Origin of the sequence: Paenibacillus sp. FSL R7-0163 (assembly GCF_037969975.1) — a bacterium.
Classification (GTDB): domain Bacteria; phylum Bacillota; class Bacilli; order Paenibacillales; family Paenibacillaceae; genus Paenibacillus_AQ; species Paenibacillus_AQ odorifer.
Genome location: NZ_CP150224.1, coordinates 1,441,784 through 1,499,454 on the forward strand (window position 1 = coordinate 1,441,784; position 57,671 = coordinate 1,499,454).

The following is a 57,671-nucleotide window of genomic DNA, read 5'->3' on the forward strand; positions in this document are numbered from 1 at the left end:
CAGGCTGTAGGAAGATTTGTAAATGCAGAAAGCTTAAAGCTTCAAGTGTTAGAACATAGGGTTCGGAATCGAACGTTATATTCTGTCTGCTTGAGGTTTTTTTGTGTTTGCTCCCTTATCAAGGAGTGCACCTCCCTTAACAGGTAGAGAAAAAGACCACTCTAAATGATAATAATTACATAGATTGCAGATAAAAAGGTGGTTATACAATGGAACAACAACAAGTAGATTCGCGCCGGTGGTATGCGCTGGGGGTTATTTTACTGCCAACATTACTTATTTCATTAAATACTTATATGATTCAAGTTGCGCTTCCATCTATGCAATATAGCTTGAACGCAAGCTTTTCGGAAGCACAGCTTATCGTTACCGGATTTTCGCTAGGATTAGCTGTGGCGTTGATTATTAGTGGAAAGCTTGGAGATATATACGGCAGGAAACGGATGTTGCTGATCGGGGTAAGCGGGTTTACGGTCATGGCAGTATTGGGCGGAGTGACCTCAGATCCGGCTCTTCTGATTGTTATTCGGATTGTGCAGGGATTGGCTGCGGCGCTTATTCAACCTCAGGTTCTATCTACGCTGCAGGTCAGCTTTCTGCCAAAGGAAAAAGGGCTTGTTTTCGGCATTTACGGCGCCATGATTGGTTTTGGATTTGCATTCGGATTCATCCTCGGAGGCACTATTGTGAATTGGAATCCGTTCGATCTCGGTTGGCGGACGGTGTTTTTTTTCAATGTGCCATTTGGACTTCTCGTCCTGCTGTTAATGCCGATTGTACCTGAAACACGGGCTGAGCAGGCGCACAGTATTGATTGGACTGGAAGCTTCCTTCTGCTGATCGGTTTGTTCCTGCTGATCTATCCGTTGTCAGAGGGACAAAAACAAGGGTGGCCGTTGTGGATTTTTGGCTGTCTAATGTTAGCTCTTTTCGTGTTGTTTACTTTTATCTGGGTTGAAAATCGAAAGGGAAAGCAGGGGGCGTTACCGTTAGTCGATCTGTCTATTTTCAGAGATCGAACATTTAGCGCAGGTCTGGCAACCGTTCTTGTCCTTTATCTAAGTATGTTCTCTTTCTTTTTTATTTTGAGCTATTATATGCAATTTGGTTTGCACTATAGTGTTCAAGATACGAGTATGGTTTTCTTGCCTATAGGGATAGGCTTTTTTCTGACTTCCTTAATCTCGTCTCGAATGGTCAAAAGATGGGGGATGAGTGTACTTAAGATAGGAGCGCTGATGATGGGTAGCTGTAGCCTGCTGCTTATGTTAGAGCTAAATGTGGACGTTACGAATCTGCTGGACCCCCGTAATATCCTAATATTATTGATATATGGTTTCGGTCTCGGAATGGCTACTACGCCCCTAGTTAACGTCACGCTTAGTTCAGTACCCCCAAAGATCACGGGCACGGGTTCAGGCTTGATCACTACCTTTATGTATTTTGCGAATTCGTTAGGAGTGGCGTTAATCGGTATTTTATTCTCCGCTTCGCTAAAGCATTCTCTTTTGGAAGCAGATCTAGCGGATTATGTAAGGGCGTTTTCCTTCTCATTAGCAGCAATCGGAGGACTTGCTTTTACTGGTTTTCTTTGCCTTTGTTTTTTGCGGGAGCGGAAATTATAGAGGAGGTATCCTGCTTTTTTTGCGCTGTGAGCAATCTAACAAAAGAACGCCCTTCTTAGCTTTATAGTAATACCGAGTGATTGAATTCCATTTAATGTAACTCAATCCAAACCTATCAATGAGAAGGTGCCAGGATGTCCATACTGCAAGTAGAGAATCTCTCAAAAGAATACAAAGGAAAAGGCAAAACGAATCGGTATCGAGCGCTGAACGGGATTAGTCTTACTGTGGACAGTGGCGAGTTTGTGGCGATTATGGGACCCTCGGGGAGCGGAAAAACGACATTTTTAAATATACTAAGCGGAATCGATACGGAGTATAGTGGGGTTGTAAGAATTGCAGAGACTAGTATAAGTGAGATGTCCAAGAACGAGCTTGCGCTTTTTCGCCGGCAGCGTATGGGATTCGTTTTTCAGGATTACAATCTGCTGGATAGTCTGACCCTACGGGAAAATATCATGGTGCCCATGGTGCTGGATGATCAAGAGGTAGAAGATATCAATGCCAAGACAGATGAGACGTTATCGCTATTTGATCTGGATGAGGTGAAGGACAAATATCCTTATATGGTTTCAGGGGGGCAACAGCAGCGTGCGGCGATCAGCAGGGCGATTATTAATCATCCAGATGTGATTTTTGCGGACGAGCCGACGGGGAATTTGGATTCCAAATCCTCGAGTACGGTGATGGCGACCTTCGCCAAGCTCAACACTCTAAAAGGAGCAACGATAGTGATGGTCACGCATGATCCTTTTGCGGCCAGCTATTGTAATCGCGTGCTTTTTATCAAAGATGGGAAGGCTCTACTAGAGATTGCTAGAGAGAATAAAGAGCGCAGAGCATTTTTTGATCTGATTCTGGAGAACCTGGCCTTTATTGGAGGGGGAGAAGATGACCTTTAGGAGAATGGCATTTCAGATATTTAAGGCGAATCTTAGAAGATATTTGTTGTTTTTCTTATGCAGCAGCTTTACAGTCATGATCTTTTTTACATTTTATTCGCTGTACAGTAATCCTGATTTTAATGACCCTTATCAAGTGAATGGGATGGTGTCGGGTAATTTATATGCTCCTTTTTTGGTGATAAGAGTGTTTGCTGTTCTGTTTATTGTATATGCGCAAATGGCCTTTTTGAAATTTAGAAAAAGCGACTTCGGGCTATTAATGGTACTTGGAATGACAAGCCACAATATCCGCAAAATCATTTTGTTCGAGAATAGTATGATCGCTTTAGCCTCGATTCTCACTGGTTTAGGTGCAGGGACGGTTTTCTCCGGTATTTTTTTCTTCATTGTTTCGTTGTTTGTAAATATTGGGGACAGTGCTTTTATACTGACGCCGGATAGTTATCTGTATACCATTAAATTCTTCGCGGTGATTTACATAGTTGTGATTGCAATCAATTTCCTATTCACTTTGAGATACAGCATTTTACGTCTTTTAAAAGAATCCAGAACCGCAGAACGCAACCTGATTCATGGGAAAATCACCGGAGTCATCGGAGTTTTACTGTTGGGAATCTCCGTTTATAATATGCTCACTCATTACAACCCTTCCGATGCTCGCATGATGTTAATAAATCTGGGAATTAGTATGTTAGGCGTTTATTTGCTGTTGTCAGGACTTGGGGACTGGTTGAAACTTTTTATATCGCGATCAAGCAGAGCATATCACAAGCACCTGCTGTTTAGTTCCAATTTGATCTATACCCTTGGTCGCTCCAAAATAGTGCTTTCTCTTATCACCTTCCTCGTCTTCATCACGATTTCTCTAAGCGGGATTATTTTTTATTTGACCTGGAATGCTGAGGATATTCCGGTTGCAAACAATCCATATGATATTGCCTATTCAGAAGTATTCGGAAAAAATAGCATCTCACCAAAAATACTAAGCGAGATCACGGATCATGGCGCCACGCCGCTGCTTTCACACCAAAAGCTGGAGTATATCGACTTGTTTAATTTTAAAATATTTCTGGACCAGAATATAAACGCATTAATCGGCTCTGATTATCATGTGGAGAAAGATCACTTTCTAAATCTGGCCACAGTTGCACAAGGAGAAGAGTGGAAGAATCAAAGACCGGAAATGCCGACCTTTGACCTGACGCTTGCTTCCGGGAAGTATACGCTGTATTCACAAGGTATCCTATTTCACATGGTATTTAACCCTGTGCCGAATTTAATGAATGGTCTTCATATCATTGTAAACGAAGAGGATTATATGGCGCTGAAAGCGGAAAATAGAAAAGGGATCGGTATCCTTCAGCTCCTGAATTTTAAGGATTGGAAAAAAACTGCGGATATAGATGCTAAGTTAAATGCCGCTTTAGCCAAATATAACAAAGACAATACAGAGTCCTGGTATGGCAATGAGCGGCAAGAGGCCCTCGTATTTTCTACGAAGTCTAGAATAAGTGACTATCTACAGTTACAGGAGTCTGGCCGATTTGGAATCTTCGTAATTTCATTTGTTGGTTTAATATTTTTCGGCGCCTCCGGGATAGTGCTGCATTTCAGTATTCAGACCGATTTAGAGCGTGAGCGGATCAAATTCAGGAAGCTGAACAAGATTGGAATTACTACTAAGGACGTGGCTCGTATTATAGGCGGCCCTTTAAAAGTGCTGTTTTTTCTCCCTTATGCATTAGGTATTGCATTGTCTTCTTTTTATGTTGTCAGTTCTTCCAGGGTTGAAATGTCTACAGCTCTGGAGCCGATGTGGTTTTGTTTGTTGGTGGGCGGAGCATATCTTTTATTTCAAGTCCTTTTTTATCGTATATACACCAAAATATACACTCACAATATGCTGGCACATATTAAGCTACTCGATATTCCCTTAATAGAACAAAATGAGATTTCAATTTAATCCCAAATATGATAATATTGGTGCACAAAACGTGGGGGGATTCCATTTGAAAAAGATTTTTTCCAGAATTGCAGTCGCATTAATGATCTTGACCCTTGTTGCGATAGTCACTTGCTTTTATATTGGTGAATTCACCTATGCGTATGGATTAATTTTGGTGCTGTTTTTCGTATTTGCGGGGATGGGGCAGCTCTATAAGCTTAAAAATGATGAGTATATGTACAAAAAATTAAATAACACCGATGAGTATAATGAATATACTAGATGATATAAATTTAACAGAAGCTTATTATGTATAGCCAAACACCCCACTTTAGACAGTGCCTAAAGTAGGGTGTTTTTGTATGTGCCTATGTTTATTTCTTACCGTTGCGTTCAAGAATCATATCTACGAACAGATCAATCTGTGCGGTAATCGCAATCGGATCATAGCGGTAGTAGGTATCAAAATCATTGTAGAATAGATGATCGTTCTTCGCAGCATCAAGTCCGTTCCAAACTGGAGATTCCTTCAGTTCTTTCAGCTTATCTCCTTTTTTGTCAGGATCATAAGTGGTGAGGAACATGTAGTCAGCTGCATATTCTGGCAATAGCTCCATGGACAGCTGCAACGTTTGGTTGTCATTGCTGTTCTTAGTAGGCATTTTTAGCTTAAGTGCGTTATAAAGGGCTTGTCCACCCCGGCCAGCATTATTTCCGAAGGTCCATAGCTCACCTTTATCAGTCAGCTCATAGATTCCAAAAGTATCATTTTCATTTACGACACCTTTAAGCTTCTCGCGGCCTTCAGCAGCCTTTTTCTCAAAGTCAGCAATAAATTGTTCAGCTTTGTCAGGCACACCTACAATGTCACCGAACAGTTTAACAGTTTCATAGATATTTGTAGCAGTTCCGTATGGAATATGAATGGTTGGAGCAATTTTGGATAAAGCATCGTAGTTATCATCATACATAACGACGATTAGATCAGGTGTAAGTTCCAGAGCTTTCTCGGCGTTAACTGGAGCACCGACATCTTGTGTGTTTGTGAGCAGGTCTTTCAAGAAGGGATTATCAAAGGTACTAGGTTCGACACCTACAACATTTGCTCCTACGGAGAGCAACTCTCCACCATAATAATCTGTAATAATCCGCTGTGGTTTTACAGGTATTTGCACAGTACCTTTAGTGGTTTCATAGCTACGCATTTCAGCAGCTGAAGCCTCAGGAGCAGTCGTTGGCTCTGTGCTCGGTGCTGTAGTTGCTTCTGTTGTTTCTGTTGGTTTATTAGATGAAGCATTGTTTGTTCCCCCGCAAGCTGTCACAAATACAGACAATAACATTATGAGTGCCAGGATGGGGAAGAGGGTCTTTCTTTTTAGCATGATAAACCTCCCTATATATGTGTACCAACAAATAATAATGAGAATCATTATCATTATTATTATCAATTTGAACTTTATCAAATCCTAGAATTCCTGTCAATGCAATAAAATAAATGCCTCCTATTAAATCTATCTATTGCCAAACCTAGGAAGGCTCATTTACAATAGCATAGTGATAATGAGAATCAATTTCATAGAAATAGGGTGGCATTCATGAATCAACAGATATCTTCCAAGATTAGACCTAATAAAGGGTCAGCCATACAAGAGTTCCGTTCACGTCCTTGGGCTGCCACGTTAATCTTGGTTGGCGGTCTGGTACTATTAGCACTAGGTATCGCTGTTTCAGTCTCCTTTGGAGCGGCTGATATTAAACTTTCTGTGGTGTGGGCAGCTGTGTTTCACTTTGATCCGGAGATCATGGATCATCAGATTATTAGAGAATTACGATTACCCCGTGTACTTGGCGGGGCCATGATAGGGGCCAGCTTTGCAGTTGCGGGTGCCATTATGCAGGGAATGACCCGAAATCCACTCGCAGATTCAGGTTTGATGGGCATCAACTCAGGCGCAGGATTTGCGCTGGCGCTTTGTTTTGCATTTTTCCCGAATCTATCGTTTATGTATTTAATCCTATATTCCTTCATTGGTGCCGGAGTAGGGGCTGGGGTTGTGTATGGGGTCGGATCATTGGCCAAGGGAGGGCTGACTCCTGCTCGTCTGGTGCTGGCAGGTGCTGCTTTTAGTGCACTGCTGTCAGCGCTGAGTGAAGGGGTAGCTTTATATTTTCACATTGGGCAAGATTTGGCTTTCTGGTATGCGGGAGGCGTGGCTGGGACGAAATGGATTCAGCTTAAAGTCATGTTCCCTTGGATAGGAGCAGCGTTAATTGGGGCTATGGTAATATCCCGATCGATTACAATGCTCAGCCTAGGTGACGATGTTGCTAAAGGGCTAGGCCAGCGCACAGGGCTTGTTAAGCTGGCAGGGACTTTAATCGTATTGATTCTGGCTGGATCATCAGTTGCAGTAGTAGGAGCCGTTGGGTTCATTGGACTAATTATTCCCCATTTGACCCGTTTTTTTGTAGGTGTGGATTACAGATGGATCATTCCATGTTCAGCTATTCTTGGCAGTCTGCTTGCAGTATTTGCAGATTTAACAGCACGGATGATTAATCCCCCTAATGAAACGCCGCTTGGAGCAATTATTGCACTGATCGGTGTACCTTTCTTCCTTTATCTTGCACGTAAAGAAAGGAGGGAACTGTAATGATAGAGAAAACTTCATTCGATTCCTTCCAAGCCGCCAAAAATAAACGTGGCTTAGTTATAATGATTATTTTAGCTGTACTGATTGTTATTGCTTTTATTATTAGTATGAATACAGGATACATACGTTTGACACCTATGGAGCTGCTTAATACGTTATTCGGTAAAGGGACGGATAAGCAAGAGTTAATCTTGTTTCAATTTCGGCTACCGCGTATTGTGATCTCCGTTCTGATAGGCGCAGGTTTGGCTGTATCCGGAGCTGTGATGCAGGGCGTCTTTCGTAATGCTTTGGCCGACCCCGGCATCTTAGGGATTAACGCTGGTGCAGGAATTATGGTTATGCTGTTAATATCTTTTTATCCGACGGCAACCGCGGCTCCGGTGTATCTGTTGCCTATGGTGGCGTTTGTTGGTGCGGGAATTACTGCTGCCTTGATCTATGTCTTAGCTTATAAACGGCATGAAGGAATAAAACCCATGCGACTGTTGCTGACCGGTGTAGCGGTTGCAGCTGGAATGAGTGCAGCGATGATCGTGCTGACTCTTCGGCTGGATCCGGAGAAGTATCAGTTTGTGGCTACTTGGCTTGCAGGAAGTATTTGGGGCACAAGCTGGAAGTTTGTACTTTCTTTACTACCGTGGATCGTAATTCTCGTGCCGTATGTCATCTATAAAGCAAGGGTAATGAACGTCCTTAATTTGGGTGAACAGACAGCTGTAGGACTTGGGGCTGCTGTAACGAAAGAACAATTCCGGCTTCTTGCGGCTGCGGTTGGTCTAGCTGCGGCAAGTGTTGCTGTGAGTGGTGGGATTGGCTTTGTCGGCCTTGTCGGCCCCCATTTGGCGAGACGACTAGTTGGACCCAAACATCAGCTCATGCTGCCAACCTCAGCGCTGCTCGGCTCACTGCTAGTTATTATAGCGGATACCATTGGGCGCTGGATCTTACAGCCATCTGAGATCCCCACTGGAATTGTTGTTGCTGTAATTGGAGCGCCATACTTTTTGTATTTGCTAGCCCGTACTAAATCTTGATGAAAGAGGATGGTCAATCACCGGAAGGAGCGAATTTTTACAATGTTGCGTCGTTTTTTTTCTTACTATAGACCCTATAAGGGATTGTTTATTCTTGATTTCTCCTGTGCTATTGCTGCTGCACTGCTGGAACTAGTCTTCCCGCTGGCGGTTAACCGGGTAGTGGATGATATGCTGCCAAGTGGGAATTGGAAATGGATTCTCTATTCTTGCCTCGGTTTGCTGGGGATATATATCGTCAGCGCCTTTATGCATTTTGTCGTTACTTATTGGGGGCATAAGCTGGGGATCAATATCGAGTCGGATATGAGAAAAAAGCTATTTGATCGTGTGCAGAAGCTCTCTTTCAACTTCTTCGATAATAACAAAACAGGCCATTTGGTCTCGCGGATGACAAATGATCTGATGGACATCGGTGAGATTGCCCACCATGGTCCTGAAGATTTATTCATAGCAGTGATGACGCTGCTTGGTGTATTCGGTATCATGCTTAGCATCAATTGGCAATTAGCTATTCTAACCTTTGTAATTGTCCCGCTGATGATTTATTTATCCATGTACTTCAGTCGCAAAATGTCCAAAGCGTTCCACATCATGTTCGCGGACATTGCTGACTATAACGCACGCGTAGAAAACAATGTAAGTGGGATCCGTGTTGTGCAAGCTTTTGCTAATGAGAATCATGAAATTTCCCGTTTTGCAGTTAATAACGAACGCTTCCGTATTACGAAGCTTATGACCTATCGAATTATGGCTTGGAATTCATCCTTTAGCTTCGTGCTTATGAAACTGGTCTCATTATTCGTACTCGTGTGCGGAACCTATTTTGTAATCCAGAAGCAAATGACTTACGGTGAATTTATTGCTTTTGTGATGTTGTCTAATGTCTTCTTAGGACCTTTGCAACAGATTAACTCGGTCATTGAGACCTATCCTAAAGGGATCGCTGGTTTCAAACGTTATCTTGAACTGCTGGAGACGGAGCCAGATGTTGATGACGCAAAAGACGCTAAGCCAGTGTCTCATCTGTCAGGGAATATAACCTTCCAGGATGTAGCTTTTGCTTATAGTGATAAAGAAAAGGTGCTAACCAATGTGAACTTATCGATTTCGGCAGGAGAGACGGTTGCACTTGTGGGTCCATCCGGTGCTGGTAAGACAACACTTTGCAGCTTGCTGCCACGCTTTTACGATGTAAGCGAAGGCAACATCTCTATTGATGGAATAGATATTCGCTCCATGACGTTAGAATCACTTCGTTCCCATATCGGGATTGTACAACAAGATGTATTTCTGTTTGACGGAACCATCCGTGAGAACATTGCTTACGGCAGATTGGGAGCTTCCGATGAAGAAATCTGGGAGGCTGCGGGACGCGCTCAGCTGGAAGAACTGATCAAATCTCAGCCTGCTGGGCTGGATACAATGATCGGTGAGAGAGGCGTCAAGCTTTCTGGCGGCCAGAAGCAGAGGTTGTCCATCGCCCGGATGTTCTTGAAGAATCCGACGATTCTCATTTTGGACGAAGCAACCTCTGCATTGGATACTGAAACGGAGTCCGCTATACAAGAGGCTCTCGCCGAGTTGTCTGAAGGACGCACAACACTTGTTATTGCTCATCGCCTTGCAACGATCAGAAATGCGGACCGTATTGTTGTCGTTGCGGAAGGCGGCATCGCAGAACAAGGTAAGCATGAGGAACTGCTGCAGACTGCCGGAATTTACAGCCGATTGCATGAAGCGCAGTTTGGAGCTTAAGTAGCTGAAGGGATCACTAGAATATAATTTTGGAGGGACACGATGAATAAGCAACTGGAATTATACGATGTAACCATTATTGGTGGCGGACCTGCTGGGATGTATACAGCTTTTTATAGTGGAATGAGAGACTTGAAGACAAAGTTAATTGAAGCGAAGGATGAGCTCGGAGGAAGAATGCTTATTTATCCCGAAAAAATGATCTGGGATGTAGGAGGCGTAACCCCAACTCTTTGCCATCAACTGATCGGTCAGCTCAAGGAGCAAGCTCAAACCTTCGATCCGACTATTGTGCTGGGTCAGCAAATTATGAATCAAGAGAGACAAGAAGATGGGACGTACATCTTGACCTCTTCTACTGGGGAACAACATTGGACCCGCACAGTCATTTTGGCAATTGGTTACGGAATTCTACAGATGGCAAAGCTTGAAATTGAAGGTGCAGATCGTTATGAGGTGACGAATCTTCATTATACCGTTCAAGAGCTGGAGCCGTTCCGCGGTAAAAGAGTGCTAATCTCCGGTGGAGGCAACTCCGCAGTAGATTGGGCGAATGAATTGGAGCCCATCGCTGCAAGTGTGACGATTGCGCATCGCCGCGAACAGTTTGGCGGACATGAGAAAAACATTGTGCGGATGAAGGAATCCTCAGTCAATGTCCGTGCGCCATATGCAGTAAGCCAATTACACAGCAGTAATGGTGAAACGATAGATCAGGTTACGATCAGCCATATAGAGACAGGTGAAACAGAGCAGTTTGAAGTGGATGCTGTCATTGTGAATCATGGTCTGAAGAGCGATTTTGGTCCGTTAAAAGAATGGGGCCTTGATATGGGCGAGTGGTGTGCGAATGTAACTGATAAGCTGGAGACCAATCTTCCGGGTATATTCGCAGCAGGTGACTTTGTGGATTATGCGAGCAAGGTTCGTTTGATCGCAGGCGCTTTCACTGATGCGGCTCTGGCGCTTAATAGCGCAAAGCTGTACATTGACCCGACCGCGGCCAAAGTCGCTTACGTATCTTCTCACAATGAACGGTTCAAAGAGAAGAATAAAGCGCTTGGAGTCGTTGACGACCACTAAGGATAGAGGCTTCTCAAACCATAAAATCTGAAGTTTTATATAAAGCGTATAGGGGATCTTATCCATTTCGAGCGGAGAGAACCCTTATACGCTTGCTTTCTATTTTATGGGTTATTAAGTCTAGCAGTCTGGAAGGGAGCAGGAATGAAGCTATCAAATAATAACCCGGTTCATAGAATTTATCTGTTAAAAGAGGCAGGGAAACGCCAATGCGGCGGCGGTCACATCAATAAACCCCAGATTGCCCAGTCCCCACTCTTCCTGACACCAATAGAAGCTATCGTTCAAATAACCATAGAAGGAGAGACAGTAGCTCTGAAAAATGGTGAAATTCTTTTTCTAAGCACAGGTGCGACTTATCAAATTAATGCTCCATTAGAGACTGTTATCTCTGTTCTAGCAATTTCCTATGAGGTATATGGGCTAAGCAATAGCACGGAGCAAGAATTGGTCTATGGACTTTGCCGTGAAATTTTTCCGGTCAATGGGATTTTACCTATACGTACGACGAATAAAATAACCCGTTTATTCAGCGAATTGGAAGATGTTGCTGCCAATAATTTAGAAGCACAGGCAGATAGAATTCAATCCTTGCTGTATCAGCTACATCAACTGGTCGTAGAGGCTGACGCTGAAGCAGACATTACGGATAGTTCATATTTCAGAATGCTCTCTTATATCCACCAGAATTTCCAAAGGGAGATTACGCGGGAGATGATGTCTCGAATGATGGGCTTCAATCCTCGTTATTTCTCAGTATGGTTCGCAAGCAGACGGGTTGGAGCTTCACCGAATATGTAACTCATTTAAGAGTAAATAAAGCGAAAAAACACTTGATGTCCAGCAAAGCAACAATACAGGAAATTTCGCAAAAAGTAGGCTATACAGATGGACTATATCTGAGCCGCAAATTCAAGCAAGTCACCGGGATGACCCCAACAGAATTCCGTTTACGTCCCAAACCGAAGCGGATAGTAGCGTTACAATTTTTAGGGGATTTACTTGCGCTGGGAGTGAAGCCTGTCGCGGTTGAAGAAGATGTGATGAACTACTCCTTGCTTTTGCTGCCGGAACTGGCGGGTGTGCGATCATTTGAGTTGCAGGGATGTCCGGCGGAAGCGGACTGGTCTGGGCTAGATGCCGATCTAGTTATTGCACCGACCTATCTGAGCCCTCGTCAGCTTAAATGCATGGAAAAGTTGGGTCCACTAGTTACTGTGGAGTGTGATAAAATGGACCGCCTGGAACAGATTCGTTTATTCGGCAGACTGCTGGGAGAAGAGGAGCGGGCAGAGGCATGGATAAGGCACTATCATTTGAAAATAGATTTGGCCAAGCAGCGCTTGTCCTCATTAATTGAATCTGGTGAAACGGTAGCGGTGTATGAGATTAGGCAAGATAACAGTATTTATATCTGGAATTATACAGCCCGAGGGGTGTACAATCTGTATCCAATGCTGGGGGTAACTCCACCGGACAAGGTAAGGTCAGATGTTCTGGAGCGGAATGATCATTTATGCATCTCACTGTCGGAATTGCCAATATACGCGGCTGACCATATGTTTGTGGTTGTATCAGGACAAGAGGACTGGATGTCGAGAACACGTAAACGCATTAGTAAAAGCGCGGTTTGGCGCAATCTTCCAGCATTCAGGAATGAATGCATATATTACCTGAAGCTTGAGGAATTTTGGGGCAGCGAAGGGCTTGCGCTCGAACGCCAGCTGGAAATACAGACAGATTTGTTAACCGGCCATAAATTAAGCTGACAATCGTCCATAGCTTAATTGATGTATTAGCGTGTATATATGTTTTCCCGCGGAGACGGTATATTAAACAAAGATCTTAATGATATTGATTATCAATATCATAATAATATAAAGTCTCAAGGGGGATTTACATTGTACAGAATTATATCGTTAGGAAAAACAAGCATGATAGCTGTTATGCTTACGCTGGTGCTGCTGTTGAGCGCATGCGGACAAGCTGCTAATCAGGGGAATGCTCCAGCTAGCACGTCGGCTGAAGTGGCTAAAAGCACTAATGATTCTGTAGTTGCCAGCACGGAGCCGGCTGCTGATGCAGAGTATTGGACGTACGAAAGCGACAAAGGCCCGGTGCAGATCCCACGCAATCCACAAAGAGTTGTGATTCCGGTACAAGACTTTATTGGTGATCTTCTGACGCTTGGCGTGACGCCCATTGCCGTTGCCGGGAATGACATCTTGAACCATCCATATTTCAAAGAGGCGCTGACAGGTGTAGAAGTAGTAGGCGATGACATGACGGTGTCCCTGGAGAAAATAACGAGCCTCGAACCGGACTTGATTATCACTTATCAGGAAGATACCTATGAGCAAATCTCTAAGATTGCTCCGACTGTCTTTATTCCTTGGGGCAAATACGACTATAAGGAACGATTGATCGAGATCGGGAAAATCTTGAACAAGGAGCAGCAGGCTGTAAAGTGGGTGGCGGATTTCAATCAGAAGCTGGAAGCGAAAAAAGCGGAATTGGCTGATCTGATCGCAGCTGACAAAAAGGTGGCGATCTTTGAAATTGCCGGTAAAGAGCTGTATTTATACGGTTCGTCATATGGGCGCGGTGGAGAGATTATATATAACGGATTGGGGCTGCATGCACCTGATCTTGTCCAAGAGGCAGCCTTTAAAGAAGGCTGGGCTTCCCTCTCACTTGAAGCGTTGCCCGAGTACTTAGGTGAAGCTGATTATATCTTCCAAGGCTTCAGCCGTGGTGTGGAGCAGGATAAGCTGGACATTCTGGACAGTGTCTTCTGGCAGAACCTACCTGCTGTCAAGTCGGGTCATGTATTCACCTACGATCTAAAAACTTATTATCTATCCGATGCTTATGCGCTGGACAAGCAGCTGGATGAGATAGTTACGTTGCTGAAGTCTCTTCAATAAGTTAATTTCAAAAGAGTAAAAGGGGATGTTCGCTGAGCTATAGTAGCTCAAGGACATCCCTTTTGCGTATTTATATTCCAAGTTAAGGGAGGTTATAGATTCCATTTGTTGCATAAAAAAGCGGTGTAGAACAAATAGTATGAGCAGGAGGTGTTAATGATGGACCCCTTTAACTCTACTATTTTGGACGATAATCTTAAAGAGCTTCAAGAAAGGCTTGGCCATAGCCCTGATATTGTTATTCGTAGAATTAAATCCACTACCACACAGGTTGAGGTAGCTGCTGTATATATTGAGGGATTAATAGAAAAATTAATGGTCAACGAGTTTGTGGAGCATGCGATGTCGTTCGATAAGCTAAGTGAAGAAAACCCGGTGGTAACATCCGCTGAAGATATCTTTTTGTATATGAAAGAAGTGGCGAGAGGGATCGGAGAAGAACAGACACTTGAAGATTGGGATGTGCTTTTTGAGGCTTTATTCTCTGGTGATACCATTCTTTGGGTCAACGGGATAAGGGCAGCTATCAGAGGGAATACAAGCGGCGGTGAGGTTAGAGCGGTATCGGACGCTACAACTCAAGTAGCCATTCGTGGCTCCAAGGAAGGCTTCACAGAATCTATTGGGACGAATATCTCTCTGGTGCGCAGGAAAATAAAAAGCCCTAATCTCTGGGTGGAGTCGATGAAGATAGGTGACGTCACGCAAACGAATGTATCTATTATGTATATTCATGGAATCGTCAATGATAATACCTTAAAGGAGCTCAGAACTAAGCTGCAAAGCATTGATATAGACGGGATTCTGGAATCTGGATACATTGAGCAATTTTTAGAAGATACTCCCTTTTCTCCATTCCCAACATTATATAATACGGAACGTCCTGACAGTGTTGCAGGAAATCTTTTAGAAGGTCGAGTTGCTATTTTTGTGGACGGGACCCCGTTTGTGCTGATTGCACCTACAACCTTTTTTATGTTTTTACATGCCGTAGAAGATTATTACCAGCGTTATGATATCACGACTTTGATCCGATTATTGAGATTTATTTGCCTTGTTATTTCGTTATTTGGCCCAGCGTTATTTATTGCAATTCTAACCTTTCATCAAGAAATGATCCCAACGGCCTTACTTATTAATTTTGCTTCACAAAGGGAGGGGGTTCCATTTCCGGCTTTTATTGAGGCTATGCTGATGGAATTTACCTTTGAGATTATACGTGAAGCAGGAATTCGTATGCCATCCCCTATAGGCCAAACTGTGTCGATCATTGGGGGCTTAGTGTTAGGACAGGCAGCCGTACAAGCCGGTATTGTCTCTCCTGCAATGGTTATTGTAGTTTCACTTACAGGAATATCCAGCTTTGCTACTCCCGCTTTTAATATGGCTCTTTCCATACGTATCTTGCGTTTCATCATTATGTTTATCGCAGCCTTTATGGGGCTTTATGGAATAACGATCTTTACTTTTATTTTGGTTGCTCATATGTGTAGCTTGAAATCGTTGGGTTTTCCGTATATGTCTCCATTTGGTCCTTTTATCGCTGAGAATCAGAAGGACTCGATCTTGCGTGTGCCCTTGAAATATATGAAAACTCGGCCGCGTCTTGTTAGCCAAAAAAATAATACTCGACTTAAGGTGAATGATGGGAAGCCGGGGAGTGGCAAATGAAGGTCGGATGGATGATGCGTTCATTTATTTGTATATGCTGCTTAATGTTGCTGACAAGCTGCTGGAACAGTCGGGAATTAAACAATTTAGGCATTGTGACTGGTATAGGTGTGGATAAGGTGCCGAATAAAGAGGAATATCATGTTACTTTTCAGATTGTGAATCCATCCTCAACAGCCACAAGTGCAGGAGCTAGCACCGGACAACCCACGGTCACTATTTATTCTTCTACGGACCGTACGATCTTTGGCGCTTTTCGCAAGACTTCAAAAAAGGCGGCAAGACAGATGTTTTTTGCACACACGCAGCTATTAGTTTTAGGCGAATCTACAGTGAAGAGCGGTATTGATGGGATTTTTGACATCTTTGAAAGGTCCCATGAGCTGCGGCTCAACACGAATGTTATTGTAGCCAGAGATACGGAAGCATCCTCTATTCTGAAACTATTGCTTCCCGTAGAAAGCCTGCCTGCAATTGGGATTATTAAAAAGAGTAAAAATACCGCTAGAATATATGGAGAAAGCCGGGATATCAATGTTTTTGAGCTAATTAATGGTCTCAGTGGAGAAGGGTCAGTGGTGATATCCGGAGCCAGAATTCTTGGAGACGCTGAAGAAGGAACTAAAAAATCCGGGATGGAGCAAACTAAAGTAAAAGCACTTGTCACAATGAGCGGGCTTAGCGTATTGAAAAAAGGGGTTTTTCAGGGGTGGCTGGATGGCCCTCTTGCTCGGGGGGCACTATGGGTACAGAACGAGATTAATGAAACCAGTATTAATGTAGATTCAAATGAGGTTAAAGATTCGATAGCCGTTAACATTAATTATTCAAAAACAAAAATTAAGATTGAACTCCGCAATAAAGTACCCGTCATTCATGTAAATGTTGTGGAAGAGGGGACGCTTAGTGAGGCACAGAGTTATATTGAGCTAAGTGATAGAGAGGTAATCGTTCAGTTGGAACAACAAGTGGCTCTTAAAACTAAACAGGAAATAACCCAAGCCTTACAGGCTGCTCAAACTATGAAATGCGATATTTTCAATTTCGGGAATGAACTGAAGCGCACAAATCCAAAAGCATGGGAGACTGTTAAGGACGATTGGGAGTCAGTGTTCGCGGAAGCGGAAGTGGATGTTTCTGTAGAGGCCTATATTCGCAGTGTTGGAATGAGATTAGAGCCGAAATTGTTAAAGGAAAAATGAAAGTGTTCAGTGAGAAAGGTGGGAGAAGGCCACTTTATGAAAAAAGAAACCATCAGCGCGAGTCAATTATTTGCTTTGATTTTTTTGTTTGAATTGGGAACGGCCCTTGTGGTACCGATTGGACTTGAAAGTGGCCATGCTGTCTGGATTGCTATTCTGTTAGCTTTGCCCGGTGGACTTCTTTTGTATTTGATTTATGTTTATTTATACCGGCAATATCCGGGCATGATTATTAGCGGTTATACAAGAAAGATACTGGGCAATGTTATAGGCTGGCCGTTAAGCTTAACATATATTCCAATCCTTCTCTTCAATGGCTCCCGAAATCTGCATGAATCAGGTGAGTTGTTAATAGCTGCTTCTTACGACAGAACACCCGTGTTCATCATTTATGCAATGATGGTTGTTGCGGTAATTTACATCTTAAATAAGGGGATTGAGGTGTTTGCGCGGGCGGCTGAGATTTATATGCTGATTATAATATTGTTGGGCTTGACCAGTTGCTTTTTGGTTATTGCCGCCGGACTTGTAAAACTAGATAACTTGTTTCCGTTACAGGCCTCGGATTGGAAGAATGCATTGAAATCAGCCTATCTGAATATATGGCTATTTCCGTTCGGGGAGATGGTATGTTTCACTACGATTTTACCTCATATCAAAAAAACCAAGGTAGCAAAAAGAACCGGAATCATCGCAATTACTTTATGCGGATTATTACTCAGTTTTACCCATGCCATCGAAATATCCGTTCTAGGAACAGAAATCTACAGTAGAGCCAATTTTCCGATGTTCACTACGATAACGTTAGTAAACCTGGCCAATTTCATTCAACGTTTGGACGCGCTTGTGCTCTTAACCTTAATCATTGGAGTCTTTTTTAAAATGTCAGTATATTGCTACGCTGCAATGGTAGTCACCGCGGATCTATTCAAGGTGCAAGACAGCAGAAAGCTCGCCGTTCCCGTTGGTATTGTTGTTTTGTTCGGGGCTTTTATTAGTTCAGCGAATTATCCGATACATATGGACGAAGGAAGGATATTTCTGAAATATATTTTGCCGTATTTCTGTGCCGCTGTACCTATTCTCTTGTGCATCGTTCATTACATCCGCAGAAAATTAGGGAGCATAGGTTAGTTTATTTTATTTGATGGATTTATTGCTTCTATTTCGGATAGAGGATGTAATTGTAATAACAAAAGGTAAGGAGATAAAAACGAGCATAGTTATTGATTCCTGTATGCTTGTAGCTGCAAAGGAGTCATAGATCGTCCGCATTGAAGCGGTGAGGTTTTCTCCTGATAAAAGGTCGATGATTACTGCCATCAGCAACCCCATAAAAGCAAGCATGAAATATAGTAATAGTAATTTCATATTGATCAACTCCATTTGCTAGATTAACCTTAGGCTAAATGTATTATTACCTCTTGAGTGTTTTTGTAGTCAAAAGAAATAACAAATCCCCTACTGCTCCAACGTTGTTGGAAGCAGTAGGGGATTCTAATTTAAGCGCATTTTATTGTGTAAGCCAAGCAGCCAGTTCTTCGGTCTGGGATAACACGGCAATTGGATCATAGTACCAGGACCGTTCTTCTTTCCATACATATAGATGGCCATTTTTTACAGCGGGTAGGCTACTCCAGATTGGATCAGCTTTGTAATCAGCTTCTGTACGGTTATTGGAAGTTAAGATAATATAATCTCCTGCGTATTTAGCGAGTGCCTCTGTAGAGATTTCCGCCCATTGCTTCTCCATAATTTCTGCGGCCACAGCTGTAGGGGGCTTACGACCCAGCGCCTGATAGACAGGCTGTCCGCCTCGGCCAAAGTTATCGCCATAGGCCCAAATGGATTTTCCGCCGTCTTCCATGATGGAAAATGTTGCATCTGCAGGGATTACTTTGTCTACTTTGGCTTTAGCTTCAGCTATCCGTTTGTCGTAATCTGCAAGCCAGCTTTTGGCTGCCTCTTCCTTACCAAGGAGTTCTCCGAAATAGGTTAATTCGGCATGAGCATCTTTCAGATCACCATATGGCACAACGATGGTTGGAGCAATTTTGCTTAGTGCTTCATAGCTTTCAGCTTGTCCAGAAATAATCAAATCAGGATTAAGTGCGATGATTTTTTCAGGTGACATTTTGCCGTAAGTTCCAGTGTCTGCAACTCCAGTAAGTGCCTCCTTAAAATACATATTCTCCAGTGTTAATCCGGGAGCACCAACAGGAATGGTATCTAGCGCAATCAGACTGCCCAGATATTCCTCAGCGACAATCCTTTTAGGTTGAACAGGGATTTCAATATCACCATTTATAGTAGTGACCTTTTTAAGAGCAGCTGCTTCAGTAGTTTCTGTTGGTTGACTAGTTTTGGTAGGTACTGCAGTTGCCGATGATGTGTTGCTGGTGTTACTGCCTGTATTCCCCACAGAATTATTGGAATTCCCGCAAGCTGATATGACTAGAATTAATGCCAGCATGAAGGGAAAAAGAAACCAATGGGTTTGTTTGGAGCTATTTTTTCCTGGATTATGCAATTTGTTGTTCCCCCTATGTATATTGATTATCATTCTCAATAAGAACTTTACAAGCTTCACCGGGTATTTACTATGGACGGATATGATCTCAGCTTATGCAAATTTATGATGTCATTACCCGTAGCAATTCTTGAAGCTGTGCCTGTGAGGACAGTGGGTCAAATCCGTAGAACATATCAGCCTGGTTCAGAATATATACCCGTCCGTTTCGGACTGCATCTAATTGCTTCCAAGCTTTAGAATGTAGTAGGCGAGTAAAACGTTGTCTTCCCTCAGATGATGAAGGGATGCTAGTGATAATAATATGGTCAGCAGGAAACGATACGATATCCTCAATAGATGCCTCTAAGTACCCGGAATCTGTGATCCCCTTTTCAATAATTACGGAGGGGGGCTTGAAGCCAAGATCACCGTATAGAATTTGGCAACCTCTGCCGAAGCTGCTACTGAAACAGTAGGCGGATCGGGAGCTAACCTCCCATACGATAGCCGTACCTCTCTCCATTCCTATTGCATGGTTTAATAACCCGTTGGCGGTAAGACAAAGTCTGTCATAATGACTTAGCCACTGTTCAGCACGCTGTCGTCGATTCACAACCTCGGCAATCAGAGCAAATTGCTCTCGCCAACTCATTTGCATAAAGGGCAGCTCAATAACCGGAGCAACAGGAGTCAGAATCTTATTGTCGGGTAGACTGTAGCCGATAATGACGTCTGGTTTTACCGCAGCTACTGAGTCATAGAGTAATGAAAATTTACCTTCGCTCATTTGAAGCTGTTTGGAAGCGGGAACTTGTTCCAAGCTATGCTGCCATTCGGAATAAACCCCGAGTTGAGGCATGATTTCCAGTACTCGCAGGCTAGCGGTGTGATTATAGTTCAGGGCAACGACCCGTTTATTCTTATTCTGGTAGGCTGTAGGTGAAACGCCAACAAGCTGCTTGAATTTTCGGCTCAAATAAGTTCCCTCTTCGTAACCAACCTCATGTGCCAATGTTGTCAGATTGGGAGAACTGGTGAGGATTCGTTGCTGGGCTTTACGGATTCTTAGTAGTGTAATATAAGCACTGAAGGATAGACCTATTGATTTGCGAAAGGTTCTCGAAAAGTGCTCGGGGCTCACTTCAGCTAAAGCAGCCATTTGATCCCGCGTGATATCTTCATTGTAATGAGCTTCTATATACTCAGTCACCCGTTCCATCCAACTGCTTGATCTTTCTTTATGGGATGTCAGTTCACCATGAAGCTCCACGATGAACTGGGTGAATAGCTGCTGGACCCTAAACGGCTTTTGTTTATCAGCGTCTATCCAGGCACTGTAAAGCTCACCTGCCAAGGCTATCAAACGAGTGGAGGCATGGTGGACAGGGGAGTTGTCATTTATAAAAATGTCCTCATTTTTACTCTGGAGTATACAGGAATACTCAATCCATATCCCCTTTAACTGTAATTCAGGTTCCATCTTCAATAAAGAAGAACTACTAAGGGCTATTAAGCTTCCGGCCATGACCTTGTGTATCTTACCGTCTATTTCAAGAAAACCTTTCCCATCCCAGATCATCATAAGGCTGGAATTAGTAGAAGAAATGTTTGAGGCTGTGTAGTTGGTTATTCCCGATAAGCTGATGACCCGAAGGGGCATATAAAAAGGATGGGATGGATAAGGCATCCCGTCGGATTGGATCTGCATGTAGTAATCCCCTTCTTTTCATTGATAATCATTCTCATTTATAGTATAACAGTCTTTCTTACTATTGACTATAATGATGCTTATGATAGTGTTTAAAATAATCCACGAACGGAATAGGGTTAGCTGATAAGAAGGGGTTGAAGTCATCCATGACGACCTGGAATTTACAAGGAACTGTAAGTCACTTATTAATATGTAACGGTAGCAGCTGCAAGAAACACAAAGGTGAAGAGGTAGCTGAAGCGATAGAAGACGAGATTGAGAAGCAGGGCGCACAAAGTCTTATACATACGACTGTGACCCGTTGTAATGGAAGATGTTCAGATGCTTGTGTGGTGATCGCTTATCCCGAAGGTGTGTGGTACAAAGAGATTACACCTAAGCTGGCGAAATCATTAGTGCGGAAACATTTGCAGGGGGAGAAGCTTGAAGATCACTTGTTATACACCTATGATGGACAATTGATTGCTTCAAATGAAAAGGGCGCTAAAGGGAAAAAGAAAAAATAGCAAGGCTTGTAAGTACCTTTTAGCTGCGCTTCTAACCCTGTACAGATGAATATCTCGTGCAGGGTTATTTATTTATAAACAGGGGAGGATTATGATTGAATTGGATTATAACCAGACTCGTAATAGGACTGTGTGCTTAATTAAGGACATCAAATTTGACTTGCAGGGCTAACGTTGACTATGCTATTAAAAAGTGAATGAAATAACACAGTATATATGATGGTTTATAGGGGAGAGGGTACGATGGAGAGGCTGCAGGTGTGGCCAGAGAAGTTCAAAAAATTTTTTCTGAATAATAAATTTGTAGTAGTGCTGCTCATTATGCTGCTGGTTGGAATTAATATTCTGGTATTCTCCAAAATACCGTTTATTTTTAAGCCGATATCAGTATTGCTGCACACCGTGGCCGCACCATTATTACTGGCAGGTATAGCTTATTATTTGCTGAATCCGTTGGTAGATCGGATGGAGAAAAGATCCCGAATAAAACGTGTATATGCAATAATCATCCTATATTTGTTGATTGCTGGTCTCATCACGCTGGTTTTGTTTATGGTCATTCCAATTATACGGACTCAGCTATCAGGTTTGATCGACAATTTTCCAAGGTATAGTGAATTAATTCAAGAACGGTTTATGGATCTGACCGGAACGGAGTTCTTTGGGCAAGTTCAAGATAGTATCGGAACGAACCTTAGTGAGATAACATCTAAGATTACGGCGTGGGGCAGTTCTTTTCTGAATAATGCCTTGACGGGTGTTGGCAGCTTTGTAGGAGCCCTTACAGAGATTGTCTTGGCGGTTGTAACGACGCCATTTATTTTGTTCTACTTGCTTCGCGATGGAAAAAAATTGCCGGATTATATTCTGAAGTTTGTACCTACTTCTCTGCAGCCGCAGACTCGTATGGTCATGTCGGAGATGAACAGTCAGGTATCCTCTTACATACGCGGGCAAATTATTGTCAGCTGCTGTATTGGTCTGCTGCTCTATATTGGCTATTTAATCATTGGTTTGGAATACTCTCTCGTTCTGGCTATTGCTGCTGCTTGTACAGCAGTTGTTCCTTATCTGGGCCCGGCAATCGCAATTACACCTGCCTTAATTGTTGCGATGGTTACTTCTCCATTTATGCTGTTGAAGATGATTATCGTGTGGACAGCTGTTCAGCTGATTGAAGGGAAATTTATCTCACCACAGATCATGGGCAAGACGTTGAAGATTCATCCAATAACCATTATTTTTGTAATTATATTCGCAGGTAAAATGTTTGGAATTCTGGGGATTATCCTTGCAGTTCCGGGTTATGCGGTACTTAAGGTGGTATTTACACATCTTTTTGAATGGTTCCGGTTTCGATCCGGCTTATATAAACAGATTGAAGAGAATAAGGAATAATGTGGAAGGGTGAAATGTAATGGGAGCACCAATAGCAGTAACCTCTTATGGTAAGCTTCAAGGAATACAGGAGGGCGATGTGAACATTTGGCGTGGGGTCCCTTTTGCAGCTCCACCTGTTGGAGAACTTCGGTTTCGTGCACCACAGCCACCAGAAGCCTGGGATGGGGTTAGAGATGCTTCTGAATTTGGTCCAGTTAGTCATCAGCCAGCGGATACGAGAGGTACTCGGTTCGGTGGCAAGACGCCGCTTCATTCCGAGGATTGTCTGTATTTAAATATTTGGGCGCCAGCAGTTCATGATGAGCCCCTGCCGGTTATGTTCTGGATTCACGGGGGGACGTTTGTGACCGGGGCTGGAAGTCAGCCGCAGTTTGACGGCACAAGCTTCGCTGAACGCGGCAAAGTAATCTTAGTGACCATTAACTATCGGCTGGGTCCATTTGGATTCATGAATTTGTCTCCATTTGGCCATGGGCTTGCTTCTAATCAAGGTTTATTGGATCAAATCGCCGCACTGGAATGGGTAAAGCTGAATATTGCTGCTTTTGGTGGGGACCCGCAGCGGGTAACTGTATTCGGGGAGTCAGCAGGGAGTATGAGTATCGCAGCCCTTTTGGCCATGCCAGCAGCGAAGGGGTTGTTCGCTGGTGCGATTATGCAAAGCGGGGCTGCTCAGACGCTGCCTTCCGAGCAGGGGAAGTACATTGCAGCTGCACTACTAGCTGAATTAGGGATTGCTCCAGATGGAGATGCCAGTCTTCTGCAAACATTTTCTTCTGAACAAATTATCGATGCAGCCGCAAGAATGACTAAAAAATTAACAGGTGGCTCAATAGGTATGTTATTTCAGCCTGTCATTGATGGGGATACACTTCCTGTAGAACCTGCACAGGCTGTGGCAGAAGGATCGGCACAGGGTATTCCGCTATTGATCGGAACCAATCGTGATGAGGGCAACTTGTTCTTCAGAGAAGAATCGCCTGAGGCAGACTTTGACGATTCACTCAAGGCGCTGGAGCAGATGATGGGTACTGGGAGTCTGAAGGAGATTGCGAACCATTATTCATCCTCATGGGAGGGACAAGCCGAAATTCTAACGGATCTTTACTTCTGGGGAACCTCGGTGTCCCTGGCAGAGAACCAACTGAAATATGCACCTGTCTGGATGTACCGTTTTGACGGCACGATCCCAGGTCATCCATTGTTAAATAAAGCTGTGCATAGTGCAGAAATCGTCTATGCCTTTAATAATCTATCTCATCTAACCCATCTTAGGGCAGAAATTAATCCAACGATGCAGAAGTTGGCTGAAGTTATGCATGATGCTTGGATTGCTTTCGCTCATCAAGGAAATCCGGCTACAGCAGAGAGGTTATGGCCGAAATACAATCTGGAGGAACGGGCTACCTTGATCTTTGATGAAGATACGCATGTAGCTTATGATCCTGAGTCAGAGAAACGCAAAAGAATTGTCACTATGCTGGCTTAAGAAGATTGAGAGGCTGAATAAAGATGCAGGTAGAAGGCTTTAACCATGTGACCGTAAATGTCAGTAATTTAGCGAATTCCCTGAATTTCTACACAGGAGTTCTGGGCCTTCAGCTAGTTCATAGAGGTAAAACTGATGCTTATCTGGAATGGGGAAGTGCCTGGATATGTCTTCTTGAAAAGCCTGATTATATGGCGATTGCAGATAAAGTAGTTGGGGTAGACCATATCGCTTTTAGTATTGCAGAGGAACATTTTGAGGAAGCCGTCCAAGTATTGCAAACCCAGAATGTGCCCATAATTAGAGGGCCAATCAAACGGGGAATAGGCTGGACGGTCAATTTTCTAGATCCGGATGGTATACAGCTAGAGCTACATACCTCGAATCTGCGGGAACGAATGAGTGTTTGGAACACAACTACCGAATAAAAGATGGGTGTCCTATCAGCCTGCATGGCTAATGGGACACCCATTTTTTTAACGACCTAAATATTCTTTGATTCCTAAAACTACTGCTTCGGCTATTTTATTCTGGATGTCCGGGGTAAAGAGTAATGCTTCATCCTTGGTATTGCTTAAGTAACCACATTCTAATAATATTGCAGGCATTTTGGTTTCTCTTGTTACATGATAGTTAGCTTGACGAACCCCTCGGTCCTGCAGTCCTGTAGCAACTGCGAGGTATTTGTGAACGGTTTGAGCGAATAATAAGCTATCGTTACGTGTGTAATAGGTCTCTGTGCCACTAGGATTACTTTTACTGCCCGCCGGAATACTATTGGCATGAACAGAGATAAATAGATCGGCTTTTACATTGTTGGCGAGGTTAGATCTGTCCTGTAGAGTTGGGTATGTATCGCCACTGCGCGTGAGTATAACCTCGATATTTGGTTCTTTCTTTAGTAATTCTGCAATTTTCAGTGCTGTCGGCAAGGTGAAATCTTTCTCTTTAAGCTTGTTAACACTTGAACTCCCTGGATCTTTCCCTCCATGTCCTGCATCAATGACGATTATCTTCTTGTCTGTGTTGCCGGTAGAAGGTGGAGGAGTTGTAACCGGTACTTCTGGTAAGGTGGTTTCAGGAAGCGTAACGCTAGTCCCATTAAGATCCACAATAATAAGTCCATCATTAGCATTTATCAGACTGTAGCTATTAGCGCTGTTTAGATCAATGACGATCCGAATGGTCGATGGGGAACTGCTGAACAATGAATAGCGAACGGCAGAGACATTAGGATAGTCGGTAACCGTTAACTGTCCGCTTTGGTTCTTTCCTACGGAAAGATTCTGATGGAAGTCGGTTCCAAAGCCAGTATTCGGTAAATCCACGACAATTCGGTCTTTGTCTGTCATAGTGAACAGGGTAGGTTTTATACTGCCGTTCACTGCAATAACCAGCTGGTTATTGATGAAGCTAAGATTGGTGACTGCAGTCACTGAGCTATTCCCTTCAGTTGCTGTATTCCCGGTTGATCCGTTCTCCGAAGGTGCTGTTGGAGTGGGTTCTGGAACCGTAACTTCCGGATCGCTTCCCCCAACCTCAGGCACTGGAGAGGTTAAATATACGGTTTTGGTTACATTGTCCCAACCGACAGTAGTTCCTGTCTGTTCCCCAACAAATCTTAAAGGAACAAGGGTTGTGCTGCCACTGAGAAACGGAGGGTTGTCCAGTTTGACCTGTTTCCCTGAAGCTTCTGCCATCGTATTATCCACGATCAGTTTTAAAGTAGTTCCCTTTTGCTCAATGATCGCTGTCTTGGCCACATTATCCCATTTCACGGTATAACCAAGCTGTTCCGCAACAACGCGAAGAGGAACCATTACACTGCCATTTACAATTTGTACCTGTGCTTCTTTGGAAATCTTAAGATCGTTGCCGTCTAGGTTGATGTGTGTTTCCGTAGAGCCGGCATAACCAGTTCCTGGATGAACCAGCACCAACAAAAGCAGCAGTAACGCCAAAAAACCAAACTTTTTCATCTGCAATCCCTACCATCCCCGTTTATTGGTCTCTAGCAATTCTTACTTTTTCTTCCTTTGATGCCGTTTAAGGCTCGTATAAAGTATAAACGACAATAGTTTCCAAAAGTTGCGCTCTACAAGCGATAAAAAGGAAAATTTTCGGTATAAAAATAGAAAAAGAGCCTTCCCAAACATTTGGGATAGCTCTCATTCGCTAGAGATATGTTATTTTAACGATGTATAACCTGTTTTCTCTACCAATTTCTGACCTTGAGAAGATTGAATCCAATCCAGAAAGGGTTGAATATTAGGGTTGTCGCTTCCCGCGGTCACTGCATAAAATTCTGTTGCCAATGGGTACTGTCCACTACGAATACTTTCCTTGTCTGGTTGGATACCATCGATGGCCAGCAGGGCTATTTCCCCGTTCCGATTCATTTCTGAGGCGTAAAATAAGAAGCTGTAGCCCAGTGCATTTTTATAGTTTCGATAGCTGGAGGTTTGTTGAATGATACCGCTCATAATATCCGCTACGTCTTCTTGAGGCGGCTTCATGAGTGGAGTGTCCTTCATAAACTTTTGCAACATCGTCTGGCTTCCACTATCTTCAGGCAGTTGAAAAGCACGGATTCGGTTATTAGCTCCGCCTAAATCTTTCCAATTTGTGATCTTGCCTGCGTAAATATCTTTAAGTTGAGCGGTGGAAAGTCCGGTTACGTCGTTTCGTTTGTTTACAAAAAATACGAAGGCCTCGCGGCCGATCGGCGTAAGCTTCAGTTCGACACCTTTGCGCTTAGCTTCTTTTTGTTGTGCGATTGACGGAGCCGCTACAAATATAATATCGGTTTCTCCTTCAATTAATCTCTTGTAAGCTTCAGGTGTGCTGCTGCAAATTACTTGACTTGTTTGAAAATCATACGGATTATAATAACCCTCAGGATAAGTAGTTTGAACGAAAGCTGAATACAGTGGATAAAGTGCGGTTGCACCGTCCAATCTTGGAAGATTGCTAGCGATATGATAGGAAGAAGGTTCATCCAGATTCACTGCTTTGGTCTTCTCAGCAAAGGGTTCATATTGTAGCAGATTAACCTCCCGATCATCGACCATGGCAATTCTGTTGACGTACGCTTGCTTGATCTCATATCCTGCGGTCGCGAGCAGACTAAGTCCGAGGATAGATAACAATACAATATAGCTTGTTTTTCGTGACAACACATTAAATATGATAAGTACAACATAGATGGCTAATACGATCGCTAAGATTGCCACAAGTGGGGTATAAAACAGCAGTCCTCCGTAAAGCGCAGTAATTATAGCACCTATGAATCCTAAAAAAGCTATTCCTCCAACGGCAAAGATGGAGAACAATAACTTCGTCCAGAATGCTTCTTTCATAACAACCTCCTCGACATGATTACTAAACTATGGAAAAATCAACATATTTTCATTATACAGAAGTTTTTTGGATGAAGCAGTAGAACAATTACGAACAAACATGTAATAAAATGCTGCGAAACATGAAAGTAATGTGTACATTTTCATAAAGTACTGGACGAATGGCAAGAAGAGGTTTATTCTGAGATTGTGAAAAAAACAACGGAATACAAGATTCTCGGGGTAGGGTGAAATTCCCGACCGGCGGTAATGTTCAAAGTGAACTGAGCCCGCGACTCACTTGTTCTGCTTGCAGAGAAGTGACTGATCTGGTGTAAATCCAGAGCCGACGGTAAAGTCCGGATGGGAGAGGATCATAAGATAAAGACGCTAGGAGTCTATCCTTGTACGTCTTTATTGATAATGCCCCCGAGTTTACCTTTATGGTAATTCGGGGGTTTTTGGTCTCTTATCGAGGGTTTGTATCGACAAGGAGAATGAAATTATGAGTAATGTTACAGCTTCATCATCAACTAAGGTTGGCAGTACATCAGCGCTACGCAGTGGATTTTGGCTCGTTGTGATTGGTGCAGCATTATGGGGCGTTGATCCGCTCTTTCGTATCATCCTGTTAAAATCTTTGACCTCATCGCAAATTGTTCTTCTGGAGCATGTGGTGCTTTTCTTGGCTGCTTCACCTGTTCTTTGGCGTCACCGGGCGGAGCTTAAAGGAATTGGATTTCGCCAGATTGGTGCTTTATTGATTGTTTCATGGGGAGGTTCTGCCGGGGCGACGATCCTATTTACGATGGCACTTTCCAGTGGGGATTTGAATGCGGTGCTGTTACTGCAAAAGCTTCAGCCAATATTCGCGATCGGTCTCGCTGCTTTAATTCTTAAAGAACGTTTGCCTAAAAATTTCGGACCACTCATTGTGTTGGCACTGGTAGGAACCTATCTGCTGACCTTTGGCTGGAGTATCCCTTTCGGACATGTGAATAACTTTATTGGGGTTAGCAGTCTGATGGCCTTGGGAGCAGCTGCACTGTGGGGGGGATCGACAGTCATGGGACGTTATCTGCTCGGTTCTATGAAATATGAGACAGTGACTTCGCTGCGGTTTATCCTTGCGCTTCCTTTACTGTTCGTTATCACTACGCTAGAAGGTGCACCGTGGCAGATTCATGGCGGGTTTGGTGCATCGGCAGCCATTGCGATTAATCTATTGCTGCAAGCTTTGCTGCCAGGACTTCTTAGTATGTTGTTGTATTACAAAGGACTTAGCACGACCAAAGCTTCCTTCGCCACATTAGCTGAACTCAGCTTTCCTATGACGGGAGTAATCATCAACTGGATCGTGTTCCAACAGCTGGTCACTATCCCGCAGATTCTCGGATTTGCCTTGATCTGGGTCGCTTTATTCTTTTTATCTAATCAACAGTCCAAACCACAAACGCTCTGATCAGATTGAAGTGGAATGGTTCTACCTATATAAAGATGATTCGAAGCCGTATGGCTTTCGGATCATCTTTTTTTGTATGTGATTTTACTCCTTGCTTTGATCATATCGACTGCAAAAACTGCTGAAATGTTTCTAACGTAACATATAGCGGAATTAATAAAGCGTTTACAATAAGGAAGGGCACAAAATGACTGTGCCACTGAGTACATAATCCATGATTAAATTATTTAGGAGGAAACAGACATTGAAGAAATCATTTATATTATTTATGATTCTGACCTTTCTTATTTCCCCTTTTACGTTTGGGCCGTCTGCTCAAGCGGCAGGAGATGAGAATATTGCCCTAGGTAAGCCTGCAATATCAGATAGTGAGCTTGCAGGGTATGAAGCGGGTAACGCATTAGATTCCGATGAATGGAACACACATTGGACGGCGAATGACGGGAGCTTTCCTCATTGGCTGGAAGTAGATTTGCAAGGTGCATATGATTTGTCAGGTGCAACCGTCATCTGGAATGCATGGAGTTACATTAATCAATATACGATTGAAGTATCACGTGATCATAAGGTATGGACAACAGTTGTGGACAAAAGTCAGAGCAGCAGTGTAGAGCAAACTCAGTACAATGCTTTCAAGCTGCAAAATGTTTCTTATGTAAGGGTCAACCTGACCGGCATCAACGGCGGAAAATGGGCAGCCATTAATGATCTGAAGGTCTGGGGTGTTCCCGCAGCCGGCACGCCGCATGAGCCGGTACAGGGTGAAATACAAACTGTACTGCCAGTACGGTTGGACACGGAAATTGGGCAAGCCCCTGAGCTTCCAAGTGTTGTAACTGTGGTATATAGCAATTCTGACACGGAGGATGCTCAGGTTGCTTGGGATGTGATCCTGCCAGCAGAGTATTCCCGTCCCGGAACCTTTACAGTAAGCGGTTCTATCTCAGGTACTGTGCAGAAGGCAGTGGCGAAGGTAACAGTAGTAGGTGACAGCAGCACGCCTATTGTCGGATTTGAGAGCATAAATGTCAGCACAATTACGGATGTGCCTGCTTTATTGCCATCAGCGGTAACGGCTATATACGAAGATGGGTCAAGCAAACAGCTGCCTGTAACCTGGGATGACCTTATTGAGGCGGAGTACGCGGTTGAAGGAACTTACAGCGTAATGGGGAAAGTTGCAGGGACAGACCTACAACCCACAGCTGATATTCAGGTTACTCCGCTTGTGCTGCAATCCGGGTTCATAAAAGGTGCGGACATTTCCACACTGGAAGCGATTGAGGATGCCGGTGGAAAGTATTACGACAATGGAGTAGAAAAGGATTTGATGGATATTCTTAAAAGCCGGGGTGTAAATTACATTCGGCTACGTTTATGGAATGATCCTCAGGAAGCTGGCGGCTATAATGACCGTGAGGATGTTGTGGAAATGGCGCAGCGCGTCAAAGCCAAAGGGTTTAAGCTGTTGCTTGATTTCCATTATTCTGATTTCTGGGCTGACCCCGGAAAGCAAAACAAGCCGGGAGCATGGGCGGATTACTCCTATGATGAATTGAAGCAAGCGGTATATGACTATACCAAAGATGTTATGGATGAGCTAAAGGAAAAGGGAGCTTCACCCGATATGGTCCAAATCGGAAATGAGATTAATGGTGGCTTGTTATGGCCTGACGGCAAATCCTATGATCAAGAGAATGCTTTTGAGAAGGTTGTTCCGCTTCTAGAGAGTGGAGTGAAGGGAGTTAGAGACAGCCAGAGTGCAGATCAGGATATCAAAATTATGATCCATCTTGCTGAAGGTGGCAAAAATGATATGTTTCGTTGGTTCTTTGACGAATTAACGAAGCGGAATCTTGATTATGACGTGATCGGCGCGTCCTTTTATCCGTATTGGAGCGGAACGATGGATAGCCTGCAGTTTAACTTGGACGATATCTCTAAACGATATGGTAAAGAAGTGATTGTGACGGAAACCGCATATCCTTACACGTTGCAGGACGGCGACAACTTTGAGAATAACATCGCCCGCCAAGATCAGCTAGACGGCAGTGGCTTCCCAGCTACGGTTGCAGGTCAAATGGCTGAGGTCAAAACAGTAATGAATGTATTGTCCAAAGTACCCGATGGTAAAGGAACAGGCTTGTTCTATTGGGAACCAGCTTGGATTCCAGTGCAAGGTGTAGGCTGGAAGGTAGGCGAAGGAAATGCTTGGGAGAATCAGGCAATGTTCGATTTTGCAGGGAATGCACTCTCTTCATTAAATGTCTTCAAAACCCCGGTGGCCGGTGAGGGGGGCGAAGAGGAACCCGGAACGGGAGGGAATCCCGGCACTGGCGGGGAACCCGGAACGGGAGGAAATCCTGACACTGGCGAGGAACCCGGAACGGGAGTTAATCCTGATCCTGTCATCACGGTCAGAGATTCAAGCGTTGTAAATTCAGCAAATAAAGCAGTGGTCGAACATACAGCGGCAGGACAACTTCAGGTGAAGGCACAAGCAGGAATTTCCGGCATAGCTGATATCACGCTAAGTATAGAGGATATCAATAAGGCGCTGTCGACGCTTCCGGCGGATGAAAAACTGATTATTTCTGTTCTGCCATCGACGGGAGAGCTTAAGGGAGCAGTCGTTCATCTTCCGTTGAGTTCTATACTAGAGCAGGGCAAACATCCTCAAATAGTAATTGTATATGGTGCGGCATCTGTTACGGTTTCTACGGAAGCTAGTGCAGGAATTATAAAGACGGGAGCTAAGGAACTAACGCTCTCACTGGTTCAGGTAGCTGCGCCAACCTTGCCTGCACCATTGGCAACTGGAGCAAAAGACTACCCGGCCTATAACATCCAAGTGTCAGTAGACGGGACTTCTATCGATGTTTTCAAAAAAGGAGCAATATCGGTAGCCTGCCACTACAAGCTGAAGCTCGGGGAGCAGAGCCAGCGGATTGCTGTTTATTCGATACTTGCTGATGGAAAACTTGAAGTTATCAAAGCTGTGCGGTACAACCCAACCGCGGAACAGATTGTGTTTAATCCAAGTCATTTCAGCATTTATGCTGCGGGGTACGCAGAGGTGGGGTACACAGATTTAAAAGCAGCAGATTGGGCCACGTTAGCGATTGAATCCTTGACGGCTAAAGGGATCGTGCAAGGAATAGGAAACGGGATCTTTAATCCGCAAGGGGAGGTTACACGCGCTGAATTTGTCAGCATGCTGCTGTCCGCGCTGGAGCTAAAAGCAGAAAGAGGAACAGGCAGTTTTAAAGATGTGAACCTTGATGCGTGGTATAGCTCTGTTGTGATTACTGCTGGGAAATTGGGTGTTGTACAAGGACATGCGGATGGCACTTTTGGCCCGAATGATAAATTGTCCCGTGAAGAAATGGCAGCTATTTCGTATCGTGCGCTTAAGTTGGTGGAGAAAGTGAACGATCAGACGGATGTGAACGTTATTTCTTTTAAAGATAAAGACCTGATCTCGATGTATGCCAGTGAAGGGATAACAGCGCTTGCGCAGACTGGGATTATCAATGGATTCGAAGATGGCAATTTCCGCCCGCAAGCCCATACAACACGCGCTGAAGCAGCTTACATCATACTCAATCTTTTGCAGCAATAATAGGCAGACAGGCAATAACTGTGCTCGAAAAGGCAGTTAGGGCCTGTCTTTACCACATTTTTTAGATATTTATCTTTTCGCAAGTAGGGATTGTTTGTACAATAGGGGCTATGACATTTGAGCCGGAGAGTGAAGGAACGTGTATAGATATAATTTATTTACCAAAATCGTGAGTATCATGGTCATTATGCTGATCCCGATAACCATCCTTTACTTCTATTCCAATAAAACGACCACGGATGTGCTGCGTACGGAGTTAAATACTTCGAATAATAATCAGCTTAGTTTTTTTCAGAATCAGGTAGAAAGTAATATGGAGTTATTGTCCTCGTGGCCGATTCTGCTGATCCATGATCCTGATATCCTCAGCCTTAAGGATACTTATCTGGAAAAAGGGCGTTTGAATCTGGATACGATAAACCTGATCAAACGGATTCAGACCAAAATCAGCATTCAAGAAAGCTCCTCCAATTGGAAAAGTAAGCTGTATTTATACTCCCCATCCATTCACCGTATGGTATCTGAAAATGATGCGAAATTATACGAAGATGAGGATCTGAAGCGGGAAGTGAAGTCGGGCTGGCATGTGGAGAAGATTGAAGGGCAGGAGGGTGACCGCTTCGTATTCTCGTGGTTCTCTTTTACACCTTTTATGTCAGAATTCGCTCCGGAAAAAGTCAAAACGATTATGAAGGTAGAGTTCGACAGCCGGAACATAGAAGATATGCTGGATAAATTCAAGAGTGATGGCAGAAGAGATCCTTTTTATTATAAGCAGGGAACAGGACTTATTTTTAACCGCAGTGCCGACAAGGTGTTAGCCAAAGAATTGGTAGACAGGCTGGAAGAGACCCAACTGAAGCCTAGTGAGAATCGCACGGTCAAAATAGAAGGTGAATCCTACAGTGTAAATATCGTCTATTCGGACAAAATGGGCTGGTATTTGATCGACTATATGCCGCTAACTGAAATCTTACATCCGATCCTGACCTCTAATCGTTTATTTTATTTTGCGATCAGTGCTTTGTTGTTAATGAGCTGTCTCGTAGCTTATCTGTTATATGTTCAAGTGCAGGTACCTATAAGGTTATTGGTTGGAGGCTTTCAACGGTTGAAGCAAGGGGACTATTCTACGCGAGTGGAGATTAAAGGGAAGAATGAATTCAGCTTCCTGTCCGGCCGGTTTAACAGTATGGTAGAACAGATTCAGATGCTGATCGAGAATGTGCTGATGGAGAAAATCCACGTTCGCGAAGCCCGCTTAAAGCAGCTTCAATCACAGATTAATCCACATTTTTTCTATAATTGCTTCTCCTTTATTACAAGTATGGCGAAGCTCGATAATATGGGTGCGGTCGTTGGAATGTCGCATAATTTGTCCCGATATTACAGATACACCACTCGTCAGGAACGTGATTTGGTTGCGCTGTCTGAAGAGGTGGAATTTGTGAATCATTATCTGGAGATCCAGAAGATGAGGATGAGCAGACTTCGTTATGAGATCAATATCCCACCGCAAATGCGCAAAAGAGAGCTTCCGCCGCTCGTACTGCAGCCTCTGGTGGAGAATGCGGTTATACATGGAATTGAGCCCATCGCCAAAGAGGGACTGGTGCGGATTACGGGTTCATGTGTAGGCAGAGAAATGACGCTTACGGTTGAGGACGATGGTCAGGGAATGACGACAGAGGGAATTATAGAACTGGAAAATAAACTAAGCAGGGCGATGGATGAAGAAATGGGCTGCGGTTTATGGAATGTGCATCAGAGAATGCGGCTGCGTTTTGGGGAGACGTCTGGTTTGCGCATCTCGCCTTCTCCACTCGGAGGGTTACAGGTGACACTGCAGTGGTTGCTGCCCTACACAGACAATGAAATGGAATGACATCTAGGAGGGGAAAGAATGATAGAGCTGTTGTTAGTTGATGATGAGCCCTATGTTACGGAAAGTTTAGCTCGTACTATTCCATGGGCTGAAATCGGGGTGAAGCAGGTGCATCAAGCGGCATCGGGTGCTGAAGCTCTGCAAATTATGGAACAGCAGGCTATAGATATTATGGTTACTGATATTTCAATGCCAGGAATGACTGGCCTGCAATTAATTGAAGCCGTAGGCGAGAAATGGCCAAATATTCGGTCCATTTTATTGACGGGTTATTCCGATTTTCAATATGCGAAAAAAGCTATTCAACTGCAGGCATTTGATTATATTTTGAAGCCGGTAAGTGATGACGAGTTTATCAAAAGCGTATCCGGTGCGATTGAATCTTTGAAAGATGAATGGGAAGCCCATGATAGATATCATTTGCTGCTGTATAATCGCAAAGCCGATTACAGTGTTTTGCGGGCTAATCTGATGCACGAATTGCTTCTTGGCAGGGTGCTGTCCGAGCGGACGCTGGCCATTAAGCTGAAGGAATATGAAATCTCCTTCCAGCCGGACGCTGAAGCGGCGATGCTGCTGATTCAGCTTGGTAAACATTATGCCGCCATGGATCACCATTCGGTTTCTCTAATGGAATATGCGATCGGTAACATTGCCGAGGAGCTTTTTAAGGAGCAGTTCCATGTCTGGTTCTGCAAAGCGCCGCATGATTGCTTGATTCTGCTTGTTGAATTAAAGCCGGCAGTTCAGCAGGAATTGGAGCAAATGGCTAACTATGAAGCTGCAAGGCAGCAAGTCCTAAAAGCGGTGATCGCGAATTTCCAAATTAGTGTAAGCAATTACCTCAAGGGTGAGATTTCACTGATTGTAACGGAGTGGTTCACCTTTCCAGAGGGGATGACGGCTGCCTATCGAAGCGGTCTTAGCTCGATGTATTTGGCAGCACATGATGAATCCAGTTCCGTGCTGTTTTTGGATGATCGCCAGCATCAGGAGACGATGAGCATCAAATCGCTCGAATGTCTTTATCGTCCACCTACACTCATTCATCTGTTGGAATCCAAACAATGGGATACAGCAAGGCAAAAAATTGCTGACGTGTTCCGGGATATGGAGAATGCACGGTTTTCTAGTGAACATCTGTACGAGGTCTTTCTATCTATAACGAATGCATTTATGTATATAGCGCATAAGAGTGGCCAGTTCATCTCCAAGATTGACCAATACGCTTTAGATCCGTTGTTGACGCAGAGTATTATTGTTTCTTTTGATAAGCTTAAAGAATGGGCGTTTGATATGCTCGATAAGCTTCAGAAGGAGCTATCCGAAAGCGATCAGAATACGAAAAGTTATATTATCAAGCAGGTCCATGAGCTGGTAGGAAACCATTCGGGTCATGAGCTGTCCGTCAAAACCATTGCCGATCATGTATATTTGCATCCTGTCTACTTGTCCAAGATTTATAAGGCTGAGACTGGGGAAGGGCTTGGGGACTATATTATTCGGATGCGGATGGAACGGGCACTTTATCTGCTTAAAAATACGAATAAAAAAATCTATGAAATCACCTCTGAGCTTGGATATCAAAATCCGCAATATTTCAGTAAGATGTTCAAAAAACACTACCATATGACACCAAATGAATTCCGGGACGGATAGAGGTTGAGAAAGGTGCAGAAACCTTGTTTAAATGACGTATTCGGGCTTAGAATCGTTCCCTATAATTAAATTGTAACCAACACTTATGGAATCCAAGGGGGAACAAAATGAGCGCGATGAAGAGAAAAAGATGGCTGCCGCTCCTGTGTATGAGCATGCTTTTGGCGGGTAGCCTTGCGGGCTGTTCAGGCAATAACGCTGCTAATAGTAAAGACACTGCTGGAGATAAAACAGCTGGTGAAGCGACTGCAAATACAGCTTCCAATTCTGAAAACGCCTACAAGGATAAATACGATCCTGAGGTGACATTTACAACCGCATGGGGCGTGGACCCTGAGCTTAAATTCAAAAACGGTGAAAGCATTGAGAATAACGTGGCTACAAAATGGGCTAAAGAAAAATTCGGCATCAACATTAAGTCCCTTTGGTCCATCACAGATACGAACGGCGCATTTGGTACGAAGCTGCGTTTATCCATGTCTTCAGGTCAGGACATGCCTGATGTCGTAACCATCGGTACAGCCGACAACACGATTGCACAGGATTTGATCGATTCCGGCATGTATGCTGATGTAGGAACTTTGTTTGATAAATATGCTTCAGATACTTGGAAAGAAGCGATGGCACAGGATCCTAACGTTTGGAACCAATACAGCCGTGATGGAAAAAGAATGGGTCTGCCTGTTCTCGATTATGCATATAACCATGATTACATTCTGTGGATCCGCCAAGATTGGCTGGATAAGCTGAATATGCAAGCACCGAAGACGATCGATGAGCTGGAAAAAGTGATGGATGCGTTCAAGAATCAGAACCCTGATGGCTTGGCACCAGACAAGGTAACTCCACTTAGTATCGGCTTTAAAACAACGATGAACACTTGGATGGGCGACCCTTCTTGGATCTTTGGTGCTTACGGAACCTTGCCACAGCAATGGAATCTAGATGCTGATGGTAAATTAGAATACGGCTCTGTAAATGCTGGCATGAAGCAAGGGCTCGAAAAACTGAAGGAATGGTTGGCTAAAGGTTATATTCCTCAGGAAGCGGCTCTTTGGGATGAGAACAAAACTGCCGAACCAGCAGTTGCGGGTACAGCAGGTATTCTCCCGGGTCCTTACTGGATGAGCGGCTGGCCGCTTCAGGATACCGTGAAGAACTCTCCAGATGCAGTATGGGCTCCAATTGAAATTCCAGCGGGTCCAGATGGAAAGGTTATGCGTCATGGTACACAATTCACTAACGGTGTAACTTTGATCAGCACGAAAATGAAAAATCCTGAAGCCTTCTTTACTTATCAAAACTACCTGTTCGATAACTTTGCTAACCCAACGCCAGGCAGTGAACTGGATAACGGCCTTTTTGCAGGATACGACTATGAGCTAGATGCGAACGGTAAGATGATCGAAAATGATAAAATTGCTGGCGGTTATGTGAATAGCGTTCGTTATATGCTGGTTCGTGACGGTGCCCGGATTCCGGATGCCCAAATGAAAGCACTCCTTAACCTGGCAGATGGCGCAGAGCCAACAACCCGCCTGGAGAAAGACGTAGCTGTGAATTATGGTAAAGATACCCCAGCTGCTGCAAAAGTTCTGCTGGCGCAAGAGGATAAATCCTTTAAGAATATGTTCACAGGTCCTACGACCGAAACTATGAAATCGAAGATGGACTATCTGAACAAAATTGAGAACCAAACGTTTAATGAAATCATCTATGGCAACAAACCGCTGGATGCATTTGATTCCTTTGTAGCAACCTGGAAATCAGGTGGTGGCGATCAAATCACTAAAGAAGTTAACGAATGGTATGACAGCGTAAAATAAGGTTTGGATTTAGTTTGACTAGGTAAAAGCAGCAAACGGGACCGTCTCTTCAGCCGTAGTATTAGGCTTTAGGGAGGGTCCCTGTTTGCGTTTGGAGTCCTCTTTTTTCTATGTGATAAAGAGATTGCTTTTGTACCATATATATTGGTTTTGCTCGCTATTTGAGGAATTCGGGCGTTGCTATAATTTGAGTATGGTTACAGAAGAACTTGACACGATATGGGGGACCAAGGATGAGAACACTAAAAAAAACATGGCCTTTTCACTTGATGTTATTGCCGGCGATGATATTCCTGATCATCTTCAGCTTTATTCCAATGGGCGGAATTGTGATGGCATTTCAGGATTATAAGCCATGGCTGAAAATTTCAGGCTCGGCATGGGTTGGATTGGACAATTTCCGTTATCTGTTTGAACGTAATGACAGTATGCAGGTCATTTGGAATACATTGATTATTGCTGTTCTAAAAATGATTTTCAATCTGGCTGTACCGTTTGTGTTCGCCATTTTGTTAAATGAGATTCGCAAGGTATACATACAGCGCACTATTCAGACGCTGGTTTACTTGCCTCACTTTTTATCTTGGGTTATTCTCGGCGGGATATTGCTGGATTTGCTTGCTACAGATGGTTTTGTCAATCAGATCTTAGGCAGCATGGGCTTCAAACCCATCTTTTTCTTAGGGGATAACAACTGGTTCCGGTTCACAGTTATTCTCACAGATGTGTGGAAGGAATTTGGTTATAATACGATCGTCTTCCTAGCTGCTCTAGCAGGAATCAATCCTTCATTATATGAGGCTGCTGAAATAGACGGCGCTAACCGCTGGAAGCAGACACGTTTTATCACAATGCCATCTCTATTGCCAATGGTTGTGGTGGTAGGTACCTTGGCTCTCGGAAATGTATTGAACGCAGGGTTTGACCAGATTTTTAACCTCTACAATCCACTGGTCTATCAGAAAGGCGATATTATTGATACCTTCGTGTACCGCACGGCTATTCTGAATGGTGAGATGGGCTTTGGTACGGCAATCGGACTGTTTAAGTCGGCCATTAGTATGATCCTAATTCTCGTCTCGTACAGTTTGGCTAAGAAGTGGGCAGGATATCGCATTTTCTAATTTACCAAAGGAAGAGGGAGACAACTTATGTATTACAAAACAAGAGGTTATCGTATATTCAATGTGTTTAATACTTGCTTTCTAATCCTGCTCGCACTGATGTGTATTGTACCTTTGATTCACGTGCTGGCTGTATCCTTTAGCGCGAAGTCGGCAGCTGATGCCAATTTGGTAGGATTATGGCCAAAGCAATTCTCTCTGGAAGCTTATAAAAAGACAGTAAACAATCCAATCTTCCTACACTCCATCTGGGTATCTGTACAAAGAACCATACTCGGGACTGGACTTACACTATTAATTACTTTTCTGGCAGCCTACCCGTTGTCCAAAGAAAACTCAGCCTTCAAGGGCCGTAATGTCTACTCTTGGTTGTTCGTTTTCAGTATGGTGTTCAACGGCGGATTGATTCCATTTTACATTGTGATTCAAAAGATTGGTTTGATGGATTCCTTCTGGGTACTTGTTCTGCCAGGTGCGGTAAATACGTTCTTGGTGATTCTGATGCTGAACTTCTTCCGTGGTATTCCAAAAGATCTGGAGGAGGCCTCGCTTATAGACGGAGCCGGACATTTCCGTACGTTGTTTAGCATTTACTTGCCGATTTCTTTACCATCGATCGCTACGATTGCCTTGTTCAGCATGGTATTTCATTGGAACTCCTGGTTCGATGGACTATTGTATTTGAATAATTCCAAACAATTTCCACTGGCGACATTCCTGCAGACGGTTATCATTCAACGGGATATGAGCTCCATGAGCATCAATCCAAAGGAAATGGAGCTGATCTCGCAGACGACGGTGAGAGCCGCGCAAATATTTATCGGAGCCGCTCCAATTTTGATCGTATATCCTTTCCTGCAAAAATATTTTGTTAAAGGGATGACACTTGGTTCTGTAAAGGAGTAGCAATGATGACAACTACATTTATCAATGGAATGGATATCTCGTTTCTGGATGAAATTGAACAGGCACGGTATGTTGGATTACTTGCGATCTAACTGATGAATTGGCAGAAACAAGAAGACAGCTTAAGGTTAATTACCTTGAGCTGTCTTCTTTTTAATTTCCAGAAGAAGGATTGGCCTTTCCTGATACCTATAAACAAGCAACATTTCAGTATTTCAGGAAATTGATTCAGAGCAGCAAGAGTAAAAATAAGGCTTTACTCCCATACTACCGTTATCTTGGACCTGAGCTTCACCATAACCTTTAGGAGGAATGCGGATGAAACAACATTCTGCTCCCACCATCTATATACAGCTTAAAAATCGGGTGATGGTTCCCAAGGGTAAAGGTGTCACATTGGGTGATATTGCTTTTTTGATAGCGGAGCCTGAGCTGAAAGAGTCGTTGGAGACAATTCTCTTAATGAAGCCGGAGCAAAGTGACGGCAATCTGATTTTGATTGATCTGTTGATGGTTATCCCCCGGATATATGAACTTATACCGAATGCAGACATTGAACCGATCGGTGAAGGGAGGACGATTGTACAGATTGAGAGTCAGGTGGAGAGACGGAAACCTTCGGTGGCGATGTTTGTTTTAGTGTGGCTGCTGCTTTTCTTTGGGTCTGCTCTGACGATTATGAACTTTCATGCTGATGTAAATATGCTGGAGGTACAAATTCGAATTGTGGAGATGCTAACGGGTCATCGGGATGAGCATCCCTATATATTTCAGATTGCTTATTCTCTGGGCATCGGGTTTGGGATGGTCATTTTTTTCAACCATTTATTTAAAAAGAAGTGGAACGAGGAGCCTACTCCGCTGGAAGTGGAAATGTATCTGTATCAGAAGAACATCGACCAATATGTCATCAATGAGGAATACAGCAAGATGAGGCGCCGTAGTGAAAACCAATCTGAGAATACGGAGGACTGAAGATGACGGCACCCATAGCACTGGGACTAAATTTGCTGCTGGGCATTGCGGGTGGTATTGCTGTAGGCGGTGGAGTGATCGCTCTATTTGTTGTGCTGGATATGGTGCCGCGTCTGGCGCAATTAACCTCTTCTTACGATAAAGTTCATTGGTATGAAGGCGCGATGGTAGGTGGATCTTTAGTAGGTACTGTTAGTGATTTTTGGAATTGGAAAATTACCTCAGGTCCTCTAGTTGAACTTGGTGTAGGACTATTTGATGGGATTTTTGTCGGGATGCTCGCTGCAGCATTGACCGAGGTATTAAATGTGCTGCCGATACTCGCTAAACGCTTAAATATGACACATTATCTATTCGGTCTGTTAATGGCGATGGTGAGTGGGAAGGTCGCGGGTTCTTTGTTCGACTGGTTTGTATACCGACAGTAAACAGGGGGTTATGAAATGAGCAAGTTTATTCACAGCGGTGATTCTGCACCGGAAGATGACCATCTGGAAGATAATGCTGCAGCTGCTGCAGCAATGAAGACAACTGCAGCGGATCTAGTTGCAGATCACACAGAACCTGTAGGAGCTTCAGCTATCGGGGAAAGTGAAGATTCAGCGGAAAATTCTACAACATCTGAAACTAGCCAAGACCAGCAGGATGCAGAGGCGTCAGCCGAATTAGGCACTGAGCTGCAAGACGCAGATGCAACTGCGGAGCAGGGAACAGAGCAGCAGGATGCGGAAGCGACTGCCGAGCAGGGAACAGGGCAACAAGATGCAGAAGCATCGGATGAGCTCGGCAATCAGGAGCCCAATGAGCCGAGTAAAGGTTTTTTTGCCAGGTTATTTGGTATGGATTCAGAGGATTCGGAATCAGATGATGAGGCACAGGATCAGAATGCTCAGGCAGCAGGAGGCACAGATAACGGTACCGGAACCGGGGAGGGTTCTCAAGCTCAACCGAAGCCTTCGAAGAAGCAGGCGAAGCAGCAGACTCAGAACAAAGGGAAAAATAAGCTGCAAGACAAACGCGATAGTGAGCATTCTAACTCATTAAAGGAATCCGTTATTTATTGGCAAGGCAATGATCATATCCCAGGTTCTCTACAAGAAACAAAAAACACGCTGACCGAAGTGATGGGACTGGGATCAAGTTTTGATGTGACGTTTAGAGAAATGTCCTTTGGGGGACATAAGACAGCTTTACTCTGTTTAAGCGGATTCACCAACGAAGATGTAACGGATGAAATTCTGAAACGACTAACCTACCTTTCTTCAGAAAATTTGTCCGCAGGTGTGTTAGGTAGCTTTATGAACGAATACATCCCTCATATTCAAGTTGAAGAGGGTAGTGTATTAAGTGAATGTTTCGATAAAGTATTAAAAGGAATGAGCGCACTATTTATTGAGGGTGAGAACAAAGTTATCCTAATGGATACTCGATCTTACCCAATGCGAAGTCCGGATGAACCCTCGATTGATCGGGTGGTACGTGGTGCGCGTGATGGTTTTACAGAAACCCTGCTTAGTAATATTTCACTTGTAAGAAGACGGATACGTGATCCGGGGCTGAAGCTTGAAATGTTTCAAGTGGGACGGCGGACACGGACAGATGTCTGTGTGGCTTACATCGATGATATCGTTGATAAAACTCAGGTTACGTCTGTCATCGATAAAATCAACAGCATCGATATCGATGGTATTCCACTGGCGGATAAGCAATTGGAGGAAGCGATTATCGGCGGAGGGTGGAACCCTTATCCTATGGTGCGTTATTCTGAACGTCCTGACGTTGTAGCCTCCAATTTATTAGAGGGACGGGTCATATTATTCGTGGATACCTCGCCCATTGTAATTGTTCTTCCGACCACCTTTTTTGATCTTTGCCAGCATGCGGAGGAGAATCGCCAGACTCCTTTTATGGGGACATATCTGCGGTGGGTCCGTTTCATCGGCATCTTCGCTTCCATGTTCCTGCTGCCGTTATGGATGCTGCTTGTTATCCATCCTGAGTTAAAGCCTGCTATGCTGGATTTTATCGGGCCGCAAAAGACAGCCAGAATTCCTATTCTCGCTCAGTTTCTGATTGTAGAGCTTGGGGTTGATTTGCTGCGGATGGCCGCCGTGCATACCCCAACACCTTTAGGCTCAGCGATGGGTCTGATTGCAGCCATATTGATCGGTGATATAGCGGTGCAGAGCGGTCTGTTTGTAAACGAAGTAGTACTGTATATGGCGGTAGCCTCAATCGGTATGTTCGCGACTCCGAGTTATGAGCTGGGTCTGGCGAATCGTATAGTCAGGCTTGTGTTATTAATTGCCGTAGCGGCGTTCCAGGTACCAGGCTTTATGATTGGCACGACGTTACTGACTATCTTCTTAACCACTCATCGGTCCTATAACTCCTCATATATGTGGCCGTTTATACCCTTTAATGCAAAGGCAATGAGTGAAATTCTATTGCGTAAACCGGTCTTAAGTTCGAAGGAAAGGCCGTCTTTTAACAAAACCAGAGACAATACCAGAATGCCGCCATCTCAAGAGAATGAGTAACAATCGTAGGAAAATACAAAACTACTGCAAATTAGTCCATTCAATGGAGTTCCCACTGTCTGTTATACTGAATACACTAAGACAGGGTGGAACCTTGATATTCCACAGAAATTGGAGGACTAAAGAATGTTTCTACACGGTACTAGCCGCATTAACGATGCTGGGCATTTGGAGATCGGCGGATGTGATGTAACTGAATTGAAGGCGGAATATGGAACCCCGCTATATATATTGGACGAGCAATTGGTTAGACAACGTTGCCGGGAATATATGGATGCTTTTAAAGCCTCCGGCCTTGGTTTCCAAGTAGCTTACGCAAGCAAGGCGTTTTCAGTAATGGCAATGGTTCGTTTGGCTGATGAAGAAGGTTTGTCACTGGATGTTGTATCTGACGGCGAACTATATACAGCTTTGCAAGCTGGCTTCCCGGCAGAACGTATTCATTTTCATGGTAACAATAAGACATCTGAAGAGATTGAAATGGCGATTGATGCCAAAATCGGCTGCTTTGTAGTCGATAATCTGGTAGAGCTTAACCTTTTGCAGTCCATTGCCGCACGTAAAGAAGTTAATGTGAACATCTTATTGCGGGTGACACCAGGTGTAGAAGCGCATACTCATGAATATACCGCAACTGGCCAGACGGATTCCAAATTCGGTTTTGATATCGGTAATGGATCGGCCTATGAAGCAGTGAAAGCAGCAGTCAGCAAAAAGAATATCACGCTGCTTGGTGTGCATTCCCATATTGGTTCGCAGATCTTTGAAACCGATGGTTTCCAGCTGGCTGTTGAGCGTGTGGCAACTTTTGCCCGCAGTGTTAAAGAAGGCTTGGAAGTGGACTTCCGTGTAGTCAATCTTGGCGGAGGTTTCGGCATTCGTTATGTTGAGGGAGATACCCCACTACATGTTTCTGAATATGTTGCAGCGATTACGGATGCAGTGAAGACTCATTTTGCGGGAATTTATAGTGCTTTGCCGGAAATTTGGGTGGAGCCGGGCCGTAGTATTGTTGGAGATGCAGGTACTACATTGTACACTGTAGGATCTAACAAGGACATTCCTGGCGTGCGTAAGTACGTTGCTGTTGATGGTGGAATGACCGACAATCCACGCCCTGCTTTGTATCAGTCTAAATACGAGGCATTGCTTGCTAACCGTGCTAACGAAGACGCAACTGAGACCGTCTCCATCGCTGGTAAATGCTGCGAGAGCGGAGATATGTTGATCTGGGATGTAGAGCTGCCGAAGGCTGAAAGCGGCGACTTGTTGGCTGTAGCCTGCACAGGCGCGTACAATTACTCCATGGCCAGCAACTATAACCGTCTTCGCCGTCCGGCTTTAGTATTCGTACAGAACGGACAAAGCGATCTTGTAGTGCGTCGTGAAAGCTATACTGATCTTATTGCCAACGATATTGTTCCAGAGCGTATCGCCAAACAGACAGTTGTTGCTAAGTAATAGCCTGCTGCTGTAAGGTGGGTAAGGTTGAGCAGCATACAGAGCAAGCAGGAAAGTCTCCTGCTTGCTTTGCTTTGTGCGTGGTTTCATAGTAATATAATTGAGGTATTCTAAATTTGTTAATTTTGAAAGGGGTCATTTACATATGGCAAAGCAAGCGAAAATCACTCTAGAAAATGGCGGCGTAGTGCTGCTGGACTTGTTCGATCAAGATGCACCTAACACTGTAGCCAACTTTGAAAAGCTGGCAAAAGAAGGTTTCTACAACGGATTAACATTCCACCGTGTTATCCCTGGTTTCGTTGCTCAAGGCGGATGCCCTAACGGAACTGGATCTGGCGGTCCAGGATACACAATCAACTGCGAAATTAACCCAAACAAACACGAACGCGGAACACTTGCTATGGCACATGCGGGTAAGAACACAGGCGGAAGCCAGTTCTACATCTGCTACGCTCCACAACCACACTTGGATGGAGTACACACTGTGTTTGGTAAAGTAGTAGAAGGCATGGATCTTGTTGATGCTTTCAAAGGACGCGACAAAATGACTTCGGTAGAAATCATCGAAGCTTAAGATTTAATAGTTAAAAAGCCAGTCTCCGAATATCGGGGCTGGCTTTTTAGTGTTGTTAAAGAATCCGCCTAACCTGTGTACGCCGCGAATTGCGCCGTTCTGGCAGCCAGAAGAATATCAAATACATGGCAAGAAACACAGTGAAGGCAAACAGCTCTTCAACAAGCAGGTAATAAGGATAAGGTCCAAAATAATCCAATACGGAATAGGTGCTAGGCTTCTGGGATAGGAACATGTAGTTTGAGCCTAGGAAGTAATTAGCAGTCCAGATGCAGGCAGCCACAATATTGAGGCCAAGCATGGTGATGAGTAAGGATCTCCAAGTCGGCTTGTAGCCCTCAATCCAGGTCATATAAAGAGACGCCAGAATAATAGAACCATGAGCTATAAAAAACAGGAGAAAGCGGAAATGAGGGAACGGATAAACTAGGTTAGGGGTAAGCAACGCAATAAATGCTCCGCCGATCCCGGCAAAGTAGAGAAAGGAATAAAGGGTTCGACTGCGTGAAATTAACATGATAATAGACAGCAGTAGAGTGATTCCACAGAGCTCGAACGGTAATGAGGAGCTGGAGCGCCAGATGTTCTGAGAGATGTACCACATTTGCAGCCCGGCTTCTGAGACTACAAGTAGAATGATTAGCAGCAAACGCACACTTTGCCGAAGTCTTGAATCTGCACGAATTTCAAACCGTAAGCCATAGAGCAGTAGACAACTTAACGTAATGATAGACAGCGCAACCCAATGCGAAGATGAGAACATGATGAAATCCTCCGCGTGCTGGCGATCAAAAAAAGATGAAAGCTGCATAGACAAACCTCCTTTGAACGTGAAAACATCCATCAAAAATAAAGTTTGAGAATTTTAATAATATTGATTCTAGATATCCATAAATTGGGTATATATGTATATGTTCTGTCAACTCCACCACATAAGGAAGACTTTTCATTATATTAACATAAGATGGGGCGCTGGGTGCGGAATTACATATGAAGCTTTTGAACAAACAGGGGTGGAGAACAATTAGAAGAAGAAAATGGAGGCAAAAAGAACATGTTTAAGAAAAAAATAAGTGTAATGGTCATTATTTTGATGCTTGTGGCACAATATGCCTATGGCATCGGATTTGCTCCGCAAGTAAAAGCGGCTGCGATTGATGACGAAAGAAATATCATCACCAGTGTTTCGATGGCTGTTTACGGGCCAGATGGAATCACAGTCACGAATAGCGTATACGAACAAGATGCTAATGTTACCTTGGATTATAATTGGTCTCTTCCTAAAAATCATAATTACAAGCAAGGTGACACTTTTACTTTTCAGCTTCCAGAACAGTTCCAGCTATTTAATGATTTTAACGGACCGTTGGTCTCTGAGGATGGAGATGTAGGGAGCTTTGAAGTCAGGCAAATTTCACATGAAGTGATAATGACTTTTAATGACTACATAGAAACGCATGATGACGTGCAGGGAACGCTGCGGTTAAATACTAAATTCGATAAACAGAAAATCTCGGGCAGTACTATTCAGAATATTTTATTTCCCGTGAGCGGCGGTATTCAGACAGTGACAGTGAATTTTAAACCAAGTGTTGGATCGACTATAGAGAAGAGAGGTATTCCCGGAGGCTTCAATGCGAACCAAATATTATGGACTGTTGATGTCAATAAGTCTTTGGAAGCCGTGGGGAATGCCATTGTGACGGACCCCATCCCTTCAGGCTTATCATTAAATACTCCAGTCACTGTGAGCGTGTATCAACTGAGCATTCAATTGGATGGTTCAGTAACGGAAGGAGCATTGCTCGACACAAGCAAATACTCTGCAGAGCTCTCCGGAGGGTCACTGATTGTCCGTTTTACGGAGCCTGTGATTAAAGAGGCTTACCGTATTGTATATTCCACAGGGATTACTAATGACCATCAGCTAAGCTTCACCAATACTGCAACTTTTTCAGGAGATGGGCAAGAGCCTGCCAGCTCCTCTGCCACAGTGAATGTAGAACGTGGAGGAAGCTTGAAAAAGTATTCCACAAGCTATGATGGGGGCAAGCAGATCATTTCCTGGGCAATTGAATATAACTACAGTGAAAAGAACATCCCGCAAGGAAACGCTGTGTTAACAGATTTGTTCGATGATTCTCAAGAGCTGGTAGCCGATTCATTAAAAGTATATGCTGTGCAGCTGGATTCTTCCGGTGGTGCAACGTTAGGCAATGTTTTGACAAAGGATGTTGACTACACGGTTGTTTCCACCTCAGACGTTCATAAGGCTGGATTTGTATTGCAATTTGTACACGATGTTACTTCACCATATCGAATCGAATATAAGACAAAAGCGATAAAGCGCGTGTTTGAGGATGTCACCATAACTAATACAGTCTCCGATAGTACGTATAGTAATCAGGCTACCCGATTAATCCGGTCTTCCATTCTTTATAAGACTTTATCAACCGTAGATTATCAGAATAAAACATTGGGCTGGAAGGTCACATTGAATAGTGACAATTACCCGATGAGCCATGTTGCAGTTACCGAATCCTTCCCATTTGGCGGCCTAAAGTTTATTCCGGAATCACTGGTGATTAGAAATCTGAATGGAAATGTTTTAAATCCGAATAACTATAATCTAGTATACAACTCACCTGTCGAGCCTAATAAAGGCTTCAAGGTAGTGTTTAATTCACCGATATCTGGTCTTTACACGATTAGCTATTTTACAGAATTTAACAAGGATTGGATTTGGGCTAAAACTGAAAATTTCAACAACAAAGTTCGCTTAGACTGGATGGACTCTACTGAAGCCTTACGCACGATAGAAGCAGAAGGGTTATTCATTCCTAGACCTGAAGCGAAAAACAATGGATTTAAAGGGGGAGCCTACGATGCTTCAACTAAAGAAATTACTTGGACGATAGGCGCCAATTATAACGGCAAAACCCTCGAAGCTCCGGCGCTTGCAGATATTTTAAAATCAGGCCAGACCTTGGTTCCTGGTTCACTTAAAGTTTACACTATGAATATTGCAAAGAATGGTGATCCTACCAAGGGTGGAGAAGTGAATCGTAATAAATATACCTATAGCTTAAATAACGATAATGAATTAAAGGTCATTTTTACAGATACGATTAACTCCGCTTTCTACATTGAATTTAACACAAGTCTTGAAGGGCAAATAATAGGCACTACTATTGATAATAAAGCTAATCTCTATGATGGAACAAAAGTGGTTTCCAAAGATTTGACCGCCTCCGTAAATATTCCTTTTGGAGAGGATTATGTGCTGAAGGACGGCACACAAAACGGGGATAAAATCGACTGGAGCCTGCAAATTAACCGGGGGCAGTCTACTGTAAAGGATGCTTTAATCAAAGATACTCCTAGTGCTAATCAAATTTTGCTGCAGAATTCATTCCATCTATATCCTACGGCTGTAGCTGTGAACGGAGATATCACGAAAAGCGGCCCTGAATTGATTCAGGGTATTGATTATAGCGTAGTTATTACAACGGATGCCGATGGAAAACAATCCTTTGAGTTAAGCTTTGCCAAGGAAATCAGCAGGGCTTACATTCTCGAATATCAATCCCTGATTGTGGCTAACACTGGAGACAAAGTAATAAATACTGTACATTTCAGTGGTTTTAACGGCAGCGAAATAAGTAAAGAGACCTCCAAAGAAATTATTGTCGGGGTCTCCAGCGGTTCTGGCACAGGCAGCGGGGTTAGAGGCACCCTCAATATTAAGAAGCTAGATGCTGAAGATAACTTAAAAGCGCTTGGTGATGCGACTTTTGCATTGTATCGACTAAATGGAGCGGAACGTGTATTGATTAACAGTCTAACTACAGATGCAGAGGGTACAGCTACATTCAATAAAATATGGCTGGGTAGCTATGTATTGGTGGAGACAGCAGCTCCAAATGGTTACGTGCTCGATACATCCGAGCATCCAGTGGAGATTCGTTCCTCGTCAGCGATTCAACTGGTGATTACGAATCAAAAAGCAGTGGAGCCAACGCCTACGGCAACACCAGAACCAACCGATGCTCCAACAACAACACCAGAGCCAACCGTAACACCTGCACCATCAACAACGCCAGAACCGACGGTTTCTCCATCACCAGAAGCGACTGCTGCACCTACACCAATCCCTACAAGCAGCACATCTGGAGGTTCGGTGGTACCCACGTCTACAAGTTCGCCCGTACCAGGGGTAATTATTAATGATCCAGCTGTTCCTGCTGGTCCTAGAATTGCCGCCGATCTAGGATCCGCGACATCAACCGATGAGGGAATTCCTGAGCAAGAGATAACCGAAGATGAAATTCCTTTAGGAGAAGTTGATATCGCCGATGAAGAAGTACCAAAGGGTACGGTGAACAATAGCACTTCGGTTGCTCCTCAGCTGCCGAAGACAGGTGAGAATAGTCCAATGCCACTGTATCTGTCGGGAATTGGGTTGATAACGATAGGCTTTGTTTTGAACCGAGTATTTAGACGTAGGGGTAAGACGGAGTGATTGAGACTAGTGTGATTTAAGATTTTATGCAAAAGCACCCAGCATGATAAATGCCGGGTGCTTTTATGCTTTTTTTGAAAAATTTATGGCTGATTCTTATGTGTACCGGGACTGAAACTTTTCTTCCTGGCAGTAGTGGCGCAGCATCAATGGTGAGAGCTTTCCCGTTCACGAGTGCTTTGACACTGCCCACAGTCATAGTAACGGTGTTCTCGGCGTGCTTAAGCTAAAGATCAGTAGCGGTCGGCGATGCTTAGCTGTCGCGGTATGAATGAAATGGCCCCTAGCATAGTTAAATAAGATGGATAATAATATTAGAGGAATTCCTCACTTATAGCAGAGTTGGTATGAAATGATCTTAAGGCTTTATGTTATGAAATCTTATCATTTTCTTAATGGATGAGATTGTACAAAAAATCCCTGCAAGCATCATTCGCTCACAGGGAAAGAGGTTTCAAATTCAGTTTGTTTGCGTGTGCTTTTGGCTGTAATGGTTCCGCCGTGAAGTTCTGCAATACTCTTGGCTATGGCGAGCCCTAAGCCACTTCCGCCTGTCTCTCGGGAGCGGGATTTATCGACACGATAAAAGCGTTTAAATAAGTGGGGGAGGTCGGATGCAGGGATAGGAGTACCATAATTCGTACATACAGCAACTATTCTACCGTCTTTTCTAACAACAGAAATGTCTAGAATTTTTCCTTCCTTTCCGTATCTTACGGCATTGGTAAATAGGTTCTCATACAATCGCACCAGCTCGTCCGCATCTCCGTTGATGATCAGAGGAGCTGTATCCGTATGAATGCGGTAGATCATATCTGCTTGTTCCAGTACGGGTGCAAATTCCTCAATCAGCTGTTCGAGCAGCTTGCCGAGATCTACAGGCTCAATATTTAGCGGTAATCCGCTGCTGCTGACGCGTGTGTATTCAAATAAATCGTCGATTAGCTTTTTAAGAGTCAGAGATTTCTCATAGGCAATATTCACATAATAACGCAGCTCAACCTCGTTTTTATAACGATCCTTCTCCACATATTCAAGGAATCCGAGAACAGAGGTTAGTGGGGTTCGGAGGTCATGGGACACACCTGTGATTAGGTCATTTTTGGCTTTTGCAGCGGCTCGTTCTTCCTCTATAGCAGATTTTAGCTTGCCAGCCATTGTGTTCATATTTTCAGCGAGCTTTCCGAGTTCATCCGTACCTAATACCGGCACCTTGAAAGACAAATTGCCATCCGCAATGGCCTGAACTCCGCTCGTAATGTTATGAAGATTCTTAGTTGTATTTCTGGACAGTTTTAGGATGAAAAAAATAAATAAAGGAATCCCTATAAGAATTACAACTGGCGTCGATCCAATTGTATTGATCACCCAGAGAATGAGTCTGACTCCCCAAAAGGAGCGCGAAGGATTTAACCACAGCAATAGTGAAGTGCCATAATAGCTGCCCATTAAGATTAAAGCGGTGAGTGCTAGGCTTGTTAAGCTGAAGCCAACTATTTTCCAGGATAGGGTATCGAATCGTTTAAAGTTCAACTAGAAGGACCTCCTTTTTCCAGTTTGTAGCCAACGCCCCATACCGTTTTTAAGTATTGTGGTTTACGCGGATCTTCTTCTATTTTTTCTCTGATTTTACGAATATGCACCATGAGTGTATTGGTGCTTTCCAGGAATTGTTCTTTCCATACTTTGGCGTAGATCTGCTCCATGCTTAGGACTTGTCCTCTATTACGGGCGAGCAGCTCTAGAATCGCAAATTCTCGAGGGGTAAGTTTAACTGGCTGATCATCCACACTAACTTCATGCGTAACCGAATTAATAACCAAGCCATCAATGATGATTTCATCCTGTTTGGCGTTTAGATCTGCCATGTAATTTCGAGTTCTGCGCAGCTGGGATTTAACACGGGCAACTAACTCCAGCGGACTAAAAGGTTTCGTAACATAATCATCTGCACCTACGCTAAGTCCGGTGATTTTATCAAGTTCCTGCCCTTTAGCAGATAACATGATGATCGGAAATTTTTGCGTTTCACGAATTTTAATACAAGCCTCAATGCCGTCCATATTAGGCATCATGATATCAAGAACCATTAGGTCTATAGTCTCTCTATTGATAATTTCGAGTGCTTCCAGCCCGTCTCTGGCAGTTAACAGCCGATAGCCCTCGTTCTCCAGATAGATCTGCATTAGTTTAATAATCTCGGCTTCGTCGTCCACCAATAGCAGCGTTCCGTTGTGCATTTCTCAGCGTCCTTTCTTGCTTGTAAAGCAATCTTGCTATAAGAAGTATACAACATTTTCTTGTTTGGAAGCCTCATTTGAAGACCAGTGAAGGCAAAGGAACTGTATAGCAGCTAATAAATTAGTGGAATAAAAGACCAAATCCCCCACAGCATTATGCCAGTTTGTTTTTTCTTTTAGCTTGCTCTGATCGCTGTGCCTCAATCCATGTTTTGATCTGTGGATAATACATTCCCAGCCATGCCCCTAACATGCAGTTCTGGAATCTTTTTTAAGAGTTGTCATGATAGAAATCTTCCTTTCTTGTAGTGCTTAAACTCTATTTAACAGGAGACTTCTTAACAACGCTGGCAGATAAAAGTAAAGGGAAACTTAATAGTTTCTTAACAAGTCTTAAGAATTAGGAAGCTACTATGCTATAATAATTTCAAATTAAATATGTTGGGGGTAATTTGGAATATGTGGAAGGAATTTAAAGCTTTTGCCTTGAAAGGAAATGTTCTTGATTTAGCGGTTGCGGTCATTATTGGAGCTGCATTTGGAAAGATTGTAACTTCATTAGTAAATGACATTATTATGCCAATTGCAGGTTTGCTTACTGGTGGGATAGATTTGAAGGATCGGGTGCTTGAAGTCAGTACGGACCTGAAAATACCTTATGGACTATTTTTACAATCGGTTGTGGATTTCTTTATTATTTCATTTTCCATTTTTCTGGTTATCAAGCTGGCCAATAAATTTCAGCGCAAAGAAGCCGTTAAAGTTGAAGTGGTAGAGACTCCAGCACCTGCAGAGGATATCGTGCTGCTTACGGAAATTCGTGATCTTTTGAAACAACAAGAACGTGGTTTGTAATCATGGAATATAACCAAGAAGCGCCAGGAGTCCTTGTCCTGGCGCTTCTTGGTTTCCTTTTATAAACTCAGTACAATCTATAATCTAGTTACAAATTTTAAGTAAATATAATAAACGCACTTGCATTTCGCTGGTGTAAGTGATAATTTTGTTAGTAAGGAAAACTTGAACCTCAATTAAATAAAGGATCAATCCTTCAGGGCAGGGTGTAATTCCCTACCGGCGGTGATGCTGTTGTAGAAGTAACTTATTAAGTTCATCTACAGTGCTCAGTCCGCTACCCGGCTCGCGTTGTTGACGCGAACGGTGGACCTGGTGAAATTCCGGGACCGACAGTATAGTCTGGATGGAAGAAGGAGAGGTTGACCGCTTGTCTGCAATGGACTGGCGGATCGCAGTGTTTCCATATAATTATGTGCGATATTTCACAATACCCGTCGATTGACGGCTATTTAAGCACACTTTTATTTGGACTGCCGATTAACTCTCGCATAACCCATCTTGAACTCCTCCTGGAGAATGAGATGGGTTTTTCTGTTTTTTTAGCTTAAGAATAGACAGCAGTGGATAGGAGGAAGAGATGGACAACATGAATGATGATTTTTATATGTCGCTAGCACTGGACATGGCCGAACGTGCCCAAGGACAGACGGGAATTAACCCTGTTGTTGGCTGCGTTGTGGTGAAGAATGGAGCAATGATTGGACTCGGAACTCATTTACAGCGAGGTACGGGGCATGCCGAGGTGCACGCTTTGAATATGGCAGCTGGGCAGGCACAGGGCAGTACGGCATATGTCACACTAGAACCGTGTAGCCACTATGGAAAGACTCCACCTTGCAGCCAAAGGCTGATCGATGAAGGGGTAGCTAGAGTTGTGGTTGCTTGTGAAGACCCCAACCCACAGGTGGCAGGAAGAGGAATCCAAATGCTGCGTGACCAAGGGATTGAGGTCGAAGTTGGTTTGCTGCGTGATCGCGCGCTTCGATTGAATGAGCGTTTTATCAAATATATTTTGACAAAACAACCTTTTGTTACGCTGAAGAGTGCTAGCACGCTTGATGGCAATCTGGCTACCAAATCTGGTGACAGTAAATGGATTTCGAATGGGGAAGCGCGGGAGATCGTACATACGCTGCGGCATCGGCATCAGGGCATCATGGTCGGTGTGAATACAGTGATTGCTGATAATCCCTCTCTGACAACAAGAACAGAAGTGCCTGGCATTAACCCGACGCGGATCATCATTGATTCCGGGCTACGTATTCCTCTGGATTCGGCAGTTGTATGTGATGGCCTAGCGCCTACTCTTATTGTAACAACCGATGCTGCAGATCCTGCTAAGAAGGCTGCACTGCTGAAAGCAGGTGTTCAAATCGTTGTGTGCGGAGCAGGTCCAAGAGTGGATCTGAAGGCGGCCATGATATCCCTTGGCGAAATGGAAATTGGCTCTATTTTGCTTGAAGGCGGGGGAACGCTGAACGGTGCGATGCTGGAAAGCGGGCTAGTGGATCGTGTGATTCTCTTCTTCGCTCCAAAAATTGTCGGTGGTGGTGCAGAAGCGAAAGGGACTTTCGTATTCCCGGGTGTAGAGCTGATGAAGGATGCGATCTCACTTGAAGGATTGGAAGTAAAAGTGCTAGGAGATAATGTATGTATCAGCGGTACTCCGGTACGCTAAAAAAGTTTTAAACGAAGTGAATTTGAGGAAGTAATGCTTTTTAGGAGGGATATCATGTTCACCGGATTAATTGAAGAGGTTGGTGTTTTGCGCAGTGTCTCCGCCGGTGGGGAAATGATGGTGCTGAATATTGCCGCTTCGGTCATCATGGATGATCTAAAAATCGGTGACAGTGTGTCCGTCAATGGGGTTTGCCTTACGGCGACAACTTTGGGCGATCATTCCTTTACAGTGGATGTAATGCCACAGACCTACCGGAATAGCAACCTGAAGGAACTGAAGCCCGGCAGCCGGATGAATCTGGAACGAGCGATGGCAGCTGGCGGGCGTTTTGGAGGACATATTGTTCAAGGACATGTTGATGGCACTGGCATTATTAAGAGTGTAAAACGTGATCAAAATGCTGTCGTATTCGAGATTGCATCGGATCGTAAATCACTATTTAAATATATTATCCCTAAGGGATCGATCACGATCGACGGCATTAGTTTAACTGTAGTGAAGACTACGGCCTCATCGCTGGCAGTGTCCATTATTCCGCATACGTTAGGGGAAACAGTACTGACGCACAAACGGGCCGGGGATAGTGTGAATATCGAGTGTGATGTACTTGGCAAATATGTAGATCATCTGTTGCATTATGGCTCAGCCGCCCAGGATGAGGAAGGCGAGAGCAGCTCCGGGATTAGTCATGATTTCTTGGCGGCGAACGGGTTTGTTTAAATAAAGAGTTTGCTTACGAAGAAGGGAATAATCTTTCGTAAAGCTTTTAGGAGGATAGGATCATGAGCGAGCAATCGAAAAAGGAAAGTGTCTTGGATCCGATTGAAGATGCAATATATGACTTAATGCGCGGTAAAGTCATCATTGTAGTGGATGATGAAGATCGTGAGAATGAAGGGGATTTTATAGCCCTTGCTGAACAGGCGACACCAGAGGTCATCAATTTTATGATTACTGAGGGACGTGGATTGGTTTGTATGCCTATTACCCAGGAGCGTGCGGCAGAACTTGAACTGCAAGCCATGGTAACCCACAATACCGATAATCACGGTACGGCTTTTACCGTATCTGTTGACCATATTGATACAACCACTGGGATCTCTGCGGGGGAAAGATCTTTGACCGTTAAGGCCATGATCGATCCAAAAGCGAAACCTGCTGATTTCCGCAGACCGGGACATATGTTCCCGCTGATTGCGAAAAAAGGTGGCGTTCTGCGCCGCTCCGGACATACGGAGGCTGCTGTTGATCTAGCGCGGATGTGTGGCGCTTATCCAGCCAGTGTCATTTGCGAGATTATCAAGGAAGATGGCTCAATGGCCCGCTTACCTGATCTAATCGAAATTGCCCGCAAGCATGATCTTAAGCTGATCAGCATCAAGGATCTTATTCATTATCGCAATGAAAAAGAACAACTCGTCACGCGAGAAGTGTCTGTACGACTTCCTACCGACTTTGGGGATTTTCAGACCATAGCTTATACAAATGAAGTGGATGATAAAGAGCATGTAGCTTTGGTAAAAGGAGATATTTCCGGCGATGAGCCAGTACTTGTACGTGTTCATTCCGAATGCCTGACGGGTGATGTATTCCACTCCCATCGTTGCGATTGCGGCCCGCAATTTGAAGCTGCACTGCGGCAGATCGAAACTGCCGGCAGGGGCGTGTTGCTCTATATGCGCCAAGAAGGCAGAGGCATTGGCCTTATCAATAAGCTTCGGGCTTACAAGCTGCAAGAGGAAGGTCTTGACACTGTAGATGCGAATCTAAAGCTTGGTTTTCCAGCAGATCTGCGTGATTATGGAATTGGAGCACAAATTCTGAAGGATCTGGGTGTGCGCCAAATCCGTCTGCTCACGAACAACCCGCGTAAGATCAAAGGGCTGGAGGGTTATGGATTGGAAGTCGTTGAGCGCGTGCCGATACAAATGCCGGAGAACAAGGACAACACCAACTATCTCCACACGAAGCAAGCGAAGCTTGGACATATGCTGTCTTTTGACGATATTGAACAAAATGAGGATTCGAAAGCTTAACCATACATTATAAAAAACGAAGGGTAGATGATGGATATGCCGAAATATTTAGAAGGACACTTAGTTTCTGAGGGGTTAAAATACGGAGTTGTTGTAGGACGTTTTAATGAATTTATTACCAGCAAGCTTTTGTCAGGTGCACTCGATGCCTTTAAACGCCATGGTGCCGGTGATGATGAAGTGGATGTTGCTTGGGTTCCAGGGGTATTTGAAATTCCATTGATCGCGCAAAAAATGGCTGAAAGCGGCAAATACGACGCTGTAATTACCTTAGGAACGGTTATCCGTGGTTCCACTACACACTATGATTATGTATGTAATGAAGTTGCCAAAGGAGTAGCCGCTATCAATCTTAAGACCGGCGTGCCAACCATTTTTGGCGTAGTTACTACTGAAAATATTGAACAGGCCATCGAGCGTTCAGGAACTAAAGCAGGCAATAAAGGTTGGGATGCTGCGACTGCTGCGATTGAAATGGCGAATCTTAACAAACTGTTTAAGTAAGTCAGCTATTGACGAATCAGTCGAATTCG

46 protein-coding genes and 2 riboswitches (1 of these 48 cut by a window edge) are annotated in these 57,671 nt (G+C 43.9%); of the genes, 37 read left to right on the plus strand and 9 right to left on the minus strand.

The window, feature by feature from the left end:
- From NST45_RS06295 to NST45_RS06315, 5 genes are all read left to right on the plus strand, one after another.
- On the plus strand, window positions 1-10 hold the 3' portion of the coding sequence (locus tag NST45_RS06295) for a helix-turn-helix domain-containing protein (protein ID WP_038572467.1). Its footprint begins 995 nt before the window's first position; 10 of the gene's 1,005 nt are visible here — the last part of the coding sequence; the start codon falls outside the window, past its left edge; the stop codon is at window positions 8-10.
- A 199-nt stretch (window positions 11-209) separates the two neighbouring features.
- Window positions 210-1,625: an MFS transporter gene (locus NST45_RS06300; RefSeq protein WP_051490900.1), complete on the plus strand. Its 1,416-nt coding sequence runs from the start codon at window positions 210-212 to the stop codon at window positions 1,623-1,625.
- 134 nt (window positions 1,626-1,759) lie between these two features.
- Window positions 1,760-2,527, plus strand: coding sequence for an ABC transporter ATP-binding protein (locus NST45_RS06305; protein WP_036676070.1), 768 nt, complete (start codon window positions 1,760-1,762; stop codon window positions 2,525-2,527).
- Entirely contained in the window at window positions 2,517-4,493 is a 1,977-nt protein-coding gene (locus tag NST45_RS06310) for an ABC transporter permease (RefSeq protein WP_339825180.1), read from the plus strand. The genes NST45_RS06305 and NST45_RS06310 overlap by 11 nt, the downstream gene beginning before the upstream one ends.
- Before the next feature lie 46 nt (window positions 4,494-4,539).
- Window positions 4,540-4,761: a hypothetical protein gene (locus NST45_RS06315; protein ID WP_042190339.1), complete on the plus strand. Its 222-nt coding sequence runs from the start codon at window positions 4,540-4,542 to the stop codon at window positions 4,759-4,761.
- An 88-nt stretch (window positions 4,762-4,849) separates the two neighbouring features.
- On the opposite strand, the gene NST45_RS06320 is transcribed toward NST45_RS06315, so the two are convergent.
- Window positions 4,850-5,857, minus strand: a complete 1,008-nt coding sequence (locus NST45_RS06320) for an ABC transporter substrate-binding protein (protein ID WP_036676075.1) — start codon at window positions 5,855-5,857, stop codon at window positions 4,850-4,852.
- A gap of 213 nt (window positions 5,858-6,070) precedes the next feature.
- Here NST45_RS06320 and NST45_RS06325 point away from each other — a divergent pair, with 213 nt between their 5' ends.
- From NST45_RS06325 to NST45_RS06370, 10 genes are all read left to right on the plus strand, one after another.
- Complete coding sequence (locus tag NST45_RS06325) at window positions 6,071-7,129, plus strand: iron ABC transporter permease (RefSeq protein WP_036676077.1); 1,059 nt, start codon at window positions 6,071-6,073, stop codon at window positions 7,127-7,129.
- Window positions 7,129-8,166, plus strand: coding sequence for an iron ABC transporter permease (locus tag NST45_RS06330; protein ID WP_036676084.1), 1,038 nt, complete (start codon window positions 7,129-7,131; stop codon window positions 8,164-8,166). Before NST45_RS06325 ends, NST45_RS06330 begins: the two co-directional genes overlap by 1 nt.
- 42 nt (window positions 8,167-8,208) lie before the next feature.
- Window positions 8,209-9,924 (plus strand): ABC transporter ATP-binding protein, encoded by a 1,716-nt coding sequence (locus NST45_RS06335; protein WP_036676085.1) that lies wholly within the window; start codon window positions 8,209-8,211, stop codon window positions 9,922-9,924.
- Window positions 9,925-9,966: 42 nt separating this feature from the next.
- A complete protein-coding gene (locus tag NST45_RS06340) occupies window positions 9,967-11,007 on the plus strand; it encodes an NAD(P)/FAD-dependent oxidoreductase (RefSeq protein WP_036676089.1) in 1,041 nt (346 codons plus the stop codon).
- A 144-nt stretch (window positions 11,008-11,151) separates the two neighbouring features.
- Window positions 11,152-11,808 carry a hypothetical protein gene (locus NST45_RS06345; RefSeq protein WP_339825183.1) on the plus strand — a complete coding sequence of 219 codons (657 nt, stop codon included), beginning with the start codon at window positions 11,152-11,154 and terminating at the stop codon, window positions 11,806-11,808.
- Window positions 11,766-12,776 carry a helix-turn-helix domain-containing protein gene (locus NST45_RS06350; RefSeq protein ID WP_076147000.1) on the plus strand — a complete coding sequence of 337 codons (1,011 nt, stop codon included), beginning with the start codon at window positions 11,766-11,768 and terminating at the stop codon, window positions 12,774-12,776. Before NST45_RS06345 ends, NST45_RS06350 begins: the two co-directional genes overlap by 43 nt.
- 132 nt (window positions 12,777-12,908) lie before the next feature.
- On the plus strand, window positions 12,909-13,934 hold the full coding sequence (locus NST45_RS06355) for an iron-hydroxamate ABC transporter substrate-binding protein (protein ID WP_256717010.1): 1,026 nt from the start codon (window positions 12,909-12,911) through the stop codon (window positions 13,932-13,934).
- A gap of 156 nt (window positions 13,935-14,090) precedes the next feature.
- Window positions 14,091-15,605: a spore germination protein gene (locus tag NST45_RS06360; RefSeq protein WP_143760463.1), complete on the plus strand. Its 1,515-nt coding sequence runs from the start codon at window positions 14,091-14,093 to the stop codon at window positions 15,603-15,605.
- The gene (locus tag NST45_RS06365; RefSeq protein ID WP_038572463.1) at window positions 15,602-16,807 is read left to right on the plus strand and encodes a Ger(x)C family spore germination protein; all 1,206 of its coding nucleotides are present in this window, start codon (window positions 15,602-15,604) and stop codon (window positions 16,805-16,807) included. Before NST45_RS06360 ends, NST45_RS06365 begins: the two co-directional genes overlap by 4 nt.
- A gap of 36 nt (window positions 16,808-16,843) precedes the next feature.
- Complete coding sequence (locus NST45_RS06370) at window positions 16,844-17,941, plus strand: GerAB/ArcD/ProY family transporter (RefSeq protein WP_038572462.1); 1,098 nt, start codon at window positions 16,844-16,846, stop codon at window positions 17,939-17,941.
- Between the two features lie 6 nt (window positions 17,942-17,947).
- On the opposite strand, the gene NST45_RS06375 is transcribed toward NST45_RS06370, so the two are convergent.
- The 3 genes from NST45_RS06375 to NST45_RS06385 all read right to left on the minus strand — a co-directional run bounded on the left by NST45_RS06375 (window position 17,948) and on the right by NST45_RS06385 (window position 21,027).
- Window positions 17,948-18,178: a hypothetical protein gene (locus tag NST45_RS06375; RefSeq protein WP_036676096.1), complete on the minus strand. Its 231-nt coding sequence runs from the start codon at window positions 18,176-18,178 to the stop codon at window positions 17,948-17,950.
- 142 nt (window positions 18,179-18,320) lie between these two features.
- Window positions 18,321-19,280 carry an ABC transporter substrate-binding protein gene (locus tag NST45_RS06380; RefSeq protein ID WP_076213662.1) on the minus strand — a complete coding sequence of 320 codons (960 nt, stop codon included), beginning with the start codon at window positions 19,278-19,280 and terminating at the stop codon, window positions 18,321-18,323.
- Between the two features lie 160 nt (window positions 19,281-19,440).
- Window positions 19,441-21,027 (minus strand): AraC family transcriptional regulator, encoded by a 1,587-nt coding sequence (locus NST45_RS06385; protein ID WP_081384343.1) that lies wholly within the window; start codon window positions 21,025-21,027, stop codon window positions 19,441-19,443.
- A gap of 149 nt (window positions 21,028-21,176) precedes the next feature.
- Between NST45_RS06385 and NST45_RS06390 the strand changes: the two genes are divergently transcribed.
- The 4 genes from NST45_RS06390 to NST45_RS06405 all read left to right on the plus strand — a co-directional run bounded on the left by NST45_RS06390 (window position 21,177) and on the right by NST45_RS06405 (window position 24,854).
- Window positions 21,177-21,536, plus strand: coding sequence for a (2Fe-2S) ferredoxin domain-containing protein (locus NST45_RS06390; protein WP_036676102.1), 360 nt, complete (start codon window positions 21,177-21,179; stop codon window positions 21,534-21,536).
- A 243-nt stretch (window positions 21,537-21,779) separates the two neighbouring features.
- Window positions 21,780-22,934 carry an AI-2E family transporter gene (locus tag NST45_RS06395; protein WP_036676105.1) on the plus strand — a complete coding sequence of 385 codons (1,155 nt, stop codon included), beginning with the start codon at window positions 21,780-21,782 and terminating at the stop codon, window positions 22,932-22,934.
- 19 nt (window positions 22,935-22,953) lie between these two features.
- Window positions 22,954-24,426, plus strand: coding sequence for a carboxylesterase/lipase family protein (locus NST45_RS06400; protein ID WP_038572460.1), 1,473 nt, complete (start codon window positions 22,954-22,956; stop codon window positions 24,424-24,426).
- A gap of 23 nt (window positions 24,427-24,449) precedes the next feature.
- Complete coding sequence (locus NST45_RS06405) at window positions 24,450-24,854, plus strand: VOC family protein (protein ID WP_038572459.1); 405 nt, start codon at window positions 24,450-24,452, stop codon at window positions 24,852-24,854.
- A gap of 48 nt (window positions 24,855-24,902) precedes the next feature.
- Here the strand turns inward: NST45_RS06405 and NST45_RS06410 are convergent, their stop codons facing one another.
- On the minus strand, window positions 24,903-26,405 hold the full coding sequence (locus NST45_RS06410; protein WP_076223084.1) for an N-acetylmuramoyl-L-alanine amidase family protein: 1,503 nt from the start codon (window positions 26,403-26,405) through the stop codon (window positions 24,903-24,905).
- Window positions 26,406-26,612: 207 nt separating this feature from the next.
- Window positions 26,613-27,785 (minus strand): substrate-binding domain-containing protein, encoded by a 1,173-nt coding sequence (locus tag NST45_RS06415; protein ID WP_339825192.1) that lies wholly within the window; start codon window positions 27,783-27,785, stop codon window positions 26,613-26,615.
- 209 nt (window positions 27,786-27,994) lie between these two features.
- Window positions 27,995-28,143, plus strand: a riboswitch (FMN riboswitch).
- 126 nt (window positions 28,144-28,269) lie between these two features.
- Between NST45_RS06415 and NST45_RS06420 the strand changes: the two genes are divergently transcribed.
- The 12 genes from NST45_RS06420 (at window position 28,270) to NST45_RS06475 (ending at window position 45,801) form a co-directional block, all read left to right on the plus strand.
- On the plus strand, window positions 28,270-29,226 hold the full coding sequence (locus tag NST45_RS06420; protein ID WP_076101508.1) for a DMT family transporter: 957 nt from the start codon (window positions 28,270-28,272) through the stop codon (window positions 29,224-29,226).
- 244 nt (window positions 29,227-29,470) lie between these two features.
- Window positions 29,471-32,848 (plus strand): glycosyl hydrolase 53 family protein, encoded by a 3,378-nt coding sequence (locus NST45_RS06425; protein WP_339825195.1) that lies wholly within the window; start codon window positions 29,471-29,473, stop codon window positions 32,846-32,848.
- A 139-nt stretch (window positions 32,849-32,987) separates the two neighbouring features.
- On the plus strand, window positions 32,988-34,733 hold the full coding sequence (locus NST45_RS06430; RefSeq protein ID WP_076213590.1) for a histidine kinase: 1,746 nt from the start codon (window positions 32,988-32,990) through the stop codon (window positions 34,731-34,733).
- Between the two features lie 18 nt (window positions 34,734-34,751).
- A complete protein-coding gene (locus tag NST45_RS06435; RefSeq protein ID WP_076213587.1) occupies window positions 34,752-36,392 on the plus strand; it encodes a response regulator in 1,641 nt (546 codons plus the stop codon).
- A 107-nt stretch (window positions 36,393-36,499) separates the two neighbouring features.
- Window positions 36,500-38,218 carry an extracellular solute-binding protein gene (locus NST45_RS06440; protein ID WP_038572454.1) on the plus strand — a complete coding sequence of 573 codons (1,719 nt, stop codon included), beginning with the start codon at window positions 36,500-36,502 and terminating at the stop codon, window positions 38,216-38,218.
- Between the two features lie 233 nt (window positions 38,219-38,451).
- Window positions 38,452-39,342: an ABC transporter permease subunit gene (locus NST45_RS06445; RefSeq protein ID WP_036676126.1), complete on the plus strand. Its 891-nt coding sequence runs from the start codon at window positions 38,452-38,454 to the stop codon at window positions 39,340-39,342.
- Window positions 39,343-39,369: 27 nt separating this feature from the next.
- Window positions 39,370-40,248, plus strand: a complete 879-nt coding sequence (locus NST45_RS06450; protein ID WP_076104427.1) for a carbohydrate ABC transporter permease — start codon at window positions 39,370-39,372, stop codon at window positions 40,246-40,248.
- A gap of 318 nt (window positions 40,249-40,566) precedes the next feature.
- Window positions 40,567-41,223, plus strand: a complete 657-nt coding sequence (locus NST45_RS06455) for a stage V sporulation protein AA (protein ID WP_036676129.1) — start codon at window positions 40,567-40,569, stop codon at window positions 41,221-41,223.
- A 2-nt stretch (window positions 41,224-41,225) separates the two neighbouring features.
- Window positions 41,226-41,651 carry a stage V sporulation protein AB gene (locus tag NST45_RS06460; RefSeq protein WP_036676132.1) on the plus strand — a complete coding sequence of 142 codons (426 nt, stop codon included), beginning with the start codon at window positions 41,226-41,228 and terminating at the stop codon, window positions 41,649-41,651.
- 15 nt (window positions 41,652-41,666) lie between these two features.
- The gene (locus NST45_RS06465) at window positions 41,667-43,763 is read left to right on the plus strand and encodes a spore germination protein (RefSeq protein ID WP_339825198.1); all 2,097 of its coding nucleotides are present in this window, start codon (window positions 41,667-41,669) and stop codon (window positions 43,761-43,763) included.
- A gap of 126 nt (window positions 43,764-43,889) precedes the next feature.
- Window positions 43,890-45,224 (plus strand): diaminopimelate decarboxylase, encoded by a 1,335-nt coding sequence (gene lysA, locus NST45_RS06470; protein WP_036676133.1) that lies wholly within the window; start codon window positions 43,890-43,892, stop codon window positions 45,222-45,224.
- Window positions 45,225-45,369: 145 nt separating this feature from the next.
- Entirely contained in the window at window positions 45,370-45,801 is a 432-nt protein-coding gene (locus NST45_RS06475) for a peptidylprolyl isomerase (protein WP_036676135.1), read from the plus strand.
- Between the two features lie 55 nt (window positions 45,802-45,856).
- Here the strand turns inward: NST45_RS06475 and NST45_RS06480 are convergent, their stop codons facing one another.
- Window positions 45,857-46,612: a TIGR02206 family membrane protein gene (locus tag NST45_RS06480; protein WP_036676136.1), complete on the minus strand. Its 756-nt coding sequence runs from the start codon at window positions 46,610-46,612 to the stop codon at window positions 45,857-45,859.
- Between the two features lie 243 nt (window positions 46,613-46,855).
- Here NST45_RS06480 and NST45_RS06485 point away from each other — a divergent pair, with 243 nt between their 5' ends.
- Window positions 46,856-50,323, plus strand: a complete 3,468-nt coding sequence (locus NST45_RS06485) for an LPXTG cell wall anchor domain-containing protein (RefSeq protein WP_076213583.1) — start codon at window positions 46,856-46,858, stop codon at window positions 50,321-50,323.
- A gap of 429 nt (window positions 50,324-50,752) precedes the next feature.
- On the opposite strand, the gene NST45_RS06490 is transcribed toward NST45_RS06485, so the two are convergent.
- Window positions 50,753-51,856 carry a HAMP domain-containing sensor histidine kinase gene (locus NST45_RS06490; RefSeq protein ID WP_076213580.1) on the minus strand — a complete coding sequence of 368 codons (1,104 nt, stop codon included), beginning with the start codon at window positions 51,854-51,856 and terminating at the stop codon, window positions 50,753-50,755.
- Window positions 51,853-52,563 carry a response regulator transcription factor gene (locus NST45_RS06495; protein ID WP_076213577.1) on the minus strand — a complete coding sequence of 237 codons (711 nt, stop codon included), beginning with the start codon at window positions 52,561-52,563 and terminating at the stop codon, window positions 51,853-51,855. The genes NST45_RS06490 and NST45_RS06495 overlap by 4 nt, the downstream gene beginning before the upstream one ends.
- Window positions 52,564-53,022: 459 nt before the next feature.
- Between NST45_RS06495 and mscL the strand changes: the two genes are divergently transcribed.
- From mscL to ribE (NST45_RS06520), 5 genes are all read left to right on the plus strand, one after another.
- Window positions 53,023-53,418 carry a large-conductance mechanosensitive channel protein MscL gene (gene mscL / locus NST45_RS06500; RefSeq protein ID WP_036676141.1) on the plus strand — a complete coding sequence of 132 codons (396 nt, stop codon included), beginning with the start codon at window positions 53,023-53,025 and terminating at the stop codon, window positions 53,416-53,418.
- Between the two features lie 188 nt (window positions 53,419-53,606).
- Window positions 53,607-53,780: riboswitch (FMN riboswitch) on the plus strand.
- Window positions 53,781-53,998: 218 nt separating this feature from the next.
- The gene (ribD, locus tag NST45_RS06505) at window positions 53,999-55,099 is read left to right on the plus strand and encodes a bifunctional diaminohydroxyphosphoribosylaminopyrimidine deaminase/5-amino-6-(5-phosphoribosylamino)uracil reductase RibD (protein WP_076213574.1); all 1,101 of its coding nucleotides are present in this window, start codon (window positions 53,999-54,001) and stop codon (window positions 55,097-55,099) included.
- Between the two features lie 54 nt (window positions 55,100-55,153).
- Window positions 55,154-55,822 (plus strand): riboflavin synthase, encoded by a 669-nt coding sequence (ribE, locus tag NST45_RS06510; RefSeq protein WP_076213571.1) that lies wholly within the window; start codon window positions 55,154-55,156, stop codon window positions 55,820-55,822.
- Between the two features lie 62 nt (window positions 55,823-55,884).
- The gene (locus tag NST45_RS06515; protein ID WP_076213568.1) at window positions 55,885-57,138 is read left to right on the plus strand and encodes a bifunctional 3,4-dihydroxy-2-butanone-4-phosphate synthase/GTP cyclohydrolase II; all 1,254 of its coding nucleotides are present in this window, start codon (window positions 55,885-55,887) and stop codon (window positions 57,136-57,138) included.
- 36 nt (window positions 57,139-57,174) lie between these two features.
- Complete coding sequence (gene ribE, locus NST45_RS06520) at window positions 57,175-57,642, plus strand: 6,7-dimethyl-8-ribityllumazine synthase (RefSeq protein ID WP_076104483.1); 468 nt, start codon at window positions 57,175-57,177, stop codon at window positions 57,640-57,642.
- Window positions 57,643-57,671: the final 29 nt, after the last annotated feature.

Excerpts from the sequence above, each read along its gene's own strand:
- NST45_RS06435 (WP_076213587.1), top strand. The coding sequence starts at position 34,752 with ATGATAGAGCTGTTGTTAGTTGATGATGAGCCCTATGTTACGGAAAGT.
- NST45_RS06515 (WP_076213568.1), top strand. The coding sequence starts at position 55,885 with ATGAGCGAGCAATCGAAAAAGGAAAGTGTCTTGGATCCGATTGAAGAT.
- NST45_RS06330 (WP_036676084.1), top strand. The coding sequence starts at position 7,129 with ATGATAGAGAAAACTTCATTCGATTCCTTCCAAGCCGCCAAAAATAAA.
- NST45_RS06455 (WP_036676129.1), top strand. The coding sequence starts at position 40,567 with ATGAAACAACATTCTGCTCCCACCATCTATATACAGCTTAAAAATCGG.
- NST45_RS06380 (WP_076213662.1), bottom strand. The coding sequence starts at position 19,280 with ATGCTGGCATTAATTCTAGTCATATCAGCTTGCGGGAATTCCAATAAT.
- NST45_RS06440 (WP_038572454.1), top strand. The coding sequence starts at position 36,500 with ATGAGCGCGATGAAGAGAAAAAGATGGCTGCCGCTCCTGTGTATGAGC.
- NST45_RS06345 (WP_339825183.1), top strand. The coding sequence starts at position 11,152 with ATGAAGCTATCAAATAATAACCCGGTTCATAGAATTTATCTGTTAAAA.
- NST45_RS06385 (WP_081384343.1), bottom strand. The coding sequence starts at position 21,027 with ATGCAGATCCAATCCGACGGGATGCCTTATCCATCCCATCCTTTTTAT.
- NST45_RS06415 (WP_339825192.1), bottom strand. The coding sequence starts at position 27,785 with ATGAAAGAAGCATTCTGGACGAAGTTATTGTTCTCCATCTTTGCCGTT.
- mscL (WP_036676141.1), top strand. The coding sequence starts at position 53,023 with ATGTGGAAGGAATTTAAAGCTTTTGCCTTGAAAGGAAATGTTCTTGAT.
- NST45_RS06480 (WP_036676136.1), bottom strand. The coding sequence starts at position 46,612 with ATGCAGCTTTCATCTTTTTTTGATCGCCAGCACGCGGAGGATTTCATC.
- NST45_RS06395 (WP_036676105.1), top strand. The coding sequence starts at position 21,780 with ATGGAGAGGCTGCAGGTGTGGCCAGAGAAGTTCAAAAAATTTTTTCTG.
- NST45_RS06300 (WP_051490900.1), top strand. The coding sequence starts at position 210 with ATGGAACAACAACAAGTAGATTCGCGCCGGTGGTATGCGCTGGGGGTT.
- NST45_RS06325 (WP_036676077.1), top strand. The coding sequence starts at position 6,071 with ATGAATCAACAGATATCTTCCAAGATTAGACCTAATAAAGGGTCAGCC.
- ribD (WP_076213574.1), top strand. The coding sequence starts at position 53,999 with ATGGACAACATGAATGATGATTTTTATATGTCGCTAGCACTGGACATG.
- NST45_RS06390 (WP_036676102.1), top strand. The coding sequence starts at position 21,177 with ATGACGACCTGGAATTTACAAGGAACTGTAAGTCACTTATTAATATGT.
- NST45_RS06465 (WP_339825198.1), top strand. The coding sequence starts at position 41,667 with ATGAGCAAGTTTATTCACAGCGGTGATTCTGCACCGGAAGATGACCAT.
- NST45_RS06340 (WP_036676089.1), top strand. The coding sequence starts at position 9,967 with ATGAATAAGCAACTGGAATTATACGATGTAACCATTATTGGTGGCGGA.
- NST45_RS06320 (WP_036676075.1), bottom strand. The coding sequence starts at position 5,857 with ATGCTAAAAAGAAAGACCCTCTTCCCCATCCTGGCACTCATAATGTTA.
- NST45_RS06410 (WP_076223084.1), bottom strand. The coding sequence starts at position 26,405 with ATGAAAAAGTTTGGTTTTTTGGCGTTACTGCTGCTTTTGTTGGTGCTG.
- NST45_RS06450 (WP_076104427.1), top strand. The coding sequence starts at position 39,370 with ATGTATTACAAAACAAGAGGTTATCGTATATTCAATGTGTTTAATACT.
- NST45_RS06335 (WP_036676085.1), top strand. The coding sequence starts at position 8,209 with ATGTTGCGTCGTTTTTTTTCTTACTATAGACCCTATAAGGGATTGTTT.
- NST45_RS06485 (WP_076213583.1), top strand. The coding sequence starts at position 46,856 with ATGTTTAAGAAAAAAATAAGTGTAATGGTCATTATTTTGATGCTTGTG.
- NST45_RS06475 (WP_036676135.1), top strand. The coding sequence starts at position 45,370 with ATGGCAAAGCAAGCGAAAATCACTCTAGAAAATGGCGGCGTAGTGCTG.
- NST45_RS06370 (WP_038572462.1), top strand. The coding sequence starts at position 16,844 with ATGAAAAAAGAAACCATCAGCGCGAGTCAATTATTTGCTTTGATTTTT.
- NST45_RS06360 (WP_143760463.1), top strand. The coding sequence starts at position 14,091 with ATGATGGACCCCTTTAACTCTACTATTTTGGACGATAATCTTAAAGAG.
- NST45_RS06365 (WP_038572463.1), top strand. The coding sequence starts at position 15,602 with ATGAAGGTCGGATGGATGATGCGTTCATTTATTTGTATATGCTGCTTA.
- NST45_RS06460 (WP_036676132.1), top strand. The coding sequence starts at position 41,226 with ATGACGGCACCCATAGCACTGGGACTAAATTTGCTGCTGGGCATTGCG.
- NST45_RS06400 (WP_038572460.1), top strand. The coding sequence starts at position 22,954 with ATGGGAGCACCAATAGCAGTAACCTCTTATGGTAAGCTTCAAGGAATA.
- NST45_RS06495 (WP_076213577.1), bottom strand. The coding sequence starts at position 52,563 with ATGCACAACGGAACGCTGCTATTGGTGGACGACGAAGCCGAGATTATT.
- NST45_RS06445 (WP_036676126.1), top strand. The coding sequence starts at position 38,452 with ATGAGAACACTAAAAAAAACATGGCCTTTTCACTTGATGTTATTGCCG.
- NST45_RS06375 (WP_036676096.1), bottom strand. The coding sequence starts at position 18,178 with ATGAAATTACTATTACTATATTTCATGCTTGCTTTTATGGGGTTGCTG.
- NST45_RS06420 (WP_076101508.1), top strand. The coding sequence starts at position 28,270 with ATGAGTAATGTTACAGCTTCATCATCAACTAAGGTTGGCAGTACATCA.
- ribE (WP_076104483.1), top strand. The coding sequence starts at position 57,175 with ATGCCGAAATATTTAGAAGGACACTTAGTTTCTGAGGGGTTAAAATAC.
- NST45_RS06305 (WP_036676070.1), top strand. The coding sequence starts at position 1,760 with ATGTCCATACTGCAAGTAGAGAATCTCTCAAAAGAATACAAAGGAAAA.
- NST45_RS06350 (WP_076147000.1), top strand. The coding sequence starts at position 11,766 with ATGGTTCGCAAGCAGACGGGTTGGAGCTTCACCGAATATGTAACTCAT.
- NST45_RS06405 (WP_038572459.1), top strand. The coding sequence starts at position 24,450 with ATGCAGGTAGAAGGCTTTAACCATGTGACCGTAAATGTCAGTAATTTA.
- NST45_RS06310 (WP_339825180.1), top strand. The coding sequence starts at position 2,517 with ATGACCTTTAGGAGAATGGCATTTCAGATATTTAAGGCGAATCTTAGA.
- ribE (WP_076213571.1), top strand. The coding sequence starts at position 55,154 with ATGTTCACCGGATTAATTGAAGAGGTTGGTGTTTTGCGCAGTGTCTCC.
- lysA (WP_036676133.1), top strand. The coding sequence starts at position 43,890 with ATGTTTCTACACGGTACTAGCCGCATTAACGATGCTGGGCATTTGGAG.